The sequence below is a fragment of the Streptomyces sp. NPDC052020 genome, assembly GCF_040680575.1.
GTDB lineage: Bacteria > Actinomycetota > Actinomycetes > Streptomycetales > Streptomycetaceae > Streptomyces.
Map to the genome: position 1 here is coordinate 1 of NZ_JBFAWY010000022.1, position 47,405 is coordinate 47,405.

34 protein-coding genes, 7 tRNA genes and 1 riboswitch are annotated in these 47,405 nt (G+C 72.4%); of the genes, 18 read left to right on the forward strand and 23 right to left on the reverse strand.

Going from position 1 to position 47,405, the window contains the following annotated elements; genetic code table 11:
- Positions 1-373 precede the first annotated feature (373 nt).
- Positions 374-922 carry a MarR family transcriptional regulator gene (locus AB0L74_RS22065; RefSeq protein WP_365654837.1) on the reverse strand — a complete coding sequence of 183 codons (549 nt, stop codon included), beginning with the start codon at positions 920-922 and terminating at the stop codon, positions 374-376.
- A 159-nt stretch (positions 923-1,081) separates the two neighbouring features.
- On the opposite strand from AB0L74_RS22065, the gene AB0L74_RS22070 reads away from it, so the two are divergent.
- Complete coding sequence (locus AB0L74_RS22070; RefSeq protein ID WP_365655097.1) at positions 1,082-2,356, forward strand: MFS transporter; 1,275 nt, start codon at positions 1,082-1,084, stop codon at positions 2,354-2,356.
- 19 nt (positions 2,357-2,375) lie between these two features.
- Here the strand turns inward: AB0L74_RS22070 and AB0L74_RS22075 are convergent, their stop codons facing one another.
- Positions 2,376-4,016, reverse strand: coding sequence for a SpoIIE family protein phosphatase (locus tag AB0L74_RS22075; protein ID WP_365654840.1), 1,641 nt, complete (start codon positions 4,014-4,016; stop codon positions 2,376-2,378).
- 173 nt (positions 4,017-4,189) lie between these two features.
- Positions 4,190-5,569 carry an NAD(P)/FAD-dependent oxidoreductase gene (locus AB0L74_RS22080; protein WP_365654843.1) on the reverse strand — a complete coding sequence of 460 codons (1,380 nt, stop codon included), beginning with the start codon at positions 5,567-5,569 and terminating at the stop codon, positions 4,190-4,192.
- 496 nt (positions 5,570-6,065) lie between these two features.
- Here AB0L74_RS22080 and AB0L74_RS22085 point away from each other — a divergent pair, with 496 nt between their 5' ends.
- Positions 6,066-6,779 (forward strand): helix-turn-helix domain-containing protein, encoded by a 714-nt coding sequence (locus AB0L74_RS22085; protein ID WP_365655100.1) that lies wholly within the window; start codon positions 6,066-6,068, stop codon positions 6,777-6,779.
- A 512-nt stretch (positions 6,780-7,291) separates the two neighbouring features.
- On the opposite strand, the gene AB0L74_RS22090 is transcribed toward AB0L74_RS22085, so the two are convergent.
- Complete coding sequence (locus AB0L74_RS22090) at positions 7,292-9,496, reverse strand: asparagine synthase-related protein (protein ID WP_365654845.1); 2,205 nt, start codon at positions 9,494-9,496, stop codon at positions 7,292-7,294.
- A 956-nt stretch (positions 9,497-10,452) separates the two neighbouring features.
- Between AB0L74_RS22090 and AB0L74_RS22095 the strand changes: the two genes are divergently transcribed.
- The 4 genes from AB0L74_RS22095 to AB0L74_RS22110 all read left to right on the forward strand — a co-directional run bounded on the left by AB0L74_RS22095 (position 10,453) and on the right by AB0L74_RS22110 (position 15,643).
- Complete coding sequence (locus AB0L74_RS22095; protein ID WP_365654848.1) at positions 10,453-11,877, forward strand: MFS transporter; 1,425 nt, start codon at positions 10,453-10,455, stop codon at positions 11,875-11,877.
- A gap of 46 nt (positions 11,878-11,923) precedes the next feature.
- Positions 11,924-13,168 (forward strand): L-2-hydroxyglutarate oxidase, encoded by a 1,245-nt coding sequence (gene lhgO / locus AB0L74_RS22100; protein ID WP_365654851.1) that lies wholly within the window; start codon positions 11,924-11,926, stop codon positions 13,166-13,168.
- Between the two features lie 109 nt (positions 13,169-13,277).
- Entirely contained in the window at positions 13,278-14,156 is an 879-nt protein-coding gene (trmB, locus tag AB0L74_RS22105; protein WP_365654854.1) for a tRNA (guanosine(46)-N7)-methyltransferase TrmB, read from the forward strand.
- A gap of 50 nt (positions 14,157-14,206) precedes the next feature.
- Complete coding sequence (locus AB0L74_RS22110) at positions 14,207-15,643, forward strand: PrsW family intramembrane metalloprotease (RefSeq protein ID WP_365654856.1); 1,437 nt, start codon at positions 14,207-14,209, stop codon at positions 15,641-15,643.
- A 55-nt stretch (positions 15,644-15,698) separates the two neighbouring features.
- On the opposite strand, the gene AB0L74_RS22115 is transcribed toward AB0L74_RS22110, so the two are convergent.
- From AB0L74_RS22115 to AB0L74_RS22160, 10 genes are all read right to left on the reverse strand, one after another.
- Complete coding sequence (locus tag AB0L74_RS22115) at positions 15,699-16,643, reverse strand: aldo/keto reductase (RefSeq protein ID WP_365654859.1); 945 nt, start codon at positions 16,641-16,643, stop codon at positions 15,699-15,701.
- 55 nt (positions 16,644-16,698) lie between these two features.
- Complete coding sequence (locus tag AB0L74_RS22120) at positions 16,699-17,736, reverse strand: M23 family metallopeptidase (protein ID WP_365654862.1); 1,038 nt, start codon at positions 17,734-17,736, stop codon at positions 16,699-16,701.
- Between the two features lie 12 nt (positions 17,737-17,748).
- Positions 17,749-17,906: riboswitch (cyclic di-AMP (ydaO/yuaA leader) on the reverse strand.
- 264 nt (positions 17,907-18,170) lie between these two features.
- Complete coding sequence (locus tag AB0L74_RS22125; RefSeq protein WP_365655103.1) at positions 18,171-19,298, reverse strand: PP2C family protein-serine/threonine phosphatase; 1,128 nt, start codon at positions 19,296-19,298, stop codon at positions 18,171-18,173.
- A gap of 207 nt (positions 19,299-19,505) precedes the next feature.
- A tRNA-Met gene (locus AB0L74_RS22130) sits at positions 19,506-19,579 on the reverse strand.
- A gap of 195 nt (positions 19,580-19,774) precedes the next feature.
- Positions 19,775-20,905: a dihydrofolate reductase family protein gene (locus AB0L74_RS22135; RefSeq protein WP_365654865.1), complete on the reverse strand. Its 1,131-nt coding sequence runs from the start codon at positions 20,903-20,905 to the stop codon at positions 19,775-19,777.
- Between the two features lie 205 nt (positions 20,906-21,110).
- Positions 21,111-21,183 (reverse strand) — tRNA-Lys (locus AB0L74_RS22140).
- Positions 21,184-21,293: 110 nt separating this feature from the next.
- Positions 21,294-22,865, reverse strand: coding sequence for an amino acid permease (locus tag AB0L74_RS22145; RefSeq protein ID WP_365654868.1), 1,572 nt, complete (start codon positions 22,863-22,865; stop codon positions 21,294-21,296).
- A gap of 219 nt (positions 22,866-23,084) precedes the next feature.
- Positions 23,085-25,340: a DEAD/DEAH box helicase gene (locus tag AB0L74_RS22150; protein WP_365654870.1), complete on the reverse strand. Its 2,256-nt coding sequence runs from the start codon at positions 25,338-25,340 to the stop codon at positions 23,085-23,087.
- Between the two features lie 307 nt (positions 25,341-25,647).
- Positions 25,648-26,208 carry a hypothetical protein gene (locus tag AB0L74_RS22155; RefSeq protein ID WP_365654873.1) on the reverse strand — a complete coding sequence of 187 codons (561 nt, stop codon included), beginning with the start codon at positions 26,206-26,208 and terminating at the stop codon, positions 25,648-25,650.
- Between the two features lie 88 nt (positions 26,209-26,296).
- Positions 26,297-26,647, reverse strand: a complete 351-nt coding sequence (locus tag AB0L74_RS22160; RefSeq protein ID WP_029384985.1) for a metallopeptidase family protein — start codon at positions 26,645-26,647, stop codon at positions 26,297-26,299.
- A gap of 85 nt (positions 26,648-26,732) precedes the next feature.
- On the opposite strand from AB0L74_RS22160, the gene AB0L74_RS22165 reads away from it, so the two are divergent.
- The 8 genes from AB0L74_RS22165 (at position 26,733) to AB0L74_RS22200 (ending at position 34,498) form a co-directional block, all read left to right on the forward strand.
- Positions 26,733-28,331, forward strand: coding sequence for a metallophosphoesterase (locus AB0L74_RS22165; RefSeq protein ID WP_365654878.1), 1,599 nt, complete (start codon positions 26,733-26,735; stop codon positions 28,329-28,331).
- A gap of 80 nt (positions 28,332-28,411) precedes the next feature.
- Positions 28,412-28,484, forward strand: a tRNA-Glu gene (locus AB0L74_RS22170).
- 49 nt (positions 28,485-28,533) lie between these two features.
- Positions 28,534-28,608: transfer RNA gene (locus AB0L74_RS22175), tRNA-Asp, on the forward strand.
- 24 nt (positions 28,609-28,632) lie between these two features.
- Positions 28,633-28,709 (forward strand) — tRNA-Phe (locus tag AB0L74_RS22180).
- A 146-nt stretch (positions 28,710-28,855) separates the two neighbouring features.
- Positions 28,856-29,797 (forward strand): hypothetical protein, encoded by a 942-nt coding sequence (locus AB0L74_RS22185; protein WP_365654881.1) that lies wholly within the window; start codon positions 28,856-28,858, stop codon positions 29,795-29,797.
- 110 nt (positions 29,798-29,907) lie between these two features.
- Positions 29,908-33,861, forward strand: a complete 3,954-nt coding sequence (gene hrpA / locus AB0L74_RS22190; protein WP_365654884.1) for an ATP-dependent RNA helicase HrpA — start codon at positions 29,908-29,910, stop codon at positions 33,859-33,861.
- Between the two features lie 94 nt (positions 33,862-33,955).
- Positions 33,956-34,030, forward strand: a tRNA-Asp gene (locus tag AB0L74_RS22195).
- 276 nt (positions 34,031-34,306) lie between these two features.
- Entirely contained in the window at positions 34,307-34,498 is a 192-nt protein-coding gene (locus tag AB0L74_RS22200; RefSeq protein ID WP_365654887.1) for a DUF6274 family protein, read from the forward strand.
- 477 nt (positions 34,499-34,975) lie between these two features.
- Here the strand turns inward: AB0L74_RS22200 and bldC are convergent, their stop codons facing one another.
- Both bldC and AB0L74_RS22210 read right to left on the reverse strand, forming a co-directional pair.
- Entirely contained in the window at positions 34,976-35,182 is a 207-nt protein-coding gene (gene bldC / locus AB0L74_RS22205; protein ID WP_003949541.1) for a developmental transcriptional regulator BldC, read from the reverse strand.
- Positions 35,183-35,759: 577 nt separating this feature from the next.
- Entirely contained in the window at positions 35,760-36,611 is an 852-nt protein-coding gene (locus AB0L74_RS22210; RefSeq protein WP_365654890.1) for a hypothetical protein, read from the reverse strand.
- A gap of 221 nt (positions 36,612-36,832) precedes the next feature.
- Between AB0L74_RS22210 and AB0L74_RS22215 the strand changes: the two genes are divergently transcribed.
- Together AB0L74_RS22215 and AB0L74_RS22220 are read left to right on the forward strand one after the other, a co-directional pair.
- Positions 36,833-37,936, forward strand: coding sequence for a Glu/Leu/Phe/Val dehydrogenase dimerization domain-containing protein (locus AB0L74_RS22215; RefSeq protein WP_365654893.1), 1,104 nt, complete (start codon positions 36,833-36,835; stop codon positions 37,934-37,936).
- Between the two features lie 312 nt (positions 37,937-38,248).
- Entirely contained in the window at positions 38,249-38,500 is a 252-nt protein-coding gene (locus AB0L74_RS22220; RefSeq protein ID WP_029382614.1) for a DUF3073 domain-containing protein, read from the forward strand.
- 156 nt (positions 38,501-38,656) lie between these two features.
- Here the strand turns inward: AB0L74_RS22220 and purM are convergent, their stop codons facing one another.
- From purM to purS, 7 genes are all read right to left on the reverse strand, one after another.
- A complete protein-coding gene (purM, locus tag AB0L74_RS22225) occupies positions 38,657-39,745 on the reverse strand; it encodes a phosphoribosylformylglycinamidine cyclo-ligase (protein WP_365654897.1) in 1,089 nt (362 codons plus the stop codon).
- A gap of 43 nt (positions 39,746-39,788) precedes the next feature.
- Positions 39,789-41,315: an amidophosphoribosyltransferase gene (purF, locus tag AB0L74_RS22230; protein ID WP_365654900.1), complete on the reverse strand. Its 1,527-nt coding sequence runs from the start codon at positions 41,313-41,315 to the stop codon at positions 39,789-39,791.
- Between the two features lie 62 nt (positions 41,316-41,377).
- A complete protein-coding gene (locus tag AB0L74_RS22235) occupies positions 41,378-42,175 on the reverse strand; it encodes an META domain-containing protein (RefSeq protein ID WP_365654903.1) in 798 nt (265 codons plus the stop codon).
- 43 nt (positions 42,176-42,218) lie between these two features.
- Positions 42,219-43,016, reverse strand: coding sequence for a sterol carrier family protein (locus AB0L74_RS22240; RefSeq protein WP_365654906.1), 798 nt, complete (start codon positions 43,014-43,016; stop codon positions 42,219-42,221).
- A 206-nt stretch (positions 43,017-43,222) separates the two neighbouring features.
- The gene (gene purL, locus AB0L74_RS22245; RefSeq protein ID WP_365654909.1) at positions 43,223-45,481 is read right to left on the reverse strand and encodes a phosphoribosylformylglycinamidine synthase subunit PurL; all 2,259 of its coding nucleotides are present in this window, start codon (positions 45,479-45,481) and stop codon (positions 43,223-43,225) included.
- Positions 45,478-46,158 carry a phosphoribosylformylglycinamidine synthase subunit PurQ gene (purQ, locus tag AB0L74_RS22250; RefSeq protein WP_365654912.1) on the reverse strand — a complete coding sequence of 227 codons (681 nt, stop codon included), beginning with the start codon at positions 46,156-46,158 and terminating at the stop codon, positions 45,478-45,480. Before purQ ends, purL begins: the two co-directional genes overlap by 4 nt.
- Positions 46,155-46,427, reverse strand: a complete 273-nt coding sequence (purS, locus tag AB0L74_RS22255) for a phosphoribosylformylglycinamidine synthase subunit PurS (protein WP_071380673.1) — start codon at positions 46,425-46,427, stop codon at positions 46,155-46,157. Before purS ends, purQ begins: the two co-directional genes overlap by 4 nt.
- Before the next feature lie 341 nt (positions 46,428-46,768).
- Between purS and AB0L74_RS22260 the strand changes: the two genes are divergently transcribed.
- Together AB0L74_RS22260 and AB0L74_RS22265 are read left to right on the forward strand one after the other, a co-directional pair.
- Entirely contained in the window at positions 46,769-47,086 is a 318-nt protein-coding gene (locus AB0L74_RS22260; RefSeq protein WP_365654915.1) for an Lsr2 family protein, read from the forward strand.
- A gap of 123 nt (positions 47,087-47,209) precedes the next feature.
- Positions 47,210-47,281 (forward strand) — tRNA-Gly (locus AB0L74_RS22265).
- Positions 47,282-47,405: the final 124 nt, after the last annotated feature.

Below are 47,405 nucleotides of genomic sequence, written 5' to 3' on the forward strand. Positions count from 1 at the left end.
TCGATCCGATTTCCTCGGTGCTTTCCAGGTTCCCGCTCTCGCGTTTCCCTTTCCGGCGGTTCCGACTCTATCAGATCCTCTCGGGCCTGATTCCCAGTCAGAGTGGGCTGCCTTCCCGGCCGTTGGGCCGTTCCGACGTCTCAAACCTTAGCGGATCCGCTCGGCGATTCCCAATCGAGTCGATCGGACCGTCGAGCGCCCATCGGAATTGAATTCGAGCATGCGAAAACAACCCGGTGAGGAGATCGTGCAGGTGGTTTGAGTGCCGCTTCAGCGGCGGAAGGTGCTACCGCAGAACCGTTACGGCCCCGTGGCAACTCGAAGAACCTTACGGATCGGTCAGGGGGGTGTCAAGCGTCCCTGTCAAGATCTTTTAATCCAGGTCGCTGAGCCGGCCGCCGGCGTCCGGCTGGGCGTGCTCGACCCTGCGCAGGAGGCGGGTGAGCACCTCACCGAGAGCCGTCCGCTCCTGTGGGGACAGGTCCTGGAGGAGGTCCTCCTCGAAGACCGTGGCCAGGCGCATGGCCTCCAGCCACTTCTCCCGGCCCTCCTGGGTCAGCTCGACGATGACCCGCACCCGGTTGGACTCGTCGCGCTCCCGGGTCACCAGGCCCTCGGTGACCATGCGGTCGATGCGGTGGGTCATGGCGGCGGGGGTCAGACCGAGGCGCTTGGCCAGATCGCCGGGGCCCAAGCGGTAGGGGGCACCGGACAGGACGAGCGCCTTCAGGACCTCCCACTCGGCGTTGCTGATGCCGAGGGCCGCGGTCTGGCGGCCGTAGGCGACGTTCATGCGGCGGTTCAGGCGGGAGAGCGCCGAAACGATCTTTTCGACCTGGGGGTCGAGGTCCTGGAACTCGCGCTGGTAGGCGGCGATCTGTTCTTCGAGTGTCGGCTCGCTGACGCCGGAGGTGTCGCCCATGGGCGCAGTATCGCACGGCACGTCTTTGCCTTGAAGTCCTTCACTGTGTACTCTTTAGCTTCGAAGTTTAGCTTCTAAGTCTTCAGGTTTCAGTTATGACGCCGGTCCCCGTCGCGGGGGCCGGTGCGAGCACAGAGAGAGGTGAACGTGACCAGGGCGATGGGCGCAGCGATGCGCCGGATTCACGTGGGCAACGCACTCAGCGCGTTCGGGCTCGGTTTCACCGTCCCCTACCTGTACGTCTATGTGGCGCAGGTGCGGGGACTGGGTTCTGTCACGGCGGGTCTCGTACTCGCCGTCTTCGCCGTGGCCGCGCTGATCGTGCTGCCGTTCGCCGGGCGGGCCATCGTCCGGCGGGGCCCGCTGCCGGTGCTGCTCGCCGCCCTGGTCACCGCCGCGGTCGGGGCGCTGAGCCTGGGGCTGGCGAGCAGTGCCGCCGCCGTCCTGCTGTCGGCCGCGGCGCTGGGCGCCGGGCAGGCCGTCATGCAGCCGGCGCTCGCGACGATGATCGTGGACTGTTCCTCGACGGAGACGCGGTCGCGGGCGTTCGCGATGCAGTTCTTCCTGCAGAACCTCGGTCTCGGCGTCGGTGGGCTCATCGGCGGTCATCTGGTCGACACGTCGAGCGCGTCGTCGTTCACGCTGCTGTTCGCGATCGAGGCGGCGATGTTCCTGCTGCTCGTCGTGGTGATGGCGACGGTGCGGACGCCGCGCGCGCCGCGGGTCGAGGAGGCGCCGGGGCAGTCGGGGAAGGGCGGCTGGAAGCAGCTGCTGGGCAACCGGGCCATGGTGCAGCTGTGTGTGCTGGGCTTCGTGCTGTTCTTCGCCTGCTACGGGCAGTTCGAGTCGGGGCTGAGCGCGTACGGCGTCGAGGCCGCCGGAATCTCGACGTCCGCGCTGGGAACGGCGCTGGCGGCGAACACCCTGATGATCGTCGTCGCGCAGTTCGCGGTGCTGAAGTTCGTCGAGCGGCGGAAGCGGTCGCGGGTCATCGCCGCGGTGGGGCTGATCTGGGCCGTGGCGTGGGCCGTGGCCGGGTACGCGGGTCTCGGACACGGCAGCCAGGCCATGGCGACCGCCGCGTTCATCTCGACGTACGCGCTGTTCGGGCTGGGTGAGGCGATGCTGTCGCCGACGCTGGCCCCGTTGGTGGCCGATCTGGCGCCGACCGGGATGGCCGGGCAGTACAACTCCGCCTTCGCGCTGGTGAAGCAGCTCGCGCTGGCCATCGGGCCGGCGGTGGGCGGGCCGCTCGGGGCCTCGCTGCACGCGCCGTACATCGTGGCGTTCCTGCTGTTCTCGCTCGGCATCACGGTGCTGGCGCTGCGGTTGGGGCGGCAGCTCACCCAGGCGCAGGACCAGCCGTGGGCGGCGCGCAGCCGGGTGGTCTCGCGGGGCGGTTCGGCCGCCGGGGCCGTGCCCGCGGACGCGTAGCCCCGCCCGGCGGCGGCCGTCACCGGGCCGGCAGGACGAACTCGCACCACACCGCTTTTCCGCCGCCCGGGGTGCGTCGGCTCCCCCAGTTCGACGCGATGGTGGCGATGATGGCGATGCCGCGGCCGGTCTCGTCGCCGGGTTCGGCCCGGCGGCGACGGGGCAGGTGGTCGTCGCCGTCGGTCACCTCGACGATCAGACGCCGGTCGGTGCGGCGCAGGCGCAGGCGCATCGGGGGCATGCCGTGCTGGAGGGAGTTGGCGACCAGTTCGCTGGCGGCCAGGACGCCCAGGTCGTGCAGGTCCGTGGGGAAGCGCCAGCTGGTCAGGACGCCGGAGGCGAAGGCACGCGCGCGGGGGGCCGCTTCCACGCCGCCGAGCAGTTCCAGGGCGGCGTTGCGGAACAGTTCGCCCTCCGGGCCCGTGCGGGCCGGGTGCTGGAGGACCAGGACGGCCACGTCGTCGTCGTGGTCGGCGGTGACCCCGGCGGAGCGGACCAGGCGGTCGCAGATCACCTTGGGGGTGCCCGTGGCGCCGGCCAGGGCGCGCTCCAGGGCGGCGATGCCCTCGTCCAGGTCCTCGTCGCGGCGCTCCACCAGGCCGTCGGTGTAGAGGACGGCCGTGGAGCCGGGGGTGAGGGGGACCGACCCGGAGGCGTGCATCCAGCCGCCGGTGCCGAGCGGCGGGCCGGTGGGTTCGTCGGCGCGCAGGACGGTGCCGGTGTCGTCGCGGACCAGGATCGGCAGATGGCCGGCGGAGGCGTACACCAGCCGGCCCTCGTTCGGGTCGTGGATGGCGTACACGCAGGTGGCGATCTGGTTGGCGTCGATCTCGGCGGCCAGTCCGTCGAGGAGCTGGAGGATCTCGTGCGGGGGCAGGTCGAGGCGCGCGTACGCCCGCACGGCCGTGCGGAGCTGGCCCATCACGGCGGCCGCGCGGACGCCCCGTCCCATGACGTCGCCGATGACCAGGGCGGTGCGGCCGCCGCCGAGCGTGATCACGTCGTACCAGTCGCCGCCGACCGCGGCCTCCGTGCCACCGGGGTGGTAGGTCGCGGCGATGCGCAGGTCGTCCGGCTGTTCGAGCTTCTGGGGGAGGAGGGAGTGCTGGAGGGTGACGGCCGTCTCGCGCTGGCGGCGTTCGCTGGCGCGCAGGCGTGCGGCGGCCTCGGCGTGGTCGGTGACGTCGGTGGCGAAGACGAGCACGCCGCCGGTGTCGCCCTCGGCGACCGGGGTGCAGGTGAAGGTGTAGGAGCGGCCGTCGGGGGCTTTGCGGGACTTGACCGTGCGAGGCCGGCCGCTGCGCTGGACCTGGTCGAGCAGCGGGAACAGGCCGAGCTCGTCCAGTTCGAGGAGTGCTTCGCGGGCCCGCCGGCCCAGGGGGCGCGCGCCGAAGGCCGCGGTGTAGGCGTCGTTGACGTAGGCGATGCGGTGGTCGGGGCCGTGGAGGAGGGCGACGAGGGCCGGGACGCGGTCGAGGACCTCGCGCGCCGGCAGGTCGTCGACGGCCGGCACGGGCGGTGTCTCGTCGGTCGGCTGTTCGGCGCGGGCGGCGGGCACGGAGCCCTCTCCCCGCCGGTCCGGGCCGACCGTCGTACCGGCCCGCGCCGCGGCGCGGCGCTGCGTTCGGGGGAGTCGGACGCTCCAGCGCGTGAAGTCCACGAATCCTTGCCTCGTGTAGTCGTCGGCGGCCGGCACCGGAACCGGCCGGGGCCGGGGGACCGCGCGGGATGAGCGGCGGCCCGCCCGGGGTGCCGGCCCAGTCTGGCAGTGAGCCGGCCGACCCGGCGTCATCCGTCAGACGCCGGGCCGGGCGGAGGAGTTCCAGGCTTCGGTCAGGACGACCCCTTCGGGTTGCGCGGGGGTTCCTCCGGAGGCTTGCCCCCGGCCGCGAGTTCGAATTCCGCTCGGGGGTGTTCGAGTGAGCCGAGGGAGACGATCTCGCGCGCGAAGAAGCCGGAGAGGGTCCATTCGGCCAGGACGCGCGCCTTGCGGTTGGCGGTGGGCACGCGGCTGAGGTGGTAGGCGCGGTGCAGCAGCCACGCGGGATAGCCCGTCAGCTTGCGCCCGCGGACCTGGGCGACGCCCCGGTGGAACCCGAGGGAGGCGACCGATCCCGCGTGGCGGTGCGCGTACGTCGTCAGGGGTTCGCCGCGCAGGGCGTGCGCGATGTTGTCGCCGAGCACCTTGGCCTGCCGTACGGCGTGCTGGGCGTTGGGGGCGCACTCGGCTCCGGGGGCGTCGGCGGTGACGTCCGGTACGGCCGCGGCGTCACCGGCCGCCCAGGCGTGCGGGGCACCCTCCACGGTCAGCTGGGGGGTGCATTTCAGCCGCCCGCGCGGGGTGCGGGGCAGGTCGGTGGCGGCGAGGAGCGGATGGGGTTTGACACCGGCCGTCCAGACGACCGTACGGGTGGGGAGGCGGGTGCCGTCGCTGAGGACGGCGACGCGGTCCGCGCAGGACTCCAGGCGGGTCCGCAGGCGTACGTCGATGTTGCGGCGGCGCAGTTCGGTGACCGTGTGGCGGCCCAGCTCCTCGCCGACCTCGGGCAGGACGCGGCCCGCGGCTTCGACGAGGATCCACTTCATGTCCTCGCGGGTGACGTTGTGATAGGAGCGCGCGGCCTGGCGGGCCATGTCCTCCAGTTCGCCCAGTGCCTCCACACCCGCGTAGCCACCGCCGACGAAGACGAAGGTGAGGGCGGCGTCGCGCAGCGCGGGGTCGCGGGTGGAGGAGGCGATGTCCATCTGCTCGATGACGTGGTTGCGCAGGCCGATGGCCTCTTCCACGGTCTTGAAGCCGATGCCGTGCTCGGCGAGCCCCGGGACGGGCAGGGCGCGCGCGACGGAGCCGGGCGCGAGGACGATCTCGTCGTACGTCAGCCGCCGGGCGCCCGCCCCCTCCTCCTCGGTGGCGAGGGTGGTGACGGTGGCCGTGCGCGCCGCGTGGTCGACGGCCGTGGCCTCACCGATGAGGACGCGGCACCGGTCGAGGACGCGGCGCAGGGGCACGACCACGTGGCGGGGGGAGAGGGAACCGGCGGCGGCCTCGGGCAGGAACGGCTGGTACGTCATGTAGGGGTCGGGGGTGACGACCGTGATCTCGGCCTCGCCGCGCCGCAGTTCGTCCTTCAGCTTCCGCTGGAGCCGCAGTGCCGTGTACATCCCGACGTAGCCGCCGCCGACAACGAGAATGCGCGCGCGTTCCTTCACCATCCCATGACGCACCCGTAGCCGGAGTTTGTCCACAGGCCCGGCGATTTGTATGACCGGAGGGCATGAGCGCGCGCCATCCGCCGGCTCACCGTGTCGCCGGGCAGCCGCGCAGGTCAGGGGCTGTGAGCCGGGGAGCGGGCCGCAGCACGGCCGGGGGAGGCGTCTGCCGTACTCCGATCGGGGGCCACTCCGTGCGGAACCTGCCCCTTCTGAATTGACCCTCGCTCAACTATGTTCGTCTCGACGGGGTGTGGGGGGATGCGCGCTCACTCGGATCCGCGACGGGCGGGGCCGGCAGCGGGGTCCGTTCCGCACGCTCCGGCTTTCAAGGCGGGGAGAGTCTCCGGGGGGAGACGTCATTACCGGGGGAAAGTCTATGCATGTTCACGACTCGCATTGGTCGTCCGGACGCTCGGCGGCGGCCAGGCCGCCGGCGGCGCCCGTGTCGTCGCTGACGCCCGTGTCGGCCGCGCCGTCCGCCGTGACGGCCGGCGGCATGGCGGGCCCCGGCCGCGGGGACGCGGCCCGTACGACGCCGCTGCGCGTGGACGCGCAGCGCAATCTGGAGCATGTGCTGCGCGCCGCGCGGGAGGTGTTCGGCGAGCTCGGGTACGGGGCGCCGATGGAGGACGTCGCGCGACGCGCGCGGGTCGGTGTCGGCACGGTCTACCGGCGCTTTCCCAGCAAGGACGTCCTGGTGCGGCGGATCGCCGAGGAGGAGACCTCCCGGCTGACCGATCAGGCGCGCGCCGCGCTCGTCCAGGAGGACGAGCCGTGGTCGGCGCTCTCGCGCTTCCTGCGCACGTCGGTGGCCTCCGGCGCCGGGCGGCTGCTGCCGCCGCAGGTGCTGCGGGTGGGGGTGGCGGACGAGTCCGGCGACGATGCCGGGGAGGCACGGGTTCCGCAGCAGCGGACCCAGCCGGGCGCCGGTGAGCTGCGGCTGGTCGCCGGGGACCGGACGGCCGTCGCGGATACCGCTTCCGGGCCCGCCGAGTACGACGCCGGAGCCGAGGCGCTGCTGGAGGTCGTGGGCCAGCTGGTCGACCGGGCGCGCGCGGCGGGCGAGCTGCGGCCGGACGTGTCGGTGTCGGACATCCTGCTGGTGATAGCGACGGCGGCTCCCTCACTGCCGGACGCGGCACAGCGGGCGGCGGCGTCGGCACGGCTGCTGGACATCCTGCTGGAGGGACTGCGGTCACGGCCCGCGTGAGCGGAGTCGTCCACCGGATCTCGCGGGGGCGGCCCCGCGAGATCGCCGGCCGGACACTCCTTCAGTACTGCCGTACCGCGAATCCCCTCGGACGAGTGACCGTCCGCACTCCGGGAGCGTGACCGAAGGCCCGCCGCGGGCCCACGGAGGACGACGACGGGGCCCTGGCGGGCTGGGCGGAGTCGACGTGCGCTTGCGCCTGACCCCTGCCGGCCGACGACGTACGACCGTACCGCGCCCGAGCGGCCCCGCAGCCGCGCGCGGCGGGAAGGGACGTGCCGGGGGGTGTCCGCCCGCAGCGGTTGGCGCGTCCACCCGGGTGCGTTGGCCGGCGACCGATTCCGCGCCGTTCCGAGGACGGACACCCCCGGCACGGCCCGCCCCCGCCCACCACGAGAAGGCGCTACGCGCACCCCACCGGAGCCGCACAGGCGCCACAGACACGACGGCGCACCCCCACCGGCCCGCACAGGCCGCAGGCACGGCGTCCCCAGCCGCCGCCCCCGGCCCGGTCACCCCCGCCGCACCACGGCCCCCGCCCCCAGCGCCCCCCGCTGCGGCGCGATCCCCGCCGGTACGGCGCGCTGGCGTCCAGGCGTCCCCGTCCAGCAGGTCCCCCGCCGCGCCAGGAGGCGGCGGAGCCACAGCTCCAGGGAGACCAGATCGGCCAGGCCGTCCAGCGGCAGCGGCTCCCCCGCCGCCGCCCCTCGCAGCGCCGTACGCACGACCCTCGCCTCCACCAGCCCCGCCTCCGCGAGCAGCGGCGCCTCGAACAGCGCCACCAGGGAGTCACCGGCCACCCGCAGCCCCGTCCGCGCCGCCGCGGTCGCCACCGCCTGCGTCGGCGCCCCCCAGCCCGGCGGCAGCCCGCTCACCCCGGCGCCCTCCAGCACCGCCCGCAGGATCGCCGCTCGCGCCCCCGGCCGCACCCGCAGCGCCTCCGGCAGGGCCCGGCACGCCCGGACGACCTGGTTGTCGAGGAACGGGGCGTGCAGCCGCTGGAAGCGGATCTCGGCGGCATGCTCCAGCACCCGCACCTCGGCCGCCTGCCGCGCCAGCGCCGCACGCGCCCGGAAGTCGCCCGGCCGCTGCCCCGGCCCCACCCCCGACCGCTGCGTCGACGCCTGAAGACGAACCGATACTTCGGCCAGCGCCTCCCCGGTCAGCCACCGCGCCGCGGGCCCGGGCCCGCCCCAGGACAGTGCGGCGAGCGACGCCTCCACGGCCCCACCGACGCCATCCGCCCCGCCACCGCCACCGGACCACCTCGCCCGGTCCGCGCGGCCCGCCCGGCCGACCCGGCCGGGCGGCCCACCCGCGTCGTCGAAGCGCCGCCGCAGCAACCGCTCGGCGAGGTCCTCCAGCCCCGCCCGGTACGGCGTCCGCGCCAGCCGCCGCGCCGCGGCGTACACGCGCGCGGGGACCAGCACCGAGCCGTCGGCCTTCGCCAAGGCGGCCACCGGCCGCACGAGATGGCGCCGCTTGCGGTCCATCAGCAGGTCGGCCAGTCGGGCCGGATGGGCGTCCAGCACCTGCCGGGCGCCGTACCCGGTGAAGTGGTCCGCGCTGCCCGCCGCCAGCCGGGCCCGGTGCCGCGCCGCCGACACCAGGCAGGGCCCGGGTTCGTCCGTCAGCGGCCCGTCCAGGTCGGCGTACGGCAGGGTCTCCTCGCCCCCGGTCACCACCACGTGGTGCAGCCGGGGACCGGCGGCCAGCGCCCCCGCCCGTTCCAGCTCGGCTTCCGGCCCGCCGACGGCCAGGTCGTTGAACGTGACGGCCAGCAGCCGCTCCCCCGCTCCCGTGCCGCCGTGGCCCAGCAGGGTCCCGGGTCTGCCGGGCAGTCCCGCCGCGAGCAGCGCCAGCGTGCCGGAGGCGGGTCCGCCCGACAGGTCCGCCCCGATCCCCGGGGCCGGCATCCCGCGCGCGGCCCGCCGGTCGGCGGGCCCCATGCCGGGCACGGGCCCGGGGTCGATGCCGTCCCCGGGGAATCCGGGGACGTGGCGGGGGGCGTCGAGCCGGGTGCGCACGGCCTCCACGAGTGCCTCCCGCACACCGTCGACCGCGCTGTCGGGATCGGCCGGAGGCGCGGCCACCGCCAGTGAGGCGACCGGCTCGTACCCGGCCACCTCCCGGGCCCCGGCGCGCAGGATCAGCGCGTGCCCCGGCGGAACGCGCTTCACGCCGTCGTACGGGGTGGCGTCGTCCAGCGCCGCCGGTACGTCGGGAGCGGCCAGCAGGGCGGCGAGATACCCGAAGTCGAGGTTGGCCTCGACGAGGTCGGCCAGTGGCAGCGCGGCCGTCGCGTACGCCGTACCGCCCGCCCAGGGGGTGTGGAACACGGGCCGCGCACCGGCGAGATCGCCGCACACCGTGATCCGCCGCCCCACCTGGACGACGGCCGTGTAACTGCCGGGCCAGGCGGTCAGATGACGCAGGGCGCCCCCGCGCGCGGCGAAGAGCGCGACGCGCAGCTGCTCGTCCGTCGCCCCGCAGATACCGAGGACGGCGATCCGGGTCCGGGCGTCGGCCTGGACGACGCGCACCTCGTCGGGGCGCCAGTCGCCGACCGCCCACAGGGGATCGGGGTCGCCCCACAGAAGCTGGGAGCCCACGGGCCGCACGGTCTCGCCGTCGTACCCGGTGGTTCCCGCGGAACCGGCCCCGGCGACGCCGACGGCACCCGCGGCGGTGCTGCTCCATCCCACCAACCACCGCATCGACGCCTCCACAGGCTGTGGACAACCAGTGCACCGTACGAACTGGTTCCCCATGCTGCCATGAAGGGCGCGCGCCAGAGGGCCGGCGGAGCCGCTCGCGCTCCCGTGAACGCGCCCCCGCGGCGACCCCGTGAGGCGTCCGGCACCCCGTGGGCCCCAACGACCGTGCCGCCCGCGCTCGCCGGCGCTGTCGCGGCCGCGATCGGATAATCGACGGGCACCCGGCAGAGCCCCCCTCCCCCGCCCGCCGCACGGGCACCCCAACAGCGGATCCCGCCCGCCGCACGGGCACCCCAACAGCGGATCCCGCCCGCCGCACGGGACCCAGCAGCGGATCCCCGCCGTTTCCCGGACACCCGACAGCGGGTCCCACCGCTGTCGGCCTGTCGGCCGTCCCCACGCACCGACGGACCGCCCCGCCACCCTCACGGCGCGAAATACGCCCCTGACGCGGACCCCTGTACCACCTGACGCTTCGTCACTTACCGTGGTAGACACGAGATTGCCCGAGAAGACGCCGGGTCTATTTTCGGCCAAATCATAAACGCCGGACCGCGTTCGAACACGCTCCGTACATACTCCGTACAGGCTCCGCACACCGTCCGGCGAGCGTACGGTCCGGGAGGCGGGACACGCCTCCCGGACCGGTCCGCCGCCCGCGGGGATGGAGGCGGCGGTGTCCCCCAGCCCACTGGATCCAGTACAGCGGGCCGACCCACGCGGCACCCATGGAACCGCTCCCGGCTCCGGCCGGAGAAGAGCGCACGGCCGGGCGCACGGCCACACACCGGGAGCACACGGCCACCGTCCGTACAGACGCCGCACTTCAGTACGGACCACAATCCCGCCATCCGGGACATGGCCTCTTAACGCTTGGGATTCGGCGAACTACGCTGTGTTTACGAATGCCGCATGGTTATGCCATCGCGGCAGCCGTCTGTGTCGAGGGGTGGCGCATGTCCAGGGAGCAACGCGGGCCGAACGAAAAACTCGGCGCCGTTCTCGCCCTCGCGGGAATCTCGAACGCGGGACTCGCACGGCGTGTCAACGACCTCGGTGCGCAACGCGGGTTGACTCTTCGCTACGACAAGACGTCGGTGGCGCGCTGGGTGTCGAAGGGCATGGTGCCGCAGGGCGCGGCGCCGCACCTCATCGCCGCCGCCATCGGCCAGAAGCTCGGCCGCCCGGTGCCGCTCCACGAGATCGGCCTGGCGGACGCGGATCCCGCTCCCGAGGTCGGCCTCGCCTTCCCGCGAGACGTCGGACAGGCCGTCAAGTCCGCCACGGAGCTGTACCGCCTCGACCTCGCCGGCCGCCGCGCGGGCTCCGGCGGCATCTGGCAGTCCCTGGCCGGATCGTTCGCGGTGAGCGCGTACGCGACGCCCGCCTCGCGCTGGCTGATAACCCCGGCCGACAGCTCGGTGGCGCGTGAGGCGAGCCCGGCGGAGGGCTCGGGGGCACCGCTCAAAGTCGGCCACAGCGATGTGCAGAAGCTGCGGGAGGCCGCCGAGGACGCCCGCCGCTGGGACTCCAAGTACGGCGGCGGCGACTGGCGCTCCTCCATGGTCCCCGAGTGCCTGCGGGTGGAGGCGGCGCCGCTGCTCCTCGGGTCCTACTCGGACGAGGTCGGCCGCGCCCTGTTCGGCGCCGCGGCCGAACTGACCCGCCTCGCCGGCTGGATGGCCTTCGACACCGGCCAGCAGGAGGCGGCCCAGCGCTACTACATCCAGGCCCTGCGCCTGGCCCGCGCGGCGGCCGACGTCCCGCTCGGCGGTTATGTCCTGGCCTCCATGTCGCTCCAGGCGACCTACCGGGGCTTCGGCGACGAGGGCGTCGACCTGGCGCAGGCCGCCCTGGAACGCAACCGCGGCCTGGCCACGGCCCGCACGATGAGCTTCTTCCGGCTGGTCGAGGCCCGGGCGCACGCCCGCGCGGGCGACGCCCAGGCGGCCGGCGCGGCCCTGAGGGCCGCCGAGAGCTGGCTGGAGCGGGCCCGCCCCGGCGACCACGACCCGAGCTGGCTCGGCTTCTACTCCTACGACCGCTTCGCCGCCGACGCGGCCGAGTGCTATCGCGATCTGAAGGCGCCCCGCCAGGTCCGCCGGTTCACGGAGCAGGCGCTCTCCAGGCCGACCGAGGAGTACGTCCGCTCGCACGGCCTGCGCCTGGTCGTGTCGGCGGTCGCCGAACTGGAGTCGGGCAACCTGGACGCGGCCTGCGAGCAGGGCGTGCGCGCGGTCGAGGTCGCCGGACGCATCTCCTCCGCCCGCACCACCGAGTACGTCAAGGACCTCCTGCACCGCCTGGAGCCCTACGGCGACGAACCGCGCGTGATGGAGCTGCGCGAGCGGGCCCGCCCCCTGCTGATGGCCCCGGCCTGACCAGGCCCGCCCCGCTCCCGTGTTTGAAGGCATTGTCAGTGGCGCAGTGCACTATCGGACCCGGGAGGTGGAGCAGGTGGAGCGGGAGAAGATCGCCTACGACTGCGACGTGCTGGTGATCGGCGGCGGGATCGTCGGCCTGTCGACGGCGTACGCGATCACCCGCGCGGCCCCCGGCACGCGGGTCACGGTCCTGGAGAAGGAGCCGGGCCCGGCCCGGCACCAGACGGGCCGCAACAGCGGCGTCATCCACAGCGGCATCTACTACCGGCCCGGGTCGCTGAAGGCCCGCTACGCCGTGCGGGGCGCCGCCGAGATGATCAAGTTCTGCGCGGAGTACGGCATCGCCCACGCCGTCACCGGCAAGCTGATCGTCGCCACCGACCGCGCGGAGCTCCCGCGCCTGCACGCACTCGTCCAGCGCGGCCGGGAGAACGGCATACCGGTACGGGAACTGGGCGCGGCCCAGATCACCGAGTACGAGCCCGAGGTCCGCGGCCTGGCCGCGATACACGTCGGCACCACCGGCGTCTGCGACTACGTGGCGGTCGCCCGGCAGCTGGCCGCGGCCTCCGGCGCGCGGATCCGCTACGGCGCCCAGGTCCTGCGCATCGACCGCCGCCCCTCCCGCGGCGTCGCCGTGCTCACCCGTTCGGGGGACGTCGTCCGCGCCCGTGTCCTGGTCAACTGCGCCGGGCTGTACTGCGACGAGGTGGCCCGGATGGCGGGGGACGACCCCGGCATGCGCATCGTGCCGTTCCGGGGCGAGTACTACGAGCTGGCCCGGCCCGACCTCGTACGGGGCCTGGTCTACCCCGTGCCGGACCCGGCGTTCCCGTTCCTCGGGGTGCACCTGACCCGGGGCATCGACGGCGGCGTGCACATCGGCCCGAACGCGGTGCCGGCCCTGGCCCGCGAGGGCTACGGATGGAGCGCGGTCCGCCCGCGCGAGCTGGCGTCCACCCTCACCTGGCCGGGCTCCTGGCACATCGCCCGGCGCCACTGGCGCTACGGCGCCGGTGAGCTGCGGCGCTCCCTGTCCAAGGGCGCCTTCACCGGCGCGGTGCGCAGGCTGCTGCCCGCCGTGACCGAGGACGACCTGGTGCCGGCGGCCGCGGGCGTGCGCGCACAGGCGGTGCTGCCGGACGGCACCCTGGTGGACGACTTCCTGATCCGGGAAGGCGCCCGCACGGTCCACGTCCTGAACGCGCCCTCGCCCGCGGCGACCGCGTCGCTGCCGATCGGCAGAGAAGTGGCGAGGCGCGCGCTGACCGCCCTGGCCGGGACCTGACCCGCGGTCCCGCGGTGGCCGCCCACCGAACCGCCGCAGGCCCCGCGGGCCCGAGCAGGGCGCGCACGCCCGCGCAGGCCCCCCGTACCCCCGTAAAATCGACCCCACTGTGTCTGACTCCCTCAACGCCCCCGAGGCCCCCCAGCCCCCCGCCCCCTCCCACCCCGGCGACGGCGGCTCCCTCCGGCCCGCCCGGGCCAAGGGTGAGCCCCGTTTCCCGGAAGGACCGAAGGCCGACCCGGCAGGCTCGCACTTCGAGCGGCGGATCAGGAGCTTCCAGCCGCGCCGCAGCCGCGTGACCGCCGGGCAGGCCGACGCGCTCCAGCGGCTGTGGCCGAAGTGGGGTTTCGACATCGACGGGCAGCGCGTCCTCGACCCGGCCGAGCTCTTCGGCAACGCCCACCCCGTCGTCCTGGAGATCGGCTTCGGCATGGGCGAGGCCACCGCCCAGATGGCCGCCGCCGATCCGGACACCAACATCCTGGCGGTCGACGTCCACACCCCCGGCCAGGGCAACCTGCTCAACCTCGCCGAGCGGGGCGGGCTGTCCAACATCCGCGTCGGCAACGGCGACGCGATCATCCTGCTGCGCGAGATGCTCGGCCCCGACTCCCTCGACGGACTCCGCGTCTACTTCCCCGACCCCTGGCCCAAGAAGCGGCACCACAAGCGGCGGCTGATCCAGCCGGAGTTCCTGACGCTGGCCGCGACCCGCCTCAAGCCGGGCGCGATCGCCCACTGCGCCACCGACTGGGAGCCGTACGCCGAGCAGATGCTCGAGGTGTTCACCGCGCACCCCGACTACGAGAACACCCAGCCGGACGGCGGCTTCGCGCCGCGTCCCGCCCACCGCCCCCTGACCCGTTTCGAGGGCCAGGGACTGGACAAGGGTCATGTGGTGAACGACCTGCTCTTCCGCCGCGTACGGCGGCGGCCGCAGCCCGAGCCGACCGACCAGCACCGACTCCAGCCCCCCACCGGCGCCTGAAGCCCGCCGCTCCCCGCGGGCGGCGCCTTCGTCTCGTTAGGGTCAATGCCGTGGCCACCAGTCCCCCGCACCCGACGACGTATCCCAGCGGCCCGCCGAGCGGTCCTCCCGGCGGACCCCTGCGGAACACGCATCCGCACTGGTGGCAGCGCCCCTGGGTGCGCTACGGCGCGCTGACCACCCTGCTGGCGCTCTCCGGTCTCGTCATCCTGGCCCTGGTCCGCGAGGAGACCGGCACCCAGGGGTTCCTGGTCGGCCTCGGCCTGGCCATCCTGCCCGTGCCGCTGCTGCTGGCCGCGTTCCGGTGGCTGGACCGGGTCGAGCCCGGGCCCTGGCGCAACCTGCTGTTCTGCTTCGCCTGGGGCGCCTGCGCCGCCGCGCTCATCGCGATCGTCGCCAACAGCTTCGCCACCCAGTGGATAGCGACCGCGACCGCGGACCCGGACGGCGCCGACACCCTGGGCGCCACCGTCATAGCCCCGGTCGTCGAGGAGTCCGCGAAGGCCGCCGCCGTCCTGCTGGTCTTCCTCTTCCGCAGGCGGGACTTCACCGGCATCGTCGACGGGGTCGTCATCGCCGGCGTCACCGCCACCGGCTTCGCGTTCACCGAGAACATCCTCTATCTCGGGAACGCCTTCGGTACCGACCAGCTCACCGGTGACGGCGGCATCGCCTCCGTCACCGTGGCGACCTTCTTCGTCCGCGTCGTGATGTCGCCGTTCGCGCATCCGCTCTTCACGGTGCTCACCGGCATCGGCTTCGGCGTCGCCGCGCTGCGACCGGACCGCCGTCCGGCACCGCGCGTACTGCTCCCGCTGACCGGCCTGCTGCTCGCGATGGGCATGCACGCGCTGTGGAACGGCTCGTCCACCCTCGGCGACTACGGCTTCTTCGCGGTCTACGCGGCGTTCATGGTGCCGGCCTTCGGCCTGCTGACCTGGCTGGTGATCTGGACGCGGCAGCGCGAGCTGAGGACGGTGCGGACCGAACTGCCGCCCTACGTCGCGGCCGGCTGGCTGTCCCCGCCCGAGCCTTACGCGCTGGGCTCGATGCGCGCGCGCCGTATCGCGCGGGAGTACGCCCGCCGGTACGCGGGGAGACCGGCGGCGCGGACGGTCGCGCGGTACGAGGCGTACGCGACCTCGCTGGCGTTCCTGCGCCACCGGGCCCGCCACGGCCGGGCGGGCGCCGACTTCGCCGTACGGGAGCGGGAGCTGCTGCGGGAGCTGTGGAGCCGCCACGAGCTGGCCCGCCCGGCGCTGGAACACGCGGCGCGGATCACCGCGCCGCCGCTGCCGGTCGTGCCGCCACCGGCTCCCTGGCCCCCGTACGGCCCGGCGGCGACCCCGCACCCCCAGGTCCACCCCCAGGCGCACCCGCAGACGCCGTACGCCGCCCCCGCCCCGTACCAGCCGCAGCCCCATCCGCTGCCCCACCAGCAGCCTCAGCCCCAGCCGTACTACGAGTACAACCCGTACCGCTCGTAGGCCCCGCGTAGCCCCTGCGCCTCGCCCCGGGACCCCGCGCGGCCCGTCCGGCGTCTCAGGCGGACGCCTCCGTCAGCCTGCCGAGCTCCTCCGCCGTCAGGGTCAGCTCCGCCACGCCCAGAAGGGCGGGGAGCTGTTCCACGGTCCGGGCGGAGGCGATCGGCGCGGCCACCGTCGGCTGGGCAGCGAGCCAGGCCAGGGCGACCGCGGCCACCGGCGCGTCATGGGCCTGGGCGATCTCGTCCAGGACGGCGAGGACCCGCTGCCCGCGCTCGGTCCCCAGGTGCTGCGCGGCGCTGCCGGCTCGCGCGCTGTCGACGGTGGTGCCGGGCCGGTACTTGCCGGTGAGGAAGCCGGAGGCGAGGGCGAAGTAGGGGACGGCGGCCAGCCCGGCCCGCTCGGCCGCGTCCTGGAGCTCGCCCTCGTAGGTGTCGCGCGAGACGAGGTTGTAGTGGGGCTGGAGCGCGACGTACCGGGCGAGGCCCTCGCGCTCGGAGAACTCCAGGGAGGCCCGCAGCCGTTCGGCGGAGATGTTGGAGGCGGCGATGTACCGCACCTTGCCCGCCCGCACCAGCTCGTCGAGGGCGCCGATGATCTCCTCCACCGGCACCTCGGGCCGGTCGAAGTGGGTGTAGTAGAGGTCGATGTGGTCGGTGCCCAGGCGGCGCAGGGAGGCGTCGGCCGCGGCCTTGATGTTTGCCGCGGACAGGCCCTGGTACTCGGGGTGCTGGCCGACCTTGGTGGCGATGACGACGTCCGCGCGGTTGCCGCGGGACTTCAGCCACCTGCCGATGACGGTCTCGGACTCCCCGCCGCTGTTGCCGTCGACCCAGGCGGAGTAGGAGTCGGCGGTGTCGATGAAGTTGCCCCCGGCGGCCGTGTAGGCGTCGAGCACGGTGAAGGAGGCCGCCTCGTCGGCGGTCCAGCCGAAGACGTTGCCGCCGAGGGAGAGGGGGAAGACCTCGAGGTCCGAGAAACCGAGCTTGCGAAGAGAAGTCATGCTTCACCGCAACATCGGGACCAGCGGGACATATTCCCTCAAACCCCACGGCGTTTCAGAGGGTGAGGCCCTTGCTCCGCAGCCAGGCCGCCGGGTCCACACCGGAGGCGGACCCCGCCGGGTGGACCTCCAGGTGCAGGTGCGCGCCCGTGACGTTGCCGGTGGAGCCCACGCGTCCGATCACGTCCCCGGTGGCGACCTTCTGGCCGACGCTGACGCTGATGGAGGACTGGTGGGCGTACCAGATCTCCGTGCCGTCGTCGAGGGTGAGCACCGTCTTGTAGCCGTAGGCGCCGGCCCAGCCCGCCGAGGTGATCGTGCCGCTGTGCACGGCCTTGATCAGCGTGCCGGTGGGGGCGGCGAAGTCCAGGCCGGTGTGGTGACCGGAGGACCAGTACGGACCGGCCTGCCCGAAGGTGGAGGTGAGGGTGTACGAGGAGGTCGGCAGCGCGTACTGGCGGGCGAGCTCGGCGAGCCGCTCCGCCTCGGCCTTCTTCCGGGCCTCCTCCTCGGCCTTCGCCTTCTCGGCGGCGGCCTTGGCCTCGGCCTCCTTCGCCGCCTTGGCCGCGGCCTGCGCCGCCTCCTTCTCGGCGGCGGCAGCGGCGTCGGCGACGGCCTTGCTCTCGACCTGGGCCTGCTGCTGCTCGGCCTGCGCCATGATCCGCGCCCGCAGCGCCTCGCCCGCGTCGGTGGCGCCCTGCGCGGTGCCGGAGGAGGTCATGCCGGCGCCGCTGAGCGGAGTGGCGGGAACCTCCGGCGCGGACGGCTCCTCGTCGTCCGCGACGAGCGAGGCCACGGACGGCAGATCGGGCATGGAGATCGACACCGGCGGCTTGCCGGCCTGGGCGCTGGCCATGCCGCCCGCGCCGACGGCCGCTATGACACCGACACCGAGGACGGTGGAGCTGCGGGCGAGTCCGCCGCGCTGCTTGGCGACGCGGTGCCGGCCGCGTACCGGGCGGACGGACTCCGCGGTGGGGTTCCACTCCTCGAAGGGACCCTCGCCGGGAAGGGGGCCGCCGTGACCGAAGCCGTCGGCGTCATGGGGGCTCGGCACGAACGGGGCCTCGGGGGCAGGCCGGTTGGACGCCACGTGGGCGCGCTCCTTTCCTTCCTTCTCCGCCTACCGGGTTAGCTGACGGGTTCGGAGCAGGAAGGTCTCCTACGCGCGTATAACCGCCGTGTCTCCACGGCGTCATACGCCCGATTCACCCCAAGGTGATGGTTCCCCGGTTCCCTGACGGGATTCGGCGCGTGCGCACGGAGCCGCCTCCTGTGACGGCTGGGACGACCGCGCTGCGTTATCGAACGTTAATAGACGCGAGGTACGGATTCCAAGCCGTTCCTCTTGATCATTAACGATACTCGGGGGGACCAACAGGTTATTACCAGGACATTTTGGGCGAGTTGACTACCCCTCAGGCGCCTATCTCACACCGCATCACGTCTGATGGTTAGTCAGTTGTTATGCGCAGGGCGGTCGCGCCGTCACCGTTCGTGACATCGATCAAGGGGACCGTGGTGCGGTCAGGGACGCCGTACGGCGAGCAGCGCCATGTCGTCGGCCATGCCGCCCCCGGAGTGCCGGCGCACGTCGTCGGCGAGCGCGGCCAGCAGCTCGGCGGGGTTGGGGAAGGCGCGGCCGGCGAGCCGGAGCCCGGGGTCGTAGAACTCGCCGTGGGCGTCGCGGGCTTCGGTGAGGCCGTCGGTGTAGAAGAGCAGCGTGGCTCCGCCGGGGAAGACCGCCTCCTCGGCCCGGTCGGGCCACACGCCCAGCTCCCCCATGCCGAGGGGCAGCGCGTACTCCCGGGTGGGCGGCAGGGCGCGCAGGGTGCCGTCGGCGTACAGCAGCAGCGGCGGCGGATGTCCCCGGTTGACGATACGGATGACCCCGTCACCGTGCGGGAGTTCGGCGAGGACGGCGGTGGTGAACCCTTCGAAGGCGTCGAGCCCTTCCCGCCGGGTGCCTTCGCGGGCCAGCGCCCGCTCCAGCCGCTGGGCGACCGCCTCCAGCGTCGCCTCCTGCTCGGCGGCCTCCCGGAACGCCCCGATCACCACGGCGACCGCCGCCACCGCTCCCATGCCCTTTCCGCGTACGTCCCCGACGACGAGCCGGAGGCCGTGCGGGCTGTCCTGCACGGCGTACAGGTCGCCGCCGATGAACGCGTCCGCCTGCGCCGCCTCGTAGCGGGCCGCGATCTCGAAGCCGCCGATCCGCTCGGCGGGCTCGGGCAGCACCGCCCGCTGGGCCGCCTCGGCGATCTCGCGGGCGGAGGCGAGGCGCTCGCCGGTGCGCCGGACGAGGCCGTTGATGAGCACGGCGAGCACGGCGACCGTCGCCACGGTGACCAGCTCGGTGAGCGCGTCGATCCGCGTCAGGACACCGAAGCCGAGGTGGATCCCGAGCACGGCGGCGACGGAGGCGATCCCGGTGAGCAGGGTGCCGCGCCGGGAGAAGAGCGGGGCGGCGACCAGGGGCGCGGCGGCGAAGAGGGGGGCCGCGGTGAAGTTCCGCGGGCTGAGGCAGTCATACACGACCCCGATGACGAGGAGCAGCGCGGGGAGCAGCCGTACCAGCACCTGGAGTCGGGAACCCGGCCGCCGCGCCCCGCCGCCGGACGGCGCGGGAACCCTGGCGTACGGACCCTCCTCCACGTCACCAGGCCGCACCACTCGTCTCCCACCGGTCCCGCAGGTCGCGTCCACGCCGTTGTCGTCCCGCCCCGTCCGTCCAGGGTTCCCGGCGCGGGGGCGGGGAGCGAGCCGTGAGGGCCGACCGGATGACCGCGCGGGAGAGGAGCGAACCGCGCGCGAACGCGCCGATGGCCGGAATCCTTTCGGATTCCGGCCATCGGCCTTCAGTAGCGGGGACAGGATTTGAACCTGCGACCTCTGGGTTATGAGCCCAGCGAGCTACCGAGCTGCTCCACCCCGCGTCGTTGTGTCTCTAGTGTACGCCATGTCGGAGGCCGCCGGTACACGATCTTCCGGAACGCCGCTGACCTGCGGTTTTCAGGCTCCGAAGGCCCCGAAGGGCTCCGGAGCGGCCTCCCGGCCCGTGGGAACGAGCCGGTCGCCGACCCGCCCCCGTCACCGCCCGGCCGGATCAGTGGGTCGGGCCGGGCAGTCGGTCAGTCGGTCAGGTGACGGTTGGGTTCCTTGGCCCGGGCCTCCAGCCCGGGAAGGAGGACGACGGTGGCGCCCCCGGCCGAGAGCACCCCGCTGCCGTCGGCGCCGGGCACGAACGTGTCGGGCTCGCGCCAGGCCGTGACCACCCGCCGCACCCCCGCGTCGAGGATGAGCCGGGCGCACGGGGCGGGCCGGGAGGCGCGGCGGGCGCACGGCTCCAGGCTGCTGTACACCGTGGCGGTCGCGAGCCGCGGATCGGCCGGGTCGGTCTTGGCGAGCGCCGCCTCCTCCGCGTGCACCACCGGGTCCCCGCCCTCACGGGAGTGGCCGCGGGCGAGTTCGGTGCCGTCGGCCGCGACCACCACCGCTCCCACGCTGAACGCCGTCCGGGAGGGCGGGCAGCGCGCCGCCAGATCGCAGGCGAGCGCGAGCCAGTGCCGGTCGGCGGCCGACACGGTGCCGCCCGTGCCGGGAGCCGTCGGCTGGTAGCGCATGAGCACGACGTCCCCGACCGGCCGCGTCTCCACCAGCCGCAGCCGCCCGCCCGGATAGGCGCCGGGCCCGAACAGCCGGGGCGCGTCCGGGTCTCCGACCAGCAGCGGCGCGAGCGCGAGGTGCAGCTCGTCGGCGAGCCCCTGCTGCAACAGCTGGGTGTGGACGCTTCCCCCGCCCTCCACCATCAGCCGCCGCACCCCGCGCTCACCGTGCAGGTGCTCCAGCACCGCCCGCCAGTCCAGCCCGGCGCCGAGCGCGACGACGTCGGCGGCGATCCCGAGCGCGCGCGCCCGCCCGGCCCCCCGCTCCGTCGTGCAGAGGACCTTGCCTCCACCGGTGTGCCAGAACGGCGCCGCCGGGTCCAGCTCCCCCGAGCCGCTGACCGCCACCTTCAGCGGGAACTCCGGCTTCCCCGCGGCGATCCGGGCCGCCCGCCGCTCGGGCGAGTTGACGAGCAGCCGCGGGTTGTCGGCCCGGATGGTGCCGGCCCCCACCAGGATCGCGTCGGCGGACGCCCGCACCTCGTCGACCCGGTCGAAGTCGTCCGGGCCGGACAGCAGCAGACGCTCCGGGCCGGCGTCGTCCAGGTACCCGTCGAGGGAGACGGCGGCGGAGAGCAGGACGTACGGAAAGGGCATCGGCGGGCTCCGGGAGGTCGAGCGGTGCGGACGGCAGGGCAACGCTATGAGAACGCCCATGGTCCCCGTCGGCCGCGGGCAGCCCCCGACCACGTGTCTTCGCCGCCCTCAGTACGTGGACCAGGCGCGTCGGCAGCGATCACACGACCTGAACAAAAAGGACAGGACCCCAGCTCACTTCCCGTGTGAGCTGGGGTCCTTCTCGTAGGCCCTGTGGGACTCGAACCCACAACCAATGGATTAAAAGTCCACTGCTCTGCCAATTGAGCTAAGGGCCCAGGCGAGGGTGCCACCCCGAGCATAGCCGGACGCGGCCGTGTCTCCGATCGGGTATCGGAGACACGGCCGTGCCGCGGGCCGAACAGGGGGCGTCCGGCCCGGACATCCGTCACGGATCGACCAGGTCGTCGGCCGGGGAGCGGGCCGGATCGCCGGCCGGCTCGGACGTGTCCGCGCGGGATGCCTCCCGGGTCCGGGTACGGGCATGGCCGGGGACGAGGAACCAGTGCCGGGCCGACGCCAGCCACCAGGCCGCCGCGAAGCCCAGGACGGCGAGGACGGCGACCGGGGCGTAGTTGAAGGTCTCCCAGGTCACCGGGGACACCTGGGGCAGCATGAACAGGACGGTGAGGAAGCCGACCCAGGCCACGGCCACCACGCCCACCACCTGCGACCAGCGGCCCAGGTGCCAGGGGCCGCGCTCGAAGGCGGGGCCCTTGCGGACGCGCAGCAGGGTCGGGATGACGTAGGCGATGTAGAGGCCGATCACGGCGATGGAGGTGACCGCGGCGTAGGCCGTGACATTGATCAGGTACGGCAGTCCCAGCACCAGCGCTCCCCCGGCCGCCAGCCACACCGCGGCGACCGGGGTGCGAGTGCGCGGGCTCACCGTGTGCCAGAGGCGGGAGAAGGGCAGCGCCCCGTCACGGGAGAAGGCGTAGATCATGCGGCTGTTGGCCGTCACGGAGGCCATGCCGCAGAAAAGCTGGGCGCCGATGACGACGAGCAGCAGCAGTTTCCCGGTGGTCGCGCCGAGCGCGTCGAGGAGGATCTGGGCGGGCGGGGCGCCGGTCGGGGAGGTGAGGGCGCCCTCGTAGGACTGGATCGCGAAGGTGAAGCCGAGCAGGAGGACGAACCCCGCGATCCAGGAGGTCCAGATGGAGCGGACGATGCCCTTCGGCCCGGCGATGGACGCCTCCCGCGTCTCCTCCGTCATGTGGGCGGAGGCGTCGTAGCCGGTGAAGGTGTACTGGGCCATCAGCAGGCCGAGCAGGACGACGTACGCGCCGCTGCCCCAGCCGGTGTTGTTCACGAACTCGCCGAAGACGAAGGACGCGGACTGGTGCCGGTCGGGGACGAGGGCGAGCGCTCCGGCGATGACCGCCACGCCCAGGACGTGCCACCACACGCTGACGCTGTTGAGCAGGCCGACGACGCGGACGCCGAAGGTGTTCAGCAGGCCGTGCAGGAGCAGGATCGCCGCGAAGAGCAGGATGGTGCGGCCGGGGGTGACCTCGAAGCCGAACTGGAGGTTCAGGTAGGCGCCGAGGAAGGACGCGGCGCCGAAGTCGATGCCGGCCGTCACGGCCACCTGCCCCAGCACGTTGAACCAGCCCGTGAACCAGGCCCAGGCCGCGGCCGTCCGCGCGGGCGCCAGCCGGTGCGCCCAGAAGTACAGGCCCGCCGAGGTCGGGTACGCCGAGCAGATCTCGGCCATCGCCAGCCCGACGAACAGCGTCATCAGGCCGACGGCGACCCAGCCCCAGGTGATCACGGCGGGGCCGCCCGTGTTCATGCCGAAGAGGTAGAGGGTCAGGCAGCCCGACAGGACCGAGATGATCGTGAAGGAGACCGCGTAGTTGGAGAACGCCGACATGCGGCGGGCCAGGACCTGGGTGTAACCGAGCTGGGCCAGCCGTTCCTCGTCCGACAGCCCGCCGGCCTTGCCGTCATCCGTCATGCCCCCAGCGATTCCCGCGCCGGGGGCGTGACATGCGTCACTCGGCGGCCGGACGCGGCGGCCGGTCCGGTCAGCGCACCAGCCGGGCCGTACCCCGCACCTCCAGCGGAGCGCCGACGCCGTCCGCGGTCGCCGGCACCTTCCGCACAGGAAAAACGCCGCGGCCCCCACCCGTCAGGGCAGGGGCCACGGCGCTCAGTGCCGCTTCAGCACGGCGGCTCAGCCGTTGCGCTTCCAGCGCGGCTTGTCCTCGCGGCGCCCGAAGGACGAACCACCGCGGTGGTCGTCGCGACGGCCGTACGGACGCTCGTGCCCGCCGGTGCGGAAGCCGGGGCGGTCGCCCTGGCGGTCGCGGTTGAACGGACGGTCGCTGCCGCGGTGGCCGCCGCGGTCGTCACGGCGGAAGCCGCCACGGTCGCCGTCGCGGCGGTCGAAGGAACGCCCACCGCGGTCGCCGTCCCGGCGGTCGTCGCGACGGTCGTCCCGGCGGAAGCCGCCACGGTCGCCACCACGCTCGCCGTCCCGGCGGTCGTCACGGCGGAAACCGCCCCGGTCGTCGCGGCGGAAGCCGCCGCGGTCGTCACGCCGCTCGAAGGAACGCCCGCCCCGGTCACCGTCACGGCGGTCGTCGCGTCGGTCGTCCCGGCGGAAGCCGCCACGGTCGCCGTCACGGCGGTCACGGTCGTAGCCGCGGTCACGGTCACGGTCCCGGTTGAACCCGCCCCGGTCGTCACGCCGCTCGAAGGAACGCCCGCCCCGGTCACCGTCACGGCGCTCGAAGGAACGGTCCCGGTCGTACGACCGCTCGCGCCCGAACCCACCGCGCTCGTCACGCCGCTCGCGCCGCTCGTACGACCCCGAAGAGGCCGGGCGCTCGGACCGCTCGGACCTCTCGGACCGCTCCGGCCGCTCGAACCGCTCCGAGCGCTCCACGTCCCGCGCGCCCGGCTGCTCCGGCACCGACACCTCGGCCGCCGTCGCCGTCGCCGTCGCGGTCGCCTCGGCCGTACCGGCCGCCGCCGTGATCGCGGCGGGGTCCTCGCCCCGCTCGCGCGCCACCCGGGCGAGGAGCCGGTCGGCTTCCTCGCGCAGCTCCGTCGCGCGCCGCTGGGCCCGCTCCAGCTCCTTGGTGAGCTGGGCGACCTCGCGCTCGGCCTGCTGCGCCGCGTTGCCCGCGGACTCCGCCTGGACCTCGGTCATCGACCGGGCACCGGTGATCTCGGCGACCTCCGGGTCGAAGGCCGCGCCGCCCTGGATGATGTGGCGTTGGGCGTCGACGCCCGCGTCCTCCATCAGACGGAAGATCTGGCGCCGCTGGTGCGGCAGGGACAGGGAGACGACCGTGCCGGTGCGGCCCGCGCGGGCGGTGCGGCCGGCCCGGTGCAGGTAGTCCTTGTGGTCGCCGGCCGGGTCCACGTTCAGGACCAGGTCGATGCCGTCGACGTGGATGCCGCGCGCGGCGACGTCGGTGGCGACGAGGACGTTGACGTAACCGTCCTTGAAGTCGGCCAGCGTGCGGGTGCGCGCGCCCTGGGTCATGCCGCCGTGCAGCGCGTCGGCCTTCACGCCCGCCTCGCGGAGCTGGTCGGCGACGCGGTCGGCGCCCAGCTGGGTGCGGACGAAGATGATGGTGCGGCCCTTGCGGGAGGCGATGGCCGCGGTGACCGGCGCCTTGTCCTTGGGCTTCACGACCAGGATGTGGTGCGACATGGTCGTCACCGCGCCCTGCGCCGCGTCGACCTCGTGCGTGGCCGGGTCGGTGAGATACCGGTCGACGAGGGTCTTGATCTCGTTCTCCATGGTGGCGGAGAAGAGCATGCGCTGACCGCCGGCCGGGACCTGGTCGAGCAGCTCGGTGACCTCGGGCAGGAAGCCCAGGTCCGACATCTGGTCGGCCTCGTCGAGGACGGTGATCTGGACGTTCTCCAGGGAGCAGGCACCGCGGTTGATGATGTCGCGCAGCCGGCCCGGCGTGGCGACGAGCACGTCCACGCCCTTCTCCAGGGCGTAGATCTGGTTGCCCATGGAGGTGCCGCCGCAGACGACCTTCATCTTCAGGCCGAGGACGTCGCCGTACGGCTGGAGCGCGTCGGCGACCTGCATGGCCAGCTCACGGGTGGGCGTCAGGATGACGGCCCGCGGCTTGTGCTTCTCGGTGCGGCCGCCGGCCAGCTGCGCCAGCGTCGGCAGACCGAAGGAGAGGGTCTTGCCGGAACCGGTACGGCCCCGACCGAGGATGTCCCTGCCGGCCAGGGCGTCCGGGATGGTCGCGGCCTGGATCGGGAAGGGGGTGGTCACGCCGTTCTGCGCGAGCTTGCGGACGACGCCCTCGGGCAGCCCCAGGTCCGCGAAGGTGACCTCGGGGGTGTCGGGGGTGCCGTTTCCGGCGGTCGCCGCGGCCTCTGCGGCCTCGATGTGCTCCGCGTTCTCGGAGTTCTCGGGCAGGACGACGTGATCAGTACTGGTGATGGACATGCGAATGCGAAACCTTCCGGAGGATCGTCGGCACGCGCCCGTCAACTCCGTGATTCGCGATTCGCAATACGACCGCCTCGATGCGGTCCACCACGGCTTAGGAGAGTACGCGCCACACGGCGCGCTCTGTGTTGGCGCCGGGCAAATGGGATCAAACGATCTGCCACCATACTCACTCACCGCCCCCGAAGGCAAACCGCGCCACGAACGCCCAGCTCGGCCCGCCCTTCCCCGCCTCTCCACCCAGCTCCTCCGCCCGGTCCGGCCTCCCCAGGCCCTCCTCCCCAGGCGCTCCGCCCCGGCGTCTTCAGACCGGCGCGCCCGCTTCCGGCGCCGGCTCGCGCTGCGCCAGCTGCGGCCCCGGCGGCTCGTGCGCCGACGACGACGGCTCGGCCACCGTGGGCTCCGGCGTCGGGGTGGCGGGCGGCTCCCTCGTCGGCGTCGGCTCGGGAGCGACCGTACGAGTGGGTTCCGGAACGGCCGTACGGCTGGGAGCGGGTCTGGGCGGTCCGCCGGCCGCCGGGGCGGAGAGGCTCGGGGCGGCGGTCGGCGCGCCCGAGGCCGGCGCCTCCTCCTCCGCCTCGCCTTCGCCCTTCCCCTTCCCGTCCTTCTTCCGCCCCTTGCCCTCGCCCTTCCCGTCGCCCTTGCCGCTCCGGTCGCCGCCGCCGGCCGCCGCCGCGCCGTACCCGGAACCCGCGCCCGGCAGCACCACCCCGCCGTCAGGCTCCTCGGCGCCCCGCTCCCCGGCGGAGCGCGACGGCTTGGCGCTCCCGCCGGAGGCGTCGTCGCCCACGCTCATACAGCCGGTGGCGGCGACGACGGCGACGACCGTGGCGGCCAGGCGGACGGGTACGTACAAGGGGCGCACGGGAAGCCACCTCCGGAACGGGGTGAATGAGTCAACGTGCCCAACTCCCCCCGCCCGCAAGAGGACACGCGCGCCACACCGGCGGATGTCACCCGTACCCGAGGGCGTGCAACCGCTCGTCGTCGATCCCGAAGTGGTGCGCGATCTCGTGCACCACGGTCACCTCCGTCTCGGCGACGACCTCCTCCCGCGTCTCGCACAGCCGCAGCGTCGGCCCCCGGTAGATCGTGATGCGGTCCGGCAGCACGCCCGCGTACCACTCCCCGCGTTCCGTCAGCGGCGTCCCCTCGTACAGCCCGAGCAGCTCGGGATCGTCCGCCGGCGGTTCGTCCTCCACGAACACCGCGACGTTGTCCATCAGCCGCGTCAGCTCCGGCGGGATCCGGTCGAGCGCCTCGGCGACCAGTTCCTCGAACTCCTCGCGCGTCATCTCCAGCACAGGATCATTGTGGAGTACGCCACCCCTCGCGCGAGAGGCGTCCGCACCCCGCATACCGGTCCGGTGACGTGGGCATAGGGGACCAATGGTCCGCGTCCCTGCCGCAGTCCTGCACATGATCCACCGGGTCCGGACGGCCCCCGGCGCCCCGGCCCGCCGCCGTGCCCGCGCCACCGCGGTCGAACTCGGCCGGCAACCCCATCCCTGGCGCCGCGCCGCCGGCCTCGTCGCCGTCGTCGTGCTCGGGGCCTGGCTGGGCCTGCTCGTCGCCGGCGACGTCCGCGTACCGGTCGGCCCCATGAACACGACGATGACGCTGCGCCCCTCCTTCGCCGGCGGCACGAAGATCAACGTCTCCCCGCTCGGCGCCCTCCAGTTCGACAGCCACGTCGCCCCCGTCCGCCTGGACGTGAACGTCGACCAGCTCGACCCGGACCGCGCCCAGGCCCTCGTCGACCATCCCGAGCGCCTCTCCGGCCTCCAGGACGAGGTCGCCCGGGACGTCGGCCACGGCACCCTCGGCCTGGCCGTACGCTCCGGCGTCGCCGTCGTCACCGGCGCCACCGCCCTCGGCCTCCTGGTCTACCGCCGCCCCCGCCGCGCCCTGGCCGCCGGCGGTCTCGCCCTGGCCCTCCTGGCGGCCTCGGGCGGCACGGCGTACGCCACCTGGAACCCCGACTCCGTGCTGGAGCCCCGGTTCTCCGGCCTGCTCTCCTCCGCCCCGTCCCTGGTCGGCAACGCGCGGAGCATCGTCACCGAGTTCGACGTCTACCAGAAGGAGCTGGCCCGCCTGGTGACGAACGTGACGAAGCTGTACGACGCCACCTCCACGCTCCCCGCCTACGCGCCGGACCCCACCACCATCCGGGTCCTGCACGTCTCCGACATCCACCTGAACCCGGCGAGCTGGAAGATCATCGCCTCGCTCGTGAAGCAGTACAAGGTGGACGTGATCGTCGACTCGGGCGACACGATGGACCACGGAACGGCCGCCGAGAACGGCTTCCTGGACCCGGTCCGGGACCTGGGCGCCCCCTACGTCTGGGTGCGCGGCAACCACGACTCGCTCGTCACCCAGCGCTACCTGGAACGCATGAGGAACGTGCACGTCCTCGACCACGGCCGCGCGGTGACCGTCGCCGGCCTGCGCTTCGCCGGCACCGGCGACCCCCAGTTCACCCCCGACCGCTCCACGAAGCCCGGCGCCGAGACCTCCCAGGAACTGGCCGGCGCCCGCCTCGCCTCCGCCCTGCGCGACCAGCGTGCCGCCGGCACCCCCGTCGACGTCGCGATCGCCCACGAGCCGTCGGCGGCCCGCGAGGTCGACGGTGAGGTGCCGCTGGTGCTGGCCGGCCACATCCACCACCAGAAGACGGAGGTCATGAAGTACGGCACCCGGCTGCGCGTGGAGGGCTCGACCGGCGGCAGCGGCCTGCGCGCCGTCGAGGGCGAACACCCCGACCCGATCCAGGCGTCGATCCTCTACTTCGACCGCGACACCCGCCGCCTCCAGGCGTGGGACGCGATCGAACTGGGCGGCCTGGGCCTGACGACGGCCGAGGTCAGCCGCCACCTCCCCAAGGAGAACCAGCCGGGGGCCGGCCCCGCCTCCGGCGCCACGCAGAGCCCCGCGCGGACCCCTGCGCAGAGCGCTCCGGCCCCCTCCGGGACCCGCACTCCGTAAACCGTTTTGGCGATCCCTCCCGCCATCCCATATGCTTCTCACGTCCCCGACGCGCTGAGAAGCGCCCAGGCGGGCCGATAGCCCTCATCGTCTAGCGGCCTAGGACGCCGCCCTTTCAAGGCGGTAGCACGGGTTCGAATCCCGTTGGGGGCACGCAGTACGGTGTGCGACACTTGGCTAGCCAGTCCGCACACATCCACATGGTCCTGTGGAGCAGTTTGGAGTGCTCGCCACCCTGTCAAGGTGGAGGCCGCGGGTTCAAATCCCGTCAGGACCGCTGAGGTTTCACGTGAAACCTCGTGGCTGGGTAGCTCAGTTGGTACGAGCGTCCGCCTGAAAAGCGGAAGGTCGCCGGTTCGACCCCGGCCCCAGCCACCACCGCCCATCCGGGCAGACACCCCCGTCGGTCTCATCGGCGGGGGTTTTGTCGTGCCGCGGAGACGCCCAGTGACGTTTCTTGATCTGTTCGCGCTCCTGGAGTGGGGGCCGGGGACGCCGGTTCCCGGTCTTCTGGGAGGGTTCACGTGCGTTTCAGACATGCCGTAGGGGCCCTGGGGCTGGCCATCGCGACCGCGCTGCCGGCGGCCGGGACCGCCGTGGCCGACGAGGCCGTGACGGCCGGGCGGTTCACCGCCACCGACTACTCCTCGGGCTCCCCCGCCCTGGTCACCCTCGACCCCGCGAACGGAACGGTCACCGCCACCTACGCCCGGGACGCCGAGGACGGCGTCCTCACGCCCGGGGGCTCGCAGGTGGCGTACATCGACCGGCGGGACACCTGCATCCCCCAGCCGGAGGGGGGCTGCGCCCACGCCCGCGACCTCGTCGTCGCGGACGCGGACGGCGGCACCCCGCGCGTCCTGGTCCCGGGCGTCCAGCCCGAGGCCAACGAGGCCCCGTACGTCGGACACCCCGACTGGTCCCCCGACGGGCAGCGCATCGTCTACGACAGCCCGCGCGGCCTGGAGTGGGTCAGGGCCGACGGCACCGGCCGGGAACTGCTCAGCCCGGGCAGCCGCGGCACCTTCTCGCCCGACGGCCGGACCATCGCCTTCGTGCGGACCACCGCGTACCCCACCGAGGACAGCTACGAGTACGGCACGGACATCCACCTCCTGGACACCATCACCCGCGAGGAACGCCGGCTCACCACCGGCCGCGACATCAGCTCCACCCCCGTCGACTGGTCGCCCGACGGCAGCGCGCTCGTCTACGTCACCCGCTACGGCCTCCACAGCGTCGACGCGGCCACCGGCGCCACCACCGACCTGCACCGCGACTGGCAGGTCCCGCTCTCCGGCTTCCGCAACCCGGTCTACTCACCCGACGGCCGCCGGATCGCCTTCCAGGCGTACGACTACACGACCGGCTCCGCGAGCGTGTACGCCATCGACGCCGGTGGCGGCGGCAACCCCGAACTGCTCACGGACCATCCCGTGAACCTGACCGACTGGCTCGCCGGGTAGTCCCGGTCCGGCCTCACCGCGCGCCGCCCGGGGTGTCCGGTCCGCCCGCCGGACGCCCCGGGCAAAAGCGCTCGCCACGGAATTCCCGGGGATGAGATCCTGGATCGCGTATGTCTACGCACTCCGCCCCCGCCCTCGGCAGCCTCGCCGGCCGCCTGACCGAGCTGTCCCCGCGTGACGCGCACCGCCTCGGCCGGCGGCTGGAAGGCGCGCGCAAGATCCGCAAGCCGGAGGCCCGCGCCGCCGTTCTCACCGAGATCGAGGCGGACGTCGAGCGGGCCGAACGGCGCGTCGGTGAGCGCCGCGCCCGCGTGCCCGCCATCACCTATCCCGAACAACTGCCGGTCAGCCAGAAGAAGGACGCGATCGCCGCGGCCATCCGCGACCATCAGGTCGTGATCGTCGCCGGTGAGACGGGGTCCGGCAAGACGACGCAGATCCCCAAGATCTGTCTCGAACTCGGCCGCGGCGTCCGCGGCATGATCGGGCACACCCAGCCCCGGCGGATCGCCGCCCGGACGGTCGCCGAACGCGTGGCCGAGGAGCTGGACACCCCGCTCGGCGAGGCCGTCGGCTGGAAGGTCCGGTTCACCGACCAGGTGAATCCGGAGGCCACGTTCGTCAAGCTGATGACGGACGGCATCCTGCTCGCGGAGATCCAGACCGACCGCGAGCTGCGCGCCTACGACACGATCATCATCGACGAGGCGCACGAGCGGTCCCTGAACATCGACTTCCTGCTGGGCTACCTCGCCCAGCTACTGCCCAAGCGTCCCGACCTCAAGGTCGTCATCACCTCGGCGACCATCGACCCGGAGCGCTTCTCCCGGCACTTCGGCGACGCCCCGATCATCGAGGTCAGCGGCCGGACGTATCCCGTGGAGGTCCGCTACCGGCCCCTGCTCGAAGAGGACTCCGACGACGCCGACCGCGACCAGATCACCGCGATCACGGACGCCGTCGAGGAGCTGATGGCGGAGGGGCCCGGCGACATCCTGGTCTTCCTCTCCGGGGAGCGGGAGATCCGGGACACGGCGGACGCGCTGACCAAGAAGCAGTACCGGTTCACCGAGATCCTGCCGCTGTACGCCCGGCTCTCCCACGCCGAGCAGCACCGCGTCTTCCAGCCGCACTCCGGCCGCAGGATCGTTCTGGCCACCAACGTGGCCGAAACCTCGCTGACCGTCCCGGGCATCAAGTACGTCATCGACCCCGGCTTCGCCCGGATCTCCCGCTACAGCCACCGCACCAAGGTGCAGCGGCTGCCCATCGAGCCGATCTCGCAGGCCAGCGCCAACCAGCGCAAGGGCCGCTGCGGCCGTACCTCCGACGGCATCTGCATCCGGCTGTACAGCGAGGACGACTTCGAGGCGCGGCCTGAGTTCACGGACGCGGAGATCCTGCGGACCAACCTCGCCTCGGTCATCCTCCAGATGACCGCCGCCGGTCTCGGCGACATCGAGAAGTTCCCCTTCATCGACCCGCCGGACCACCGCAACATCCGCGACGGCGTCCAGCTGCTCCAGGAGCTCGGTGCCCTCGACCCGGCCCAGAAGGACCCGCGCAAGCGGCTGACGGAGACCGGCCGCAAGCTGGCCCAGCTGCCCGTCGACCCGCGACTGGCCCGGATGGTGCTGGAGGCCGACAAGAACGGCTGTGTCCGCGAGGTCATGGTGATCGCCGCCGCGCTGTCCATCCAGGACCCGCGCGAGCGCCCGGCCGACAAGCAGACGCAGGCCGACCAACAGCACGCCCGCTTCAAGGACGAGACCAGCGACTTCCTCGCCTACCTCAATCTGTGGCGCTACGTCCGCGAGCAGCAGAAGGAGCGCGGCTCGTCGTCCTTCCGCCGGATGTGCAAGCAGGAGTACCTCAACTTCCTGCGCATTCGCGAATGGCAGGACATCTACGCCCAGCTGCGCACGGTCGCGAAGCAGATGGGCATCCACCTCAACGACGACGACGCCCCCGCCGACCGCGTCCACGTCTCCCTGCTCGCCGGGCTGCTCTCGCACGTCGGCATGAAGGACGTGAAGGAGGGCGCGAAGAACGAGTACCTGGGCGCCCGCAACGCCAAGTTCGCGATCTTTCCCGGATCGGCGCTGTTCAAGAAGCCGCCGCGTTTCGTGATGTCCGCCGAGCTCGTCGAGACCTCCCGGCTGTGGGCCCGGGTCAACGCGAAGATCGAGCCGGAGTGGGTCGAGCCCCTCGCCCAGCACCTGATCAAGCGCACGTACAGCGAGCCGCACTGGGAGAAGGACCAGGCGGCGGTGATGGCGTACGAGAAGGTGACGCTGTACGGCGTGCCGATCGTCGCCCAGCGCAAGGTGAACTACGGCCGGATCGATCCGGAGGTCAGCCGTGAGCTGTTCATCCGGCACGCCCTCGTCGAGGGCGACTGGCGCACGCACCACAAGTTCTTCGCCGACAACCGCAAGCTCCTGACCGAGGTCGAGGAGCTGGAGCACCGCGCGCGCCGCCGGGACATCCTCGTCGACGACGAGACGCTGTTCGACTTCTACGACCGGCGGATCCCCGACCACGTCGTCTCCGGCGCCCACTTCGACTCGTGGTGGAAGCACAAGCGGCACGAGCAGCCCGACTTCCTCGACTTCGAGCGCGAGATGCTCATCAACGAGAAGGCGGGCGCGGTCACCAAGGACGACTATCCGGACTCCTGGCGCCAGGGGAACCTGAAGTTCCGCGTCACGTACCAGTTCGAGCCGGGGGCGGACGCCGACGGCGTCACGGTCCACATCCCGCTCCAGGTCCTCAACCAGGTCACCGGCGAGGGCTTCGACTGGCAGATCCCGGGCCTGCGGGAAGAGCTGGTCACCGAGCTCATCCGTTCCCTTCCCAAGCCGATCCGCCGCAACTACGTCCCGGCCCCGAACTACGCCAAGGCGTTCCTGGAGCGGGCGGTCCCGCTCCAGGAACCGCTGACGGTGACCATGGCGCGTGAGCTGAAGCGCATGGTCGGGGTCCCCTTCGAGGCCGAGGACTTCGACTGGGCCAAGGTGCCCGACCACCTCAAGATCACGTTCCGGATCGTGGACGAGCGGCGCCGCAAGCTGGCCGAGGACAAGGACCTGGAGGCGCTCAAGCTCCGCCTGAAGCCGAAGGCGCGCCAGGCCCTGTCCCAGGCCGCGGCCGCCACCGCCTCCCGCCAGGGCGGGCCGTCCCTGGAGCGCACCGGCCTGACCGACTGGACGATCGGCGCGCTGACCCGCGTCTTCGAGACCCGCCGCGCCGGCCAGCCGGTGAAGGCCTACCCCGCGCTGGTCGACGACGGACCGGCGGCGAACACCGTCTCGGTCCGCCTGTTCGACACCGAGGCGGAGCAGGCCGAGGCGATGTGGAAGGGCACGCGCCGGCTGATCCTGCGCAACATCCCGGTCAACCCAGCGAAGTTCGCGTCCGAAAAGCTGACCAACCAGCAGAAGCTCGGGCTGTCGGCGAATCCGCACGGCTCGATCCAGGCGCTGTTCGACGACTGCGCGATGGCGGCCGCCGACAAGCTCATCGCCGACTTCGGCGGCCCGGTGTGGGACGAGGAGTCGTACCGGAAGCTGTACGACAAGGTCCGCGCGGAGATCGTCGACACGACCGTGCGCACGGTCGGCCAGGTCCAGCAGGTGCTGGCCGCCTGGCAGGCCTGTGAGCGCCGTCTGAAGGCCGTACGGAGCCCCGCGCTGCTGCCGAACCTCCAGGACGTGCGCAAGCAGCTGGACGGCCTGGTGAAGCCCGGTTTCGTGACGGAGGTGGGCATCCGCCGGCTGCCCGACCTGATGCGCTACCTGATCGCCGCGGACCGGCGTCTGCAGCAGATGCCGGCCAACGTCCAGCGGGACACCACCCGCATGGAGAAGGTCCACGAGATGCGGGACGAGTACGCGTGGCTGCTGGAGCAGCTGCCGCAGGGCCGCCCGGTTCCCCAGCAGGTCCTGGAGATCCGCTGGATGATCGAGGAGCTCCGGGTCAGCTACTTCGCCCACGCGCTCGGCACCGCGTACCCGGTCTCGGACAAGCGGATCGTGAAGGCGATCGACGCGGCGGCGCCGTAGCGGCACCCTGACGGAGGGTGAGTTCGACCAAGGGGCTCACCCTCCTGTAGAGTCTCTTCTCGCAGCGCAACGCACGAATGGCGCGGCAAATCCTGGTCCTGTGGAGCAGTTTGGAGTGCTCGCCACCCTGTCAAGGTGGAGGCCGCGGGTTCAAATCCCGTCAGGACCGCAGTAAAGAGTGAGGCCCGCACCCGCAAGGGACCGCGGGCCTCACTCATGTCCCCGTGTCGCACCCCGTCAGTTCTGCGGCGGGGGTACGGAGAAGAGCCCGGGCCGGTCGGCCCGGGCTCTTCTCCGTGTCCGCACCGGGCCCGCGCCGGCCCTCGCGCCGGGCGCGGATGTCCGTCAAGGCCCCGGGCGCCCGCCACGCGGCCTTGACGGCGTCACTTTCGCTCGGTACTCCGGAGGCAGGGCCCGTTGACCGTACGGCCCTCGGAGGTGGCGTATGGCGGCATCGGCGAGGCACGAGACCCGGGCACTGCTCCGCGCGCATCTGTCGGCCGCGTCGTCGTACCGCCATCTGACGCGCCACTGCCCGATCTGCCACCGTCTGCTGCGGCTGGCGATGGACTCCGGCCCCCAGCCCGTGAACGGCCCTCAGGAGGCCGGGGAGGACGAGCGTCCCGCCCCCGCGTGACCGCCGTCGGCCTCAACCTCCGTACGGCGCACGGGTTCTGGAACCCAGAGCTCCTCTAGCGCACATATGCCAGAGCCAACAAGCACTCTGGCATGTGACGGGTGTCACCGCATGAGTTTTTGGAAGTGCGGTATTTACACCCCGCCTACAAGCGGTCAATTTAATATGTGCAATTGCACCGGCGTCCCAGCCGTCCGCACAGCCGATCCGACACCCCTCCCCAGACTTCGACAAGGACGCTCACAGAGACGCCCGCCGGGCCCGCCACCAGGCACGGAAGGGCGCCGGACGGCACAGGAGGACCCCGGCCCGCACAAAAAAGATCGCGCTGGACCCGGCGGAGTCCAGCGCGATCGACGACGCACCCGCACCGGGGCATGGGGTCTGTTGGGGCAGATCCCCGCGTCGCTTGGAGCTATGGGTTCGAGCGCCTCGCCAGGTTGGGGGGCCTGACGGATTGCCCGGTTATGCGGCTGTTCAGGCCTCGCTGCGCTGCTGCGGGATGCCCGCGAGCAGAGCGCGGACCTCGGCCTCGCGGTAGCGGCGGTGCCCGCCGAGCGTGCGGATCGACGTGAGCTTGCCGGCCTTCGCCCAGCGCGTGACCGTCTTCGGGTCGACGCGGAACATGGTGGCGACCTCAGCCGGGGTCAGCAGCGGCTCGGCATCAGGGGTGCGAGCGGTCATGAGCGGCCTCCTCGGGAGAACCGAACCTTCTCGGTTCTTTCCTCTAAATTCTGCACCTTGACCCGCGTTGCCCGAAATGGCGGACGCGAGTCGAGTCGGTTATAGGACGAACGGCTTGTCCTCGGCACTACAACTACACCATCTGTCCAGCCGCGTCGGCCAAACCGATGGAATTGCCCTCCCAGGTGTTCATCAGCGACGGATGCCGATGGACCATGCCATAGCGGACAGTCACGCCACTGTGACGATCAGTCACAGGGCGATCAGGAGATACCAGACCCCCCATAAGCGTGCAATGCTGAGATTCCGCCCACAGTGCACCACAGCGGGACGGACGGAGCCTCCCCGGACTCCTTGTCCTATTTTGGCATGAGGGGGGGCAACGGGCGCAAGAGTGGGGTACGTGCGGTCCGTCACGCTTGAGAGAAAAGCCCGGATCGGGACCTACGTCCCGGGTCCGGGGCGCGTCAGCCCTGGGGTGCCCCGCACCTTGACGGAGCATCAGGAACCTCAGAGCCAGGACGAAACCCCAAAACGGGCGTCACGTCAAACGCCCGTTCGCAACCGCGCGCGGACGTCAGTTCGCCGAGCGCCGCTCGCGCACCGCCCGCCAGCGGTCCACGAGCCTCCCGTAGGCCGCCACCGCGGCGGCCTCGTCGCCGTGCCGCAGCGCCTCGATGCCCTCGGCCACATCCGCCGCCGAGTGGTCGTCCTCCAGCTCGCCGGCCGGCAGTACGTGCACCAGACCCCCGTAGTCCAGCTCGACGTACGACCGCGGATGGAACTCCTCCAGCCAGCGCCCCACGTCCACCAGGCCGTCGATGAGCGGCCCCTCGTCCACGGCGTCCCTCAGGGCCCGCAGCGCCCGCGCCACCCGGCGCCGGGCCTGCACCATGGGCGTCCGGTAGCGCAGCACCGGCGGCTCGGCGGCCGCGTCGCCGGAGCCCTTGACGTACTCGCGCTCCTCGTCGGCGACGAGCACGAACCAGTTGATCGGCACCTGCCAGGCGGCGGTGCGGATCCACGGGCGGGCGTCCGGGTTGCGGGCGAGCCAGCGCTCGTAGTCCTGCGCGGCCTGGCGGCGGACCAGCGGGGGCAGCGCCGCGTCCAGGACCGGCGGCGGGAGCTCCTCGACGACCTCCTCCAGGGCCTGCCAGCCCCGCAGCCGGGTACCCCAGGGGCACACGCAGACCACCCCGTCCGTCTCCAGGACGAACGCGTCGCCGCTCTCGTGCACCGGCACGGGCACCGGCGGGGTGGGCACCAGATCTGCCAGGGCCCGGCGCAGCTCGTCCTGGTAGGTGGGCAGGTCGCCGCGGCGGGCGTAGCGCGCCCAGTGGCCGCGCTCCGGTTCGGGGAAGGCGGCCAGCGGTTCGTACACGCGCAGGTACGTCGCGTAGGGGACGATCACGGAGGTCACCTTGGGCACGCCTGCTCCCTCCCCCGCGCACCGTCGCGAAAACCTGCGGAAGTACCGCAGCCGCGCGGGAAGCCCACGCGCATCGTCGCACGGCCGTACTCCGTGCGGAGGTGATCTCGACCACTGTGCGGCGGCGGGACGCCGACAGGCTCTAATCTCGTGCCACCAGCTCCCGGCCACCCCTTTGGGAGCCGGTCCCACCCGCCGCACCTTACCGAGGAGTCACCACCGTGACCGACGTAACCGGCGCGTCTGCTGATGTACTGCACACCCTGTTCCGGTCGGATCAGGGAGGTCATGAGCAAGTCGTGCTCTGCCAGGACCGTGCCACCGGCCTGAAGGCCGTCATCGCCCTCCACTCCACCGCCCTGGGCCCCGCCCTCGGCGGCACCCGCTTCTACCCGTACGCGAACGAGGCGGAGGCGGTCGCCGACGCGCTGAACCTCGCGCGCGGGATGTCCTACAAGAACGCCATGGCCGGTCTCGACCACGGCGGCGGCAAGGCCGTGATCATCGGCAACCCCGAGCAGGACAAGACCGAGGAACTGCTGCTGGCCTACGGGCGCTTCGTCGCCTCGCTCGGCGGGCGGTACGTCACCGCCTGCGACGTGGGCACCTACGTCGCCGACATGGACGTCGTGGCGCGCGCGTGCCGCTGGACGACCGGGCGGTCCCCGGAGAACGGCGGCGCGGGCGACTCCTCCGTGCTGACCGCCTTCGGCGTCTACCAGGGGATGCGGGCCAGCGCCCAGCACCTGTGGGGCGACCCGTCGCTGCGCGACCGCACGGTGGGCATCGCGGGCGTCGGCAAGGTCGGTCACCACCTCGTGGAGCACCTGATGGCGGAGGGCGCCCGGGTCGTCGTCACCGACGTCCGCGAGGAGGCCGTACGGCGGATCACCGAGCGGCACCCGTCGGTGCGCGCCGTCGCCGACACCGCCGCCCTGGTCCGCACCGAGGGCCTGGACGTCTACGCCCCCTGCGCGCTCGGCGGGGCGCTGAACGACGACACCGTGCCGGTGCTGACCGCGAAGGTGGTCTGCGGAGCGGCCAACAACCAGCTCGCCCACCCGGGCGTGGAGAAGGACCTCGCCGACCGCGGGATCCTCTACGCGCCGGACTACGTGGTGAACGCCGGCGGCGTCATCCAGGTCGCCGACGAGCTGCACGGTTTCGATTTCGAGCGGTGCAAGGCGAAGGCGGCGAAGATCTACGACACGACGCTCGCCATATTCGCACGTGCGAAGGAGGACGGTATTCCGCCGGCCGCCGCGGCCGACCGGATCGCCGAGCAGCGCATGGCGGAGGCCCGCACTCGCCCGGCAGCGCACTGATTCCGCGCGCGGCCGGAGGAGCTTGGTCGCACATATGACCGGTACCCGCCGGTGGGCAGTTGGAGAGAACTCTCACTTTCACCGGCGGGTCGAGCGTGGAGAAGTGGTTAAAATCGCCGTTGACCAGCGAGGACAGGGCGCCTCGAAGGTCCTGGGCGCGGGCACGTCATGCGGGCGACGTACCGTATGGGCGCGGGCTCAGGTACCGTGGAAGCCCTACGGACCGGCCTCTCCACGGAGAGTCCGTTCCGGATCATGAACGCGTGTCAAGACTCTGGGGCCGTCGAGCCCCGTCGTTGAGGGGGTCGAGCCATGGGGCGCGGCCGGGCCAAGGCCAAGCAGACGAAGGTCGCCCGCCAGCTGAAGTACAACAGCGGTGGGACGGATCTCGCACGCCTGGCCGAGGAGCTGGGCGCATCGACTGCGAACGCGTCGCCGAACGGCGGCGAACGGTTCCAGGACGATGAGCACGACGACGACCTGTACGCAAAGTACGCCGACCTCTACGAGGACGACGACGAGGACGAGGACAGCCAGTCCCCGCAGCAGCGTCGCGGCGCTTGACCTTGCACTGAGCACCAACCCGGTCGGTGACGTCCGTCACCGGCCGGGTTCTGTGCTGCCCGTACAGCCGCCTCCAGGGCGGCCTTCCGGCCAGCCCCGGAGTGATCTTCCGGGTGGCGCCGCCCGCCGTGCGGAACCGCGGGCGGCGTCCGGTGCTCAGCTCGCGTGGTCACCGATCAGGGCGGCGCCCGTCGCGTGGTCGCCGCGGTCCGTGATCTCGCCGGCCACCCATGCCTCCACACCGCGGTCGGCCAGGGTCGCCAGTGCCACGTCGGCGGACTCCTGCGGCACGATCGCGATCATGCCGACGCCCATGTTGAGGGTCTTCTCCAGCTCCAGCCGCTCGACGTCGCCGGTCTTCCCGACGAGGTCGAACACCGGGGCCGGGGTCCAGGTGGAGCGGTCGACGACCGCGTGCAGGCCGTCGGGGATGACACGGGCCAGGTTGGCGGCGAGTCCGCCGCCGGTGACGTGGCTGAAAGCGTGCACGTCGGTGGTGCGGGTCAGCGCCAGGCAGTCCAGCGAGTAGATCTTCGTCGGCTCCAGCAGCTCCTCGCCGAGGGTGCGGCCGAGCTCGTCGATGTGCGTCTCCAGGGCCAGGCCGGCCTGGTTCAGCAGGACGTGCCGGACGAGTGAGTACCCGTTCGAGTGAAGCCCGGAGGAGGCCATGGCGACGACCGCGTCGCCCTCGCGGATGCGGTCCGGGCCGAGCAGCCGGTCGGCCTCCACGACGCCCGTACCGGCGCCGGCGACGTCGAAGTCGTCCGCGCCCAGCAGGCCCGGGTGTTCGGCCGTCTCGCCGCCCACCAGGGCGCAGCCCGCCAGCACGCAGCCCTCGGCGATGCCCTTGACGATGGCGGCGACCCGCTCGGGGTGGACCTTGCCGACGCAGATGTAGTCGGTCATGAACAGCGGCTCGGCGCCGCACACCACGATGTCGTCCATGACCATGGCGACCAGGTCGTGGCCGATGGTGTCGTAGACGCCCATCTGCCGGGCGACGTCGACCTTGGTGCCGACGCCGTCCGTGGCGGAGGCCAGCAGGGGGCGGTCGTAGTTCTTCAGGGCGGAGGCGTCGAAGAGGCCGGCGAAACCGCCGAGGCCGCCGAGGACCTCGGGGCGCCGCGTCTTCTTCACCCACTCCTTCATCAGCTCGACCGCGCGGTCGCCCGCCTCGATGTCGACGCCGGCAGCCGCGTAGGAAGCACCGGAGGCACCGGTGACACCGGTGGGGGTCTCAGACATTGCCTGGGATCTTTCGGGTTGGTGTGACGGGGCTGGCGAATGCCTACGGACGGCGGATGGCGTCGGAGGCGGCCGTGGCGGCGGGCCCGGCGGCCAGCTCGGTCTCCAGCAGCTGCTTGCCGAGCAGCTCCGGGTCGGGGAGCTCCATCGGGTACTCGCCGTCGAAGCAGGCGCGGCACAGGTTCGGCTTGGCGATCGTGGTCGCCTCGACCATGCCGTCCAGGGAGATGTACGCGAGGGAGTCGGCGCCCAGGGACGTGCCGATCTCCTCGACCGACATGCCGTTGGCGATCAGCTCGGCGCGGGTGGCGAAGTCGATGCCGAAGAAGCAGGGCCACTTCACGGGCGGCGAGGAGATCCGGATGTGCACCTCGGCGGCGCCCGCCTCGCGCAGCATGCGGACCAGGGCCCGCTGGGTGTTGCCGCGGACGATGGAGTCGTCGACGACGACCAGCCGCTTGCCCTTGATGACTTCCTTCAGGGGGTTCAGCTTCAGGCGGATGCCGAGCTGGCGGATGGTCTGGGAGGGCTGGATGAAGGTGCGTCCCACGTACGCGTTCTTCACCAGGCCGGCGCCGAAGGGGATGCCGCTGGCCTCGGCGTAGCCGATGGCGGCCGGAGTTCCGGACTCCGGGGTCGGTATGACCAGGTCCGCCTCGACCGGGGCCTCCTTGGCGAGGCGGCGGCCCATCTCGACGCGGGACAGGTAGACGTTCCGGCCGGCGATGTCGGTGTCCGGGCGGGCCAGGTACACGTACTCGAAGACACAGCCCTTGGGCTTCGCTTCCGCGAATCGGGAACTGCGCAGACCGTTCTCGTCGATGGCGACGAACTCGCCCGGCTCGATCTCGCGGACGAAGCTGGCGCCCGTGATGTCGAGGGCGGCGGTCTCGGAGGCGACGACCCAGCCGCGCTCCAGCCGGCCGAGGACCAGCGGGCGGATGCCCTGCGGGTCGCGGGCGGCGTACAGGGTGTGCTCGTCCATGAAGACGAGGGAGAAGGCACCGCGCACCTGGGGCAGCACCTTGGCGGCTGCCTCTTCGATGGTCAGGGGCTTGCCGTCGTCGTCGGCCTGGCCCGCCAGGAGCGCGGTGACCAGGTCGGTGTCGTTGGTCGCCGCGACCCGCGTGGAGCGGCCGTCCTGCTTGGGCAGGTCGGCGACCAGCTCGGCGAGCTGGGCGGTGTTGACGAGGTTGCCGTTGTGGCCGAGCGCGATCGAACCGTGCGCGGTGGCGCGGAACGTCGGCTGGGCGTTCTCCCATACGGAGGCTCCGGTGGTCGAGTAGCGGGCGTGACCGACCGCGATATGACCCTGGAGCGAACCGAGGGAGGTTTCGTCGAAGACCTGGGAGACCAGGCCCATGTCCTTGAAGACGAGGATCTGGGAGCCGTTGCTGACCGCGATTCCCGCGGATTCCTGACCCCGGTGCTGGAGGGCGTAGAGCCCGAAGTACGTGAGCTTTGCGACCTCTTCACCCGGAGCCCAGACACCGAAGACGCCGCATGCGTCCTGGGGGCCCTTCTCACCGGGGAGCAGATCGTGATTGAGTCGACCGTCACCACGTGGCACGCTCCCGAGTGTAGGCGAGATCGACCACTGGTCCGAATTGGGGATGGGAGACCAGCCAGGCGTCACCGGTCGGCGACGGCCCGTACGGTCTGGCCGTTCTCGCTGGTCAGCGTGAGGGTCCGCTGATCGATCCGGTAGCTGAGCGGCCCGTCGAACAGCCGCAGAAGCCGCTTCTCGGTGTCCATGAGTGAGTCTTCGCACATCATTCGGGTGGTGACCGGCGCGCCGAGGGTGATATGGCCGTCGCGGACCGTGGCCCCGGCGCGGGCGGTGTTGCAGCCCAGTCGTCCGGAGACGGAGTTCTTCGCGTCGTCGAAGACCAGGTGGGCCCGGCCGGCGCCGCCTCCGGGCTCGGTGACGGTCCAGGTGGTGCCGTACAGGGGCGCGTCCTGCGCCCTGCTCAGCCGGACGGTGTCGCCGCCCGGCGTGGTGAGCGTCAGCCGGTCGCCGTCGGCGTCGGTGGTGAGCGGTCCGGCGGTCAGGGCGCGGCCGAGGGCCTCCTCGACGGCCATGGGGATGTCGTCGCAGGCCATCTCGGTGGCCGTGGCGTCGCTGAGCCGGACGCGGTCGGCGTCGACGGCGGCGCGGGCGGTGAAGCGGTTGCAGCCGAGACTTCCCTCCGCCCTGCCGCCGGCCTCGATCCGGAGGTGCGCGCGCCGCGGCGCCCGGTGCGTCGCGCCGTCCACGGTGACGCTGTCGATCTTCCAGTGGACGCCGGTCACGGGGGCCCTGCCGGCGCCGGCCGAGGCGCTTCCGCCGTCCGCCCGCTCGCTGCCGCAGGCCGCGGCGAGCGGGAGGAGGGCGGCGGCGGCCACGGCCAGGGTCGTACGCTGCCTCTTCTTGTCCTTCTGCCTGTACATGACGATTCGACGGGCGCCGGGAGGGATCGGTTCCCCGCGCCGCTCAGGCCAGCAGCGGCAGCAGTTCGCCGAGGTCGGCCCGCTCGCCGCTCGCGCTCACCTTGCCCTCGGCGACCGCGTCCTTCCAGGCCAGCCGCCCGGTGGCGAGCCGTATCCAGGTCAGCGGGTCGGTCTCGACCACGTTGGGCGGGGTGCCGCGGGTGTGCCGGGGCCCCTCCACGCACTGCACGACGGCGTACGGCGGGATCCGCACCTCCGTCGCCCCGCCGGGCGCCTTGGCGGCGAGCGTGTCGGCCAGCAGGCGGGTCGCGGTGGCCAGGGCCTGGCGGTCGCAGGGGACGTCGAGGCCGGGGACGGCGGCGTTCAGGTCGTCGGTGTGGACGACGAGTTCGACGGTGCGGGTGACGACGTAGTCGGCGAGCGGCAGGGCGCCCGCGCCGGTCGGCAGCAGCCTGCCCGCGGGCTGGGCGTCCAGGTGGGCGGTGAACGTCCGCTCCGCGTCGGCCAGATGGGCGTCCAGGTCGGCGTGCTGCTCGGCACGCCGGCGGGCGGTGTCGGCGATGGCGGGGGCGTCGGCGGCGATGGTGCCCGGCCAGTCGGGCAGCCGCCCGTCCTGCCGGGCGGGCTCCGGCTCGGCGAGCAGCCGGTCCACGACCGTGAGCACCATCCCGAAGTGCGCGACCAGGTCGCGTACGGTCCACTCGCCCAGGCGCGTGGGCAGGGCGAGCTGCTCGGGCGTGAGGGTGCGCACGGCGTCGCGTACGTGGCCGAACTGGGCGAGCACGGCGGCGCGGGTGCGGGCGGGGTCGTAGCCGCGGGAGCGGGGCTTGGCCGGGGACATGACGGCAGCCTATGCGCGACGGCCCCGGGCCTGCCCGGCATTTCCGCCCGGCGGGCGCCCGGCCTGCCCGGCATTTCGGTCGGCGCCCCGCCGGGCCTCCCCGGCACACTTCGGCCCGGCGGGCCCCTCGTACGCCGGGCGGGCCCCGCGTACGTACGAGGGCCCCGTCCGGAGCCGGTCCGGGCGGGGCCCTCGCGCGCGTGTCCCTACGCCAGCAGCGCCGGGATCGTCGCCTCGTGCGCCTCGCGCAGCTCGTCCAGGGTGAGGGTGAACTCGCCCTGGACCTCCACCGTGTCGCCGTCGACGACGCCGATGCGGGTGGCCGGCAGGCCCCGCGCGCCGCACATGTCGTTGAAGCGGAGCTCCTCCGAGCGCGGCACCGCGACGATCGCGCGGCCCGCCGACTCGGAGAACAGGAAGGTGAACGCGTCCAGACCGTCCGGGACGATCAGGCGGGCGCCCTTCTCCCCGAGCAGCGCCGACTCGACCACGGCCTGGACCAGGCCGCCGTCGGACAGGTCGTGCGCGGAGTCGATCATGCCGTCGCGGGAGCCGGCGATGAGGATCTCGGCGAGCAGCCGCTCGCGCTCCAGGTCGACCTTGGGCGGCAGGCCGCCGAGGTGGTCGTGGATGACCTGGGACCAGGCCGAGCCGCCGAACTCCTCACGCGTGTCGCCGAGGAGGTAGATGAGCTGCCCCTCCTCCTGGAAGGCGACCGGCGTGCGGCGGGCCACGTCGTCGATGACGCCGAGGACCGCGACGACCGGGGTCGGGTGGATGGCGGCCTCGCCGGTCTGGTTGTACAGCGAGACGTTGCCGCCGGTCACCGGGGTGCCCAGCTGCTGGCAGCCGTCCGCCAGACCGCGCACGGCCTCCGCGAACTGCCACATCACGGCCGGGTCCTCGGGGGAGCCGAAGTTCAGGCAGTCGGAGACGGCGAGCGGCTTGGCGCCGGTCGTCGCCACGTTGCGGTACGCCTCCGCGAGGGCCAGCTGGGCGCCCGTGTACGGGTCGAGCTTGGCGTACCGGCCGTTGCCGTCGGTGGCGAGGGCCACGCCGAGGCCGGTCTCCTCGTCGATGCGGATCATGCCGGAGTCCTCGGGCTGGGCGAGGACCGTGTTGCCCTGCACGAACCGGTCGTACTGGGAGGTGATCCAGGACTTGGACGCCTGGTTGGGCGAGGCCACCAGCTTCAGGACCTGGTCCTTCAGCTCCTGGGACGTCCGCGGGCGCGGCAGCTTGTTCGCGTCGTCGGCCTGGAGCGCGTCCTGCCACTCGGGGCGGGCGTAGGGGCGCTCGTACGTCGGGCCCTCGTGGGCGACCGTGCGCGGGTCGACGTCGACGATCTTCTCGCCGTGCCAGAAGATCTCCAGGCGGTCGCCGTCGGTGACCTCACCGATCACCGTGGCGATGACGTCCCACTTGTCGCAGATCTCCAGGAAGCGGTCGACCTTGCCGGGCTCGACGACCGCGCACATGCGCTCCTGCGACTCGCTCATGAGGATCTCCTCGGGCGAGAGCGTGGAGTCGCGCAGGGGTACGTCGTCCAGGGTGACGCGCATGCCGCCGGAGCCGTTGGAGGCCAGCTCGGACGTGGCGCAGGACAGGCCGGCCGCGCCCAGGTCCTGGATGCCGACCACCAGCTTCTCCTGGAACGCCTCCAGGGTGCACTCGATGAGCAGCTTCTCCTGGAAGGGGTCGCCGACCTGGACGGCGGGACGCTTGGACGGCTTGGCGTCGTCGAAGGTCTCGGAGGCGAGGATGGAGGCGCCGCCGATGCCGTCGCCGCCGGTCCGGGCGCCGTACAGGATGACCTTGTTGCCCGCGCCGGACGCCTTGGCGAGGTGGATGTCCTCGTGCCGCATCACACCGACGCAGCCGGCGTTGACCAGCGGGTTGCCCTGGTAGCAGGCGTCGAAGACGACCTCGCCGCCGATGTTGGGCAGACCCAGGCAGTTGCCGTAGCCGCCGATGCCGGCGACGACGCCGGGCAGGACGCGCTTGGTGTCGGGGTGGTCCGCCGCGCCGAAGCGCAGGGGGTCCACGACCGCGACCGGGCGGGCGCCCATGGCGATGATGTCGCGGACGATGCCGCCGACGCCCGTGGCCGCGCCCTGGTAGGGCTCGACGTAGGAGGGGTGGTTGTGCGACTCGACCTTGAAGGTGACCGCGTAGCCCTGGCCCACGTCGACCACACCGGCGTTCTCGCCGATGCCGACGAGCAGGGCGTCGTTCTCGGGGGCCTTCTCGCCGAACTGGCGGAGGTGGACCTTGGAGGACTTGTACGAGCAGTGCTCGGACCACATCACCGAGTACATGGCGAGCTCGGCGCCGGTGGGGCGGCGGCCGAGGATCTCGACGACTCGCTCGTACTCGTCCTTCTTCAGGCCCAGTTCGGCCCAGGGCAGCTCGACGTCGGGGGTCGCGGCCGCGTGCTCGACCGTGTCCAGAGGCGTCCGGCTCATGCGTTGACCAGCTTCTTGAGGATCGAGGTGAAGAACGGGAGACCGTCGGTACGGCCGGTACCGATCAGCGGCTCCACGGCGTGCTCGGGGTGCGGCATCAGGCCGACGACGTTGCCGGCGGCGTTGGTGACGCCGGCGATGTCGTTGAGCGAGCCGTTGGGGTTGAAGTCGACGTAGCGGAAGGCGACCCGGCCCTCGGCCTCCAGCTCGTCCAGCGTGCGCCGGTCGGCGACGTAGCGGCCGTCCATGTTCTTCAGCGGGATGCTGATCTCCTGGCCGGCCGTGTAGTCGGTGGTCCAGGCGGTGCCGGCGTTCTCCACCCGCAGCTTCTGGTCGCGGCAGATGAAGTGCAGGTGGTCGTTGCCGAGCATCGCGCCGGGCAGCAGGTGTGCCTCGGTGAGGATCTGGAAGCCGTTGCAGATGCCGAGGACCGGGAGGCCCTCCTTGGCCTGGGCGATCAGGGGCTCCATCACCGGCGAGAAACGGGCGATGGCACCGGCGCGCAGATAGTCGCCGTAGGAGAAACCGCCGCACAGCACGACCGCGTCGACCTGCTTGAGGTCCTTGTCCTTGTGCCACAGGGCCACGGGCTCGGCTCCCGCGACGCGGATCGCGCGCTGCGTGTCCCGGTCGTCGAGGCTGCCCGGGAAAGTGACGACGCCAATACGAGCGGTCACTTCGCCGCCTCCGCGACTTCCGCCGCTTCCTCGACCCGGACGGTGAAGTCCTCGATCACGGTGTTGGCGAGGAAGGATTCCGCAAGATCGTGGATGCGGGCGAGGGCGGCCTCGTCGACCGGCCCGTCAACTTCCAGTTCGAAACGCTTTCCCTGACGGACGTCCGAGATCCCCTCGAAACCCAGCCGCGGCAGTGCGCGCTGCACCGCCTGGCCCTGGGGGTCGAGGATCTCCGGCTTGAGCATGACGTCGACTACGACGCGTGCCACTGGCACTCCCGGTGTGTGGTGCTGAGCAGGTTCCTTCAGACTACCCGCACAAAATTTCTACGCGAGTAGAGTTGTAGGAAACTACGTGATCCCGGTCACGATTCGGCATCATGGGTGACCGCAAGCGAAAAGATACGGAAAAGATCTCGGAACGTGTCCGGTCACCTATTGGCCGACGGAGACCCGGCCGGATTTAGCCGGTCTCAAGATTGCAATGCCAAACCCTGTACAAATGAAATGTCAACAGCCGATACTGTGCCCATTAACAGGCGAACGGTCGGCATCTTCGCGACGTCTTGGCACGTCATCGCGGCAGATGTCACACGAAGGGATCGATATTCGTGGCTCAGCGTGTCGTGGTCACTCTCTTTGACGACATCGACGGCTCGGAAGCGGCGGAGACGATCGCCTTCGGAGTCGACGGCAGGATGTACGAGATCGACCTGAACGAAGCCAACGCCAGGAAACTGCGCGAGGCCCTGGCCCCGTACGTGACGGCCGGCCGCAAGCGGTCGACGTCCGGCCGGGCCTACCGGCAGACCGAGGTCGCCCCCGACCCGGCGGCCGTCCGCGCCTGGGCCCAGTCGAACAAGATGGACGTGCCCGCGCGGGGCCGCATCCCCAAGAGGGTCTACGAGGCGTTCGCCGCGGCGCGGTGAACGGCAGGGCCGACGTCCGGTCACCGGCCCCTGGCGGCAACCGACTTGCGCGGCACCCCTGGTGATCAGCTAGAGTCTGGAGCACGCCGAGGGGCGCGGCCGGAAGGTCGGCTCCCGGACCACGCGGGTGTAGTTCAGTAGTAGAACATCCCCCTTCCAGGGGGAAGGCGCAGTGTGCGATTCCTGTCACCCGCTCTGTGCGTCGGCCATGACCATGGGCCTTCTGTTCGAGCTTGTCGAGAGCTCGGCCGAGGATCAGGTAGGCTGGTGCTCGCACCGATCGGTGAAAGCCGGTCGGCGGCCATGCGGACGTAGCTCA

Bases quoted from the DNA above. Each gene is read 5' to 3' on its own strand.
- AB0L74_RS22200 (WP_365654887.1), top strand. From the start codon at position 34,307: ATGGCGGCATCGGCGAGGCACGAGACCCGGGCACTGCTCCGCGCGCAT.
- AB0L74_RS22070 (WP_365655097.1), top strand. From the start codon at position 1,082: ATGGGCGCAGCGATGCGCCGGATTCACGTGGGCAACGCACTCAGCGCG.
- AB0L74_RS22090 (WP_365654845.1), bottom strand. From the start codon at position 9,496: ATGCGGTGGTTGGTGGGATGGAGCAGCACCGCCGCGGGTGCCGTCGGC.
- purL (WP_365654909.1), bottom strand. From the start codon at position 45,481: ATGAGCCGGACGCCTCTGGACACGGTCGAGCACGCGGCCGCGACCCCC.
- bldC (WP_003949541.1), bottom strand. From the start codon at position 35,182: ATGACCGCTCGCACCCCTGATGCCGAGCCGCTGCTGACCCCGGCTGAG.
- AB0L74_RS22095 (WP_365654848.1), top strand. From the start codon at position 10,453: ATGTCCAGGGAGCAACGCGGGCCGAACGAAAAACTCGGCGCCGTTCTC.
- AB0L74_RS22085 (WP_365655100.1), top strand. From the start codon at position 6,066: ATGGCGGGCCCCGGCCGCGGGGACGCGGCCCGTACGACGCCGCTGCGC.
- AB0L74_RS22115 (WP_365654859.1), bottom strand. From the start codon at position 16,643: ATGACTTCTCTTCGCAAGCTCGGTTTCTCGGACCTCGAGGTCTTCCCC.
- AB0L74_RS22135 (WP_365654865.1), bottom strand. From the start codon at position 20,905: ATGCCCTTTCCGTACGTCCTGCTCTCCGCCGCCGTCTCCCTCGACGGG.
- AB0L74_RS22220 (WP_029382614.1), top strand. From the start codon at position 38,249: ATGGGGCGCGGCCGGGCCAAGGCCAAGCAGACGAAGGTCGCCCGCCAG.
- AB0L74_RS22145 (WP_365654868.1), bottom strand. From the start codon at position 22,865: ATGACGGATGACGGCAAGGCCGGCGGGCTGTCGGACGAGGAACGGCTG.
- AB0L74_RS22150 (WP_365654870.1), bottom strand. From the start codon at position 25,340: ATGTCCATCACCAGTACTGATCACGTCGTCCTGCCCGAGAACTCCGAG.
- AB0L74_RS22165 (WP_365654878.1), top strand. From the start codon at position 26,733: ATGGTCCGCGTCCCTGCCGCAGTCCTGCACATGATCCACCGGGTCCGG.
- AB0L74_RS22240 (WP_365654906.1), bottom strand. From the start codon at position 43,016: ATGTCCCCGGCCAAGCCCCGCTCCCGCGGCTACGACCCCGCCCGCACC.
- AB0L74_RS22235 (WP_365654903.1), bottom strand. From the start codon at position 42,175: ATGTACAGGCAGAAGGACAAGAAGAGGCAGCGTACGACCCTGGCCGTG.
- AB0L74_RS22080 (WP_365654843.1), bottom strand. From the start codon at position 5,569: ATGGTGAAGGAACGCGCGCGCATTCTCGTTGTCGGCGGCGGCTACGTC.
- hrpA (WP_365654884.1), top strand. From the start codon at position 29,908: ATGTCTACGCACTCCGCCCCCGCCCTCGGCAGCCTCGCCGGCCGCCTG.
- purM (WP_365654897.1), bottom strand. From the start codon at position 39,745: ATGTCTGAGACCCCCACCGGTGTCACCGGTGCCTCCGGTGCTTCCTAC.
- AB0L74_RS22065 (WP_365654837.1), bottom strand. From the start codon at position 922: ATGGGCGACACCTCCGGCGTCAGCGAGCCGACACTCGAAGAACAGATC.